The following is a 56,917-nucleotide window of genomic DNA, read 5'->3' on the forward strand; positions in this document are numbered from 1 at the left end:
CCCGGCATGCCGCTCGACAAGGTCGTCGCGGCCATCGTGCAGTTGCTCGACACGACGCTGATCCGGATCGGCAGCGCAGAATACGCGCGCGATAACCACTCGTACGGATTGACGACGCTGCGCAAGAAGCACGTGAAGATCAGGGCCGGTCAATTGCGCTTCCAGTTTCGCGGCAAGAGCGGCATCGAGCACGACGTGACAGTGGACAATCCGAACATCAAGCGCATCGTGCGGCGTTGCGCGGAGCTGCCCGGTCACGACCTGTTCCAGTATCTCGACGAAGACGGCACGCGCCACAGCGTCGGCTCGACGGATATCAACGACTACCTGCGCCGCGTAAGCGGCGCGGACTTCACCGCCAAGGACTACCGCACGTGGGCCGGCAGCGTGTACGCGCTGGCGGCATTGCGCCGCTTGATGTGCAGCAGCGCGGCCGAAGCGCGTCGTCATATCGTCGCGATCGTGAAAGAAGTGGCGACGCTGCTACGCAATACGCCCGCCGTCTGCCGGCGCTGCTATATCCACCCAGCGATCGTCAGCGCGTTCGAGGCGGGGGAGTTGCAGAGCCTCGCGCCAGGCCAATCGCGCCGCGGACTCAAGGTAGATGAAGTGGCCTTTGCGGTGCTGCTCGCGCAGGCGGAAACGCGTGCGGCGAAACTCGCGCGCGCATCCGGTGCCAAAGGACGCAAGACGCGGGAGTCGTCGGTCGACGACAGTATCAACGGTTCGTTGACGAGTCTGCTAAAAAAGTCGCGCGTGGTGCGCAAGAAAGCCACCGCCGCGAAAGACAAAAGCGCCGCGGCACATTTGCGAGCCACGCCACGCGTGCGTACGCGGCGCGCTGCGCGGGAAATGGCCTCCGAACCGAAACCGCCGGCCCAGTGACGGGCTCAGCGCCGAATCGACTCCGGCTCAAACGTCTTCCTCGAACGCCGCCATCACGAGCCAAACGTCGCGTTCGCCGTCGCGTATCTCCGCCGCCAGCGCATAGGCATCGTTTGGCGAACATACGCGCGCGCGCGTGCTATGCGCGACTTCACCGTTGTCGAACACACGCTCAGTCAACGGCCGCACTTCCTGCTTGCCTTCGAACATCGGCTGTTGCCGACGATACACGAGCGTCTCGGCCTTCCAGTTGCTGAAGCACTCGCGAACATGCGCGAAGTTCCCGCCACAGATGTTCGCCTGATAATGAATCTTCTTAGTCACGATTTTCTCCCTCGATGGGGAGCGCGATATCGCCGGCGCGTTACGATGAACGCACAGGTGCCTGGCCGCGCCCGCATCGATCCAGCGTTACTGTCCCTTCGTATCGCTGCTGGCATTGGCGCCGGGCGTGTTCGTCGTATCGGTCATCGGCTTGTTTGCCTTCGACTTCTTGTGATGATGTTTCATCGACGAAGTCGATCCCATGGTGCTGCCCGTGACATTCGACGCGGGCTCGTTGCCCGCCGTCGGCGCCGCGGTCGCCGCGCCATGCGCGTTGCCGCCGCCGGTGCCGCTATTGCCGTTACCGCCGCCCGCCTGCGCGAACGCGGCGCCCGACGCGACGGCGCCCGACGCGACCATACATGCCGCGAACAGCCATGCCTTCGGATACTTGCTCATCTGGGTTCCCCCTGAAGTAAAAGGACGGGTGCGATCCTTCGGTTCCCTGCTGCCATCACTGAGAATCGAGCAAGGCCTATGCCGCGCGATGCAGTCGTCGCATGCGCGCATCGCGCTTTGCTGATCAGCGCTGGCGTCGGCACTGACGAAATAATTGCAAACGCGCTCGCATCCTTTACGCACGCGGTGCCCTCGTCGCGCGGATGCGCCGCGCGCCACGGCGTAACGGCGCCGCATGGCTAGATGGAACGGCCGTTGCTAAATGCCTCGGTACATTCACCCCTTCAAAAAGGAGCCCATCATGGTGATGCAGACCCAGACACAAGGTGCGAACATCGTCGGTAAAGGCGCCGCGACCGCGGAAGGCCCAGGTCCGGATGTTATGGCAGCGGCTACGCTCGACGGCAACAAGGTTATCAGCAGCGATGGCGAGCACATCGGCAAGATCAAGGACATCATGCTGGACGTGCGTTCGGGCCGCGTCGCGTATGCGGTGCTGTCGAGCGGCGGTTTTCTCGGCATCGGCGACAAGCTGCTCGCGATTCCGTGGCGTGCGCTGACACTCGATACGCAGGAAAAATGCTTCGTGCTGAACATGGTGGCCGAGCGCGTGAAGAACGCACCGGGATTTGATAAGGATCACTGGCCATCGATGGCGGATCAGACGTGGGCCACCACCGTGCATCAGTACTACGGCAGCGAACCGTACTGGGGCGACGTCTATACGAGGCGCGACGACCTCGGCGTCGGTGACATTCCCGCGGGTTCGTCGGATGCGCCCGAGGCCGGGGGCGTGAAGCTCTGATCGCCAAATCGACCATTTTTGACGCGTGGCGAGTCCGACATTCCGCTTCAGGAGACAACACAATGGCGACCCGAAAGACCAGCAGCAAATCGAAACGCCCTGTGTCTCGTGGCAGGTCGGGACGGCCAGCGCGTCAGCGCCACGCGCAAGCGCACGCCGCGCATCGCGCCAAAACCGCGAAGTCGAGCGGCGCATCCGGCGCGAAGAGATGGTCGCATCACGTAATGGAAACGAGCGACGCGATGGACATCCAGAAGGATATTTTCAAAACCGGCAGCGCGGAGTCCATCGCGCAATCGTTGAAGCACTCGTCGACGGCGAGCCGTCGACGCAAGGGCACGCCGTTTCAATCGGCGATGTCGATGCTCAATTTCTACATCAATCGAGCGGGCCGAAACCTGCCGAAGGAGCGGCGCAATACGTTGCAGCGGGCCAAGCGCAAGCTGCGCGAAGCGTTCGGACGAGAGCCGCGGTGAGGTGACCGGATGACGGCGCCCTCACGCGGCACGGCGCTTCAGTCGGCTCCAGGCTGAATGCCGAAGGCACTCTGCACGGCCTCGTACCGCGAATTGACGTTCAGTTTTTCGAACACGTTCTTCATGTGCCATTTGACCGTCTCGGGTGCCAGATTCAATGATCGTCCGATTTCCTTGTTGGACAGCCCGCGAGCGACGTAGCCCAGTATTTCGAGTTCACGCGCGCTCAGTGTGCCCGGCGTTATCTTCGTGTCGGCATAGCTCGACGAAGAAGATGGCGTGTTATCCGCCTCGTCGAAAGCCGACAGCACCGTGCCGATATACGTGGCGTGCCCGGTCGCGATTTCCGATGGCGTGCGGCGAAAGCGTTCCAGTAACGCACGCATCGGCGGCCCCTCGTCCACGAAGCTATTGATCATCCCCATCGCGCCGCCGATCCGCAGCGCGTTTCCCAGCGCGGCGAACGCCTGTTCCGAGGCACCGTTCTGCTCATGCGCGAGAGAAAGCAGCAGCGAAACGACGGCCTCGGCATAGCGCCAGCCCAGTGCAACCAGATTGTCGAGTGAGCGCGAGAGAAAGCCAACGGCGTCGCCGGCGGCATTTTCAGCGAGCAGAACGCGGGCTTGCAGCACGCAGTAGCTTGCCCACGTTTCCATCGCCGAGCCCCGTCGCCCTTCGCACATCATCGGTACACTCGCGCTCAGTTCGTCGGTGACCTGTCGCGCCTCGACCACCCTACCGTCGGCAAGCAGCTGTCTGACGGTTTCCGCATCGCACGCGAGCTTCAGACGCAACCATCGACGGGTTATCGCGAGCTGTCGACCGTCCTCGAGAACGGCGAGCGCCGGCCCTTTTTTGCCATCCCGCCACAGCAGGCGCGACGCGGTAAGCATATAGCGCATCAATGCGGCGAGCGGCGAAGTCTCCAGCGCGATGGTCATGCGACCGTCGATCAACTTCCGCGCCTTGGACAGCTCGTTGCACTCGTAGTAAATCGACGCAAGGCAACCGGCTACCGCGGCCGCGCCCGCCGACCACTCTCCTAGCTTGTCTTCGGAGTACCGCATCGCGACCTCCATCACCCGCCTCGCATCGGGAAGTTCGCCGTGTATCAGCGCGGCGATGCCGTACACCGCGTCGCGCAACATATCCGCGCTGTTCGGTTTCCGGCTGAGCCCCACCTGATCGACCCGCGCTCTCCATACGCGGGAGATGTAGGCGAACTGCCCTCTATACATCAAGCCGAAAATCTCCGCGCTTTGCCCGTAATGGCGTACCCAGGGTTCCGCAGGCGCCGTCGATGCCTCAACGGCACGCCCGAGTTCCAGCGCATGTTCGCTGTCGTCGTTCACGCAAGCGATCACCGCGTGGATCGCGTTGATCTCCGCCCATGCGACCTCGTCGGCTACCGACCGATCATCACGGGCCATTCGTTCGAACTCGTCGGCAATCTCGCCGATCTCCTTCGAGGCGCGCGCGGTCTCAAGCGACATCGCGAGAGCCCAGGCTTTCGCCAGACGCAAGCGCAGTCGACCCGCGATCACGTCCGGCGGCAGTTTGCGAATCCAGCCCGGCAGCATGAACGGGTCGCCGCGTTGGAGCATCTCCATCGCACAGTTTTCGGCCCACTGCGCCGCCTGCCCGATGTCGCCCGCTGCCAGCGCATGTCGCACGGCTTCGCGCCACAGGCGAGCCCGCGCGAACCACAGGCTGGCCCGGCGATGCAGCAACGGAACCTGTCGTGGCGTCTGACGCATGAGACGGCGGCGAAGCGCATTGCTCAGCAATGCGTGATAGCGATACCAGTTCTGCGTCTCATCGAGCGGCCGGATGAACACGTTATGCCGCTCGAGCCAGCCCAGCTTTTCTCCGCTTTCGCCCTCACCGCCCATGACATCGTCGCACAGCGTCGCCGTAAGCCGCTCGAGAATCGACGTGTAAAGCAAAAACGTCAGCATGGGCGGCGGCAAATGCGCAAACACCGTATCGTTCAGGTAGCGATCGATGCCGAAGCGGGAACCGGCGAGATGACTGGCGAGCGCGGCCACGTCATCGATCCGGTTCAGTCCGAGCGAAGCCAGTTGCAAACCGGCCACCCAGCCTTCGGTCGCGCTGTTCAACAACTCGACGCTGTTGCGGTTGAGCAGCGCTTTACCGGTGTGATCGAAAAACGCCTGAGCATCGTCGAGCGAAAAGCGCAGATCGTCGACATTCACACGCGAAAGTTTGTCGGGCGAGCGCAGCCCGCTCAGCGACAGAGCCGGTTCGCCGCGCGCGCCGAGCAGCACGTGCAGGTTGTCGGGCGCGTAGCGCAGCAGGCGCGACACGATCGCGAGAACGGGTTTCGCGCTCAGACGGTCGACGTCGTCGAGCACCAGGAAAACACCGCGGCCGTATGCGGCGATGCCATTGAGCAGCACTGAAATGACCGTTCTGACCGGCGTGTGTGCATCGTTATCGAGAAGTTGCTGTGCCTGCCACGCGATCTCCTGCGACGCGCGACAAAGCGCCGCCACCAGATAGGCCCCGAGTTGCTGCGGATCGTCGTCTTCTCCATCGAGACTGAGCCACGCAACGGGACGCTTCTTTCTCGTTTGCGCTTCGCTCCACGCGGCAAGCAAGGTCGTTTTGCCGAAACCCGCGGGCGCGGTCACGAGCGTAATGTGACGCGGACGTCGTTCATCGAGTCGTCGGAGCAATCCCGGCCGTTGCACGCAACCCGCGGGAAGACGCGGCGGCATCATCTTGGTCTGGATCAGCGAGACGATCCATTCACGCTCGAAACTATCAGCGGTTGTATTCATGAGGTGTCCTCTCACCGGCTATCCGTGAGAGGCATGGAGGGTCGTTGTGAATTTGCTTTGAAGATACGCCGAACCGTATGACGACTCAATGAGTCGCCGCGCAACGAGGCGCGACCAGCGCAATCCGCTTCAGGTCGCTCATGGCCTCGTGTCGGATCGCTAGCGGAGATCGCTTTGCGCGCCCTGCTCGGACCTGTCCTTCTCCGCGACAGCGTCTTCCGGCTCGGTACTCGCCGGCGCTTGCGCTTCCGCGCTGCCGGCATCGGCCTCGTCGAGGCGGTAGCCGTGCGTATAGATGGTCGTCAATCGCACGCCGTTGTCCGGATGCAGGGCCAGCTTGCGTCGCAGCCGGTAGATATGCGTGTCGATCGTGCGCGACGTACTATCCAGCTCGCGGCCCCACGCAAGCTTCGCCAGAAGCCGCTTGGAAACGACCCGTCCGACGTTCGCGAAGAGATAGGCCGCCACGTCGAATTCCTTTTCCGTCAACAAGATCGATTCGCCGTGCAGAAAAACACTGCGCTGCGTGACGTCGAATACATACGGCCCAACCGCGATTGCACTTTCCACCTTGATGCTGCGTCGTGTGCGACGCAACAGCGCGCCTACCCGTGCCCCCAGCTCTTTGGCCCGGAACGGCTTGACGACGTAGTCATCCGCGCCGGCGTCCAGCGCCTGCACGATGTCGACTTCCAGAAGTCGGCTGGTCACGAACAGCACCGCGGGTTCGCGGCCCAGGTGACGGCGTATCCAGTACAGCACCTCGAAGCCGCTCATGCCCGGCAATTCCCAGTCGAGCACCACGAGATCGACCTCGTTGGCCTGAAGAAAACTGATTGCGTCCTTGCCCCGCTCGACCTTGTTTATTCGATGCCCGGATTGCCCGATTTCCCTTTCGACCGAATCAGCTTGCGCGGGATCGTCTTCCACCAACAGGATATTCATCTATCACCTTTTTTCTTTCGCCCTGGCGACTTGAAGACCGGCCCGCTCGACAGATGCGGCGAAAGACATTCGCATCTGGAATTCCACTCACACGAGCAAGCAGTTCAAACAGGACGAAAAAGCCAACATAAAAAAATCGCCTACGGCACCAGGTCGGCGTGAGCGGCCAGCGGCGCCGGCCCCGTATGCATTGTGAATTTCGAGAAGAAAGATAGAGCCAGTCGCCTTTCAAATCCCCCCCCTTTCGGAGGGGGGGATGGTGTTTTCGAAGGGGGGTCATATTGCACGACCGTCCCCCTTATCAGTGATTCGATCTGGCGCGCGCGAACTATTGCCCGCCGAGCATCTGAAGAGCGACCCCGCATGCATGTTCGTGTGGTTGCGCGTGCCGCCGCCGTGGCGCTCGGATGACTTCGCGGCAAACGCGCTCGCGCGCGGGGTCAACACGATGCCCGCATCCGCGTTCGCGGTCGATCGCTCGACGGTCGAGCACGGCGTGCGCATCAACCTCGCTTGCGCCGAGTCGCGCGAGCAGTTGACGCGTGGCCTGCAGATTCTCGCGCACACGCTACGCGACCGGCCGCGCGCGCTGTTCGGCACGATCTAGCTCGCGGTGGAAGCGTGAAGCGGAGCCGCTAGAATACGGGACCCCCTGTCCAGCCGAGCCGCCTTAATCCGATGACTCCGTCCGACGATTCAAGCCCTTCCTCGCGCACGCACGCCGCCGATGCGCTGTTCGCTTTCCTGAAGACGCTGCCGCTCGGCGACCGCTTGATCGAGGGCGGCTTCATGGCCGTGCAGGCCGTGGCAGGCGCGAGTCTCGCGTTCGGCATCGGTCGCGCGCTGCACACCGAGCAGGCGTTCTGGGCCGCCATCACCGCGATCGCGGTGAGCCAGCATAGTTATATCGACACCCGCAAGCTGTCGCGCGACCAGTTCATCGGTGCGATGGTCGGCGGTATTTGCGGGTTGATCGGCACGCTCGCGGGCGGCGGCCATTTTGCCGCGTACGCGGCGACCGTGGCGGTCGCGATCCTGATCTGCTGGGTCGTCAACGTCGGCAGCGCAGCGCGCCTCGGCGGCATCACCGCGACGATCATGCTGCTGGTGCCAGGCATCGGCACGGCGTGGGACAAGGCCTTTCTGCGGCTTGCCGAAGTGACGCTCGGCACGGTCTGCGCGCTCGTGGTCGCGCGACTGATGGCGTCGTTCGAAAGGCGCGTGTTCAGCAAGGGCGGACCGCCCAGATAGAATCGCCCACGCGTTGAGTCTTTAGTCACTCATCCAGAGCATCGTCCGTTGGTGTGCGGCGCCGGTAACGTCCCGGCGTCACACCGACGCTTTGCGCGAACGCCTTGCCGAACGCCGCCTCCGATTGATAGCCGACCGCCTCGCCGATGTCCGCCGCGCTGCGTTGTGTGCGCAACAGCAGATCGCTGGCGATCGCCATGCGGATCTGCGTCAGAAAATCCATCACGGTCACGCCCGCGCGCTCGTTGAAGTGGCGCGCGTAGGTCGCGCGCGACATCGCCGCGCGCTCGCCGAGTTCAGAGATCGTCCATGCGCGTTCGGGCGCGTCGAGCATGGCCTGCACCGATGCGCCGAGGCGTGCGTCCGTCAGCAACGCGAGCATCCCGGTGCCGTTCGCATTGCGCTCGCCGTGCACGCGCAGTGCCATCGCGAACAGCGCGTGGCTCAAGGCCGTCACGATCGCGAGCGCGCCAGGCTGACGCCGCTCCGCTTCGCCGCGCATCAGAGTGATCACCGCCTGCAACGCATCGAGCGTTTGCGCATCCCCGAGCGATACGTGCAGCGGATCGGGCAGCACATTGAGCAGCAACGCCGATGAACCAGGTGCATAGACGAAGCGGCCGCACAGCAGATCGACGCCGTCATGAACCGCGGTGTCGTTGGGCGCGTGCGCGGCCGTGGCAGTGGTTTCGTGGCCATCGTTGCGCCGCACCGGCAGCATGCCGTCATGCCCGAGCGTCAACGGCAGGCCACCCGCCGAGCGCTTTACGTCGCGCATGCGATGCGCGGCGCCACGCGGAAACAGCATGAAATCGCCGGCCCGCAATTCGAGCGGCTCGCCGGCGGCGGTCTCGATCACACAACTGCCGTCGAGCACCAGATGAAACGGCGCGACGCCCGCCTCCAGCGGCGCATGATCGATGTCGAATGCGCCTGATAGCAGGCAGCGAAGATCGAGACTCGCTTGAGGCCGGGCAAGGTCGATCAGGCGACTGAGCGTGTCCATGAGACGAGCGCGCTAAAAGTTGAGTCGAATGAGTATTCAGGATATCGCGGCGCGGCGCAATACTTTGTCCCACGACGCCGGCAACCGCCGGCGCGCAACGGACCAAGGAGCACTGCGATGTTGAACTGGATCGATTACCGCAAGGAACTGTTCGGCCGTATCGGCGAAATGACGAAGCTCGCGCCCGAAAGCGTGAAGGCGTATCAGGCGATGTCGAGCGCCGGTCAGAAGACCGACCTGCTCGGCGCGAAAATGCGCGAGCTGATTGCGCTCGCGGTAGCGGTCAGCCTGCGCTGTGACGGCTGTATCACGGTCCATACGGCCGAGGCGCTGAAGCACGGCGCGACCCGCGAGGAAATCGCCGAAGCGCTCGGCGTCGCGATGGCAATCAACGCGGGCGCGACGCTGGTGTACTCGGCGCGCACGCTGGACGCGGTCGCCGCGCATACGCAGGGGTAAGCGAGGTTGATGATTAGCCGCAGCGACCGCCAAGTCATCGTCCGTCCTTACGTGCCGCATCGACCGATCATGTCCGGCGATGCGGCGCGCGGCCCTTGTTGAAGCGATCGATCAAACGCGTACCGGCCCGATGACCGTTCTCAGAACTGAATCGTCGTGCGAGACTTTCAGTCTCGCGGACGTCGAGACCTGAGCGAGTGCCGAAACGAAATGGCCGCGGAGAACCTGAGAGCGGTGGATCGTCTTCACGAGTTGGCGTTTTTTCCAGTCGACCCGCCTCAGGCCCACGCGCGCGAGCATGAAACTCGCGCGGCCCATCGATGAAGATTCGGGCTTCCAGGGCGAACGCGAGTACGCCGTCGCGTTATCGCTGCACGACGTGCCGAACCTCGGCCAGTTGCTGCCGGCGTTGCTCGCCCTGCCGCTCCAGCATCCAGCCGGGGTACTCCGCCGGCAGCGCGCTGACTTCGGCCAGCTTCGCGAGCTCATCGGCGGATAGCGCGACGTTGGTCGCCGCGATGTTGTCGTCGAGCTGCTCGATTTTCTTCGCGCCGACGATCACCGTGCTGACGACACGCTGATGCAGCAGCCACGCCAGCGCGATCTGCGCGACCGAGACGTTTTTCGCTGCAGCGATTTTGCGCATCACGTCGATGCAGTCATACGCGCGCTCGCGATCGACAGGCGGAAAATCGAAGTTCGTGCGACGGCTGCCCGCCTCGGCCTGCTGCTCGCGTCCGTATTTGCCGCTCAGCAAACCGCCGGCGAGCGGACTCCACACCATCAGGCCGAGGCCTTCGCTTTGCAGCATCGGCACGAGTTCGCGTTCGAGATCGCGGCCCGCGAGGGTGTAATACGCCTGCAGCGTTTCGAAGCGCGCGGTGCCGAGCCGCTCGGCGATGCCGAGCGCCTTCGCGATCTGCCACGCGGCCCAGTTCGACACGCCGACGTAGCGCACGTGGCCGTGCTGCACGAGCGTATCGAGCGCGCGCACGGTTTCTTCGATCGGCGTGGCGGGATCGAAACCGTGGATCTGATACAGGTCGACGTGATCGAGTTGCAGACGCTTCAGGCTCGCCTTGATGCCGTCGAGGATGTGATAGCGCGACGCGCCGCGCGCGTTTGCGAACTCGCCGGTCTGGCCGAACACCTTGGTCGCGATCACGACCTTGTCGCGCGGTACTTGCAGATTCTTCAGCGCCTGGCCGGTGATCTGCTCGGACAGGCCGCCCGCGTAAACGTCGGCGGTGTCGATGAAATTGATGCCCGCGTCGAGCGCCCGGCCGACCAGCCGCTCCGCGTCGTTCTGCTGCAGATCGCCGATCTGCCGCCAGATGCCTTCGCCACCGCCGAAGGTCATCGTGCCCAAACACAACTCTGAAACAAACACACCGGTACGGCCCAACTGGTTATATCGCATGTCGACGCTCCATCGTGGGTGCAGGAAGAGTCGTCAAGCGTACTGGAATTGGCGGAGGTTGGTAGGAGTGGCACACACGCCGCAAAGACTACGAATTCCAGCAGCGGCGCGAAGCCCGATGCGCCGCGCACGAGCCGCGAAAACCTGCGAGACTGACGGCTATTGCGCCGTCAGCGTGGAATGACCCACAACCGCCAAAACGGTCGACATTGCCCGGTACCGACTGGATATCCCCCCGCGCCGCCCTCATCTGCACAAGCATGACTTCGGCAAAGACTTCCGCCGCACTCGACGCGGCGCCCCGCTCCCGCAAGACCCGCTCCACCGCGAGCGCGGCGCGCCCCGCCGCGCCAGCCTTACCGCCAGCCCAGCAGGCGCTCGACGGTTTTCACCCAGCCGTCGCCAACTGGTTCCAGCAAACCTTCGCCGCCCCGACCGACGCACAAGCCGCCGCGTGGCCGCAGATCCGCAGCGGCCGCTCGACGCTGGTCGCCGCGCCGACGGGCTCCGGCAAGACCCTGACCGCATTCCTGTCCGCGCTGAACGAGCTGGTCTCGCAAGGCCTCGCGAACGGCGGCACGCTGCCCGACGAAACGCTGGTCGTCTACGTGTCGCCGCTGAAGGCGCTTTCGAACGACATCCGCCTGAATCTGCAACTGCCGCTGCAAGGCATCGCCGCCGAACTCGACAGGCTCGGCCTGCCGCCGCTCGACATTCGCACCGCGGTGCGCACCGGTGACACCACGCAGCAGGAACGCAATGCGTTGAAAAAGCGCGCGCCGCACATTCTCGTGACGACGCCCGAGTCGCTGTACGTGCTGCTCGGCTCGGATTCTGGCCGCCGCATGCTGGCAACGGTGCGCACGGTGATCGTCGATGAGATTCATGCGCTCGCCGGCAGCAAGCGCGGCAGTCATCTCGCGCTGAGCCTCGAACGGCTCGACGCGCTCTGCGCCCGGCGCCTGCCGCGCATCGGGCTGTCGGCGACGCAAAAGCCGGTCAGCGCGGTCGCGCGGTTTCTGGTCGGCGGCGCGAGCCTCGAGAGCGACGTACCGGCCGGGTGCGCGGTGATCGACGTCGGCCACGTCCGCGCGCGCGACCTCGCGCTCGAGATCCCGCCGGTGCCGCTCGAAGCGGTGATGGCCAACGAAGTGTGGGAGCGCGTCTACGACCGGCTCGCCGAGCTGGTCGCGCAGCATCGCACGACGCTGATCTTCGTCAACACGCGCCGGATGGCCGAGCGCGCCGCGCGTCATCTGACCGAGCGGCTCGGCAAGGACGCGGTCGCTGCGCATCACGGCAGTCTCGCGAAAGAACATCGTTTCGACGCCGAACAGCGCCTGAAACGCGGCGAGCTGCGCGTGCTGATCGCGACCGCTTCGCTCGAACTCGGCATCGATATCGGCGACGTCGACCTCGTCTGCCAGATGGGTTCGCCACGCGCGATCGCGCCGTTCCTGCAACGCGTCGGCCGCTCGGGCCACCACGTGGGCGGCATGCCGAAGGGGCGGCTCTTTCCAGCCTCGCGCGACGACCTGCTCGAATGCGCGGCGCTGCTCGATTGCGTGCGGCGTGGCGAACTCGATGCGCTACGCATCCCGCGCGCGCCGCTCGACGTGCTCGCGCAACAGATCGTCGCGGAAGTGTCGAGCGCCGAGTGGAGCGAGGATGCGCTGTTCGACATGCTGCGGCGCGCAGCGCCGTACGCGGATCTGTCGCGCGAGCAATACGACGCGGTGCTGCGCATGCTCGCCGAGGGCTACACGAGCCGCCACGGTCCGCGCGCCGCGTACGTGCATCGCGATGCGGTAAGCGGCACGCTGCGCGGCCGGCGCGGCGGCAAGCTGGTCGCCGTGACGTCGGGCGGCACGATCCCCGAAAACGCCGATTACGCCGTCGTGCTCGAACCGCAGGCGATCAACATCGGCACCGTCAACGAGGACTTCGCGGTCGAAAGCCTCGCCGGCGATGTGTTCCAGCTCGGCAACGCGTCGTATCGGATTCTGCGAATCGAGAGTGGCCGGGTGCGGGTCGAGGACGCACAAGGGCAACCGCCGAACATTCCGTTCTGGCTCGGCGAGGCGCCGGGGCGCAGCGACGAGCTGTCTTTCGCGGTCGCGAGATTGCGGGAGCAGGTCGAGCGTTTGCTGACGGAGGGCGAACCGGCGTCACACGCGGTTGCGTCGGTGCCAATCGCCGCGGCGCAATTCGAAGCAGCCGCAACGCCCGCGAAATCCGCGGCAAAGAGAGGACGCAAAGCGAAAGCTGCCGTGGCGCAGAGCGCGACGCAGACCACAACGGCGTCCGCAACCGCCGCAGCCACGTTGCCCGCGAGCGAAGCCGAACCCACGACCGCGCGCCTCGACCACGCCATCGCCTGGCTCGCCGACGAGCTCGCGCTCGACGAGCCCGCCGCGCGCCAGATCGTCGAATACCTGGCGCGTGCCCGCGCCGCGCTCGGCGTACTGCCGACGCAGAGCACGCTGGTGATGGAGCGCTTCTTCGACGAATCGGGCGGCACCCAGCTCGTGATCCACTCGCCGTTCGGCAGCCGCGTGAACCGCGCGTGGGGGCTCGCGCTGCGCAAGCGCTTCTGCCGCAGCTTCAACTTCGAGTTGCAGGCCGCCGCCACCGAAGACGCGATCGTGCTGTCGCTGACCGGCAGCCACTCGTTCGTGCTCGACGAGGTCTGGCGCTATCTGCACTCGAACAGCGCCGAACGTCTGCTGATCCAGGCACTGCTCGATGCGCCGTTGTTCGGCGTGCGCTGGCGCTGGAACGCGACGACCGCGCTCTGCCTGCCGCGCTACACGGGCGGCCGCAAGACCGCGCCGCAACTGCAGCGCATGCGCAGCGAGGATCTGCTCGCGAGCGTGTTTCCCGAGCAGGCCGCGTGTCTGGAGAACGTCGTCGGCGAACGCGAGGTGCCGCGCCACCCCTTAGTCGACCAAACCATCGACGACTGTCTGCATGACGCGATGGACAGCGAACGCTGGCTCGCGCTGCTGCGCCGCATCGAGCGCGGCGAGTTGCGGCTCGTCGCGCGTGATCTGCCGGCGCCGTCACCGCTCGCCGCCGAAATCCTGACCGCGAAGCCCTACGCGTATCTCGACGACGCGCCGATCGAGGAGCGCCGCACCCAGGCGGTGCTGAACCGCCGCTGGACGGACCCTGAAAGCGCCGACGATCTTGGCGCGCTCGACGCCGCCGCGATCGACAGCGTGCGCGACGAGGCGTGGCCGCAGGCGCGCAACGCCGACGAAATGCACGAAGCGCTGACGGGCCTCGCGTGCATCACCGGGGCCGAGGCGCTCGCGCACGAGGATTGGCCGACGCTGCTTGCGGCGTTGGCGAAAGCCGGCCGGGCGACGCGCTTGCCGCTGGCCGCGCAAGCCAACGCGAGCACGGGCAACGACAACGCCAGCGACAGCGCCAGCGACAGCGGCAGCGCACTGTGGCTGCCCGCCGAACGCCTGACCTGTTTCGAAGCGCTGTACCCCGGCATCGCGCGCAATCGCTACATGCCGCCGCTGAGCGCCCCGAAGGGCTACACCGAGAACTGGAGCGCCGACGACGCGCTCGTCGACGTGTTGCGCGCGCGGCTGACCGGCTTCGGCCCGCTGACGGTCGAGGCGATCGCGCGCCCGCTCGGTTTGCCGGCCGACCGGATCGAACAGGCGCTGATCAGGCTCGAAGCCGAAGGCTATCTGTTGCGCGGCCGCTTCACGCCGCACACGAGCGACGAGGAATGGTGCGAACGACACCTGCTCGCACGCATCCACCGCTACACGGTGAGGCGGCTGCGGCGTGAGATCGAGCCGGTCGAGCGGCACGACTTCATGCGCTTCCTGTTCGAATGGCAGCATCTGACGCCGACGACTCAGCATCTGACGCCGACGACTCAGCATCTGACGCCGACGACACAGCATCTGACGCCGACGGCTCAGCATCTGACGCCGACGGCTCAGCATCTGGCGCCGACGTCGCGCGCCGAAGGCCGCGACGCGCTCGCCGCCGCGCTCGACCAGCTCGAAGGCTTCCAGGCTGCGGCCGGCGCGTGGGAGGAAGACATCCTGCCCGCGCGCGTGCGTGCCTACACCAGCAGTTCGCTCGATGAGCTATGCCGCGCCGGCAAGATCGTCTGGACCCGCCTGACCGAGCGGGCGCGCGGCGCCGCCGGTCCGGTCCGCGGCACGCCGATCGTGCTGCTGCCGCGCGTCCAGCTGCGTGCGTGGCGCGCGCTGCTCGATCCGGCGCGCCAGGTCGAGTTGTCGGCGCTCGCGCAAAGCGTGCACGACACCCTCGCGCAACACGGCGCGATGTTCTTCGACGAACTGCTCGCCGAGGTGCGCGTGCTGCGCATGGAGCTCGAAAACGCGCTCGGCGAGCTGGTCGCGGCCGGCCTCGCGAACTCCGACAGCTTCGCGGGCTTGCGCGCGTTGCTGAAGCCGGTCGCCAAGCGCAACGCATTTTCCAGCAGCCGGCGCGCGCGAGCGAGCGCGCTGATCGGCGGCATGGACGACGCGGGGCGTTGGGCGCTCGTGAGCCGTCCGCCCGCCGTTGCGCCGGAAAATCCCCCCGAACGGCGGCGCCAGTTGCCGCCCGAGGCGCTCGAACACGTCGCAATGACGTTGCTGCGCCGCTACGGTGTCGTGTTCTGGCGCGTGCTCGAACGCGAGGCCGAATGGCTTCCGCCGTGGCGCGATCTGCTGCGCGTTCTGCAGCGGCTCGAGGCGCGCGGCGTGATCCGCGGCGGGCGGTTCGTCAACGGACTCGCGGGCGAGCAGTTCGCGCTGCCCGAGGCGATTCCGCTGCTGCGCGAGGTGCGCCGGCAGCCGAACGACGGTGCACTTATTTGCGTTGCTGGGACCGATCCGCTGAATCTCGTCGGCACGCTGCTGGTCGGCGACAAGATGCCGGCCGTGACCGGAAACCGCGTGCTGTATCGCGACGGCGTGGTGGCGGCCACGCTGGTGGCCGGCAAGTTCCGGTTCGACGCGGCGCTCGACGCCAACCCGCCCGAACGCGAACGCGCCCGCGCGCTGCTGGCGCGCCGCCTCTAGCAACGTCATCGTGGCGTCGTTCTGGCGGGTAATAATCGCGCCGCGCGCGGCCGCGCCGGCCCATACTCATGCTTAGCAAAACGTTAATGATTCTTCGCTCGAATTGTCACGCTTAGATACAATGAGGCAGTTTCACTTTAGTATGAGGAAGACTGTCTGCCGCCGCCCGCCTTGCTACGGACCGCCGGCACACTCCGGGGATTTCATGAGCGACCAGCTACACGACCAGGTGCTTCACGCGCGGTTCGGCACGAGCAGCCCTTGCTGGCGCCTGGCGGCCGCCAGCGACACGCTGGAACTCGTGCCTGCGCACGGCCACGCGGCTGTCGGCGTCGCCATTTCCCTCACCTCTTCTCAAGCTTCCCAGGTCCGCGCGCTGAGCGGCGTGACCTCCCACGTCGTCGTCGACGTTCAGTTGGACGCCGCGCCGCTGCGGCTGCATCTGGTCGGCAAGAAACTCGATTGTCATGGCTGGGGCGGCACCGCGTCGGCCGATGGCGACACCGAATCCGTCGCGCGAGCGCTGCTGCACGGTCTGTCGTTCGCTGAACAGGTCGTCTCGGAGGTCAATTCGGTCGTCGTGATCGTTGACCGGAACGGCCGGATACAGCGCTTCAACCGGCTCGCCGAGGAGCTGACCGGGCTCAGCGAAGAGGACATCATCGGCCGCAGCGTCTGGACGTTGTTCATGTCGTCCGACGACGACCGGGTCTCGAACGAGGTCAGCGCGAATTTTTTCAATCGTGGCGAACCGTACGAGATCGAACGGCGCATTAAAACGGTGCACGGCGAACGGCTGTTCCTGTTTCGCAACAAATTCGTGCGCAGCGGCAGCGGCATCGAAGAGCAGTTCCTGATCTGCTCGGGTACCGACATCACCGAGCAACGGCTCGCGCAGGACCGCCTGATCGAGCAGGCCACCACCGACCCGCTCACTGGCCTCGCCAATCGCAACGCGATCCAGGAGCGCATCCAGATCGCGATCGAACTGGCGGCGCCGGGCGAAACCGTCGGCGTCCTGTTTCTCGATCTCGACAACTTCAAGAAGGTCAACGATCACTACGGCCACGTGTTCGGCGACCGCCTCATCTGCGACGTGTCGGACGCGATCCGCGACTGCCTGAATCCGGGCGACTCGCTCGCGCGTCTGGGCGGCGACGAATTCATCGTGCTCGCGGCGAAGGGCTTCGCGCATGAACTGGAAAACACCGCGCAGCGCATTCTCGATCGTATGCGCATGCCGTTCGCTGTCGGGCTCGTCGAGGTCTATACCGGCTGCTCGATCGGCATCGCGCGTTCGCCCGAGCATGGCGAAACCCTCGAATCGCTGATCCGTTCGGCCGATACGGCGATGTACGTCGCGAAGGACGAAGGCAAGCGCACGCATCGCGTGTTCTCGCCGGACATGAATCGCCGCGTCGCGGAGTTCATGTGGCTCGACACGAATCTGCGCCGCGGACTCGACGAAGGCCAGTTGGCGCTGCACTATCAGCCGAAGCTGAACCTCGCGACGGGCGCCGTGCAAGGCGCCGAAGCGCTGGTGCGCTGGAATTCGCCGGAGCGCGGCCAGATCATGCCGGCGGAATTCATCCGTTATGCCGAGGAATCCGGACTGATCGGCGTGCTCGGCCGCTGGGTGATGGAAACCGCAGCGAAACAGGCGGCCCGCTGGAAAGCGGCCGGCTATGACCTGCGCGTCGCGATCAACGTGTCGGCGCGACAGCTCACGGATACAGCCGTGGTCCGCCATTTCACCGAGGCATTGCAGCACGCGAGTCTCGATCCATGCCTCGTCGACCTCGAACTGACCGAAAGCTGCCTGATCGAAAACGAAGCGGCCGCGATCGAGCTGATCAAGCAGTTCCGCCAACTCGGCGCGCAGGTGCATCTCGACGACTTCGGCACCGGCTACTCGTCGCTGTCGCAACTCGGCCGTATTCCGCTCGACGTGATCAAGCTCGACCGCAGCTTCACGCGCTCGATCCACGCGGATATGAAGGCACAGGCGCTGGTGCGCTCGATGGTCGCCGTCGCGCAGGAGCTCGATTTCCAGGTGGTCGCCGAAGGGATCGAAACCGAGGCGGAAGAAGCCTTCATGAAGGGGCTCGGCGTCGATTACGTGCAGGGCTTCCTGTACGCGAGGCCGATGCCCGCCACTGAGTTCGAGCGCTGGCTGCTCGATAGGCGCAAGCTCAGACTGATCGCCTGAGCCCTGCCGTCGCGCGCTTCAGCCGGGGCGCGCGGACCAACCACCCACTTCGTCTTCATCCATCCCGACGGCGCGCGCCGCGCAGTGGATTTGCGTCCACGTAGCCGCGTCGATCGGAATGCCGGCGGCCTCACGCTGCGCGCGCGTCATGCGCTCGGGCTCGCCGGGTTCGTAGATGCGCTCCGCGCCCGCCGCGAGCGGCGACGCCTTCACCCACGCGAGGAACGCATCGGCTTCGGCTTGCGCATCGGGCGCGTCGAATGCGGTGGGATCGATGATCACCGATAGCATGCAGTTGATGATCGCGTGCGTGGTACCGAGCGTGTCCGCATGCGTCGTGAAGCCGCCCGACAGCGCGCCGCCGAAAATCTCGCAGATCGCCGCGAGCCCGAAACCCTTGTAGCCGCCGAACGGCGTCAGCGCGCCGAACGGCGCTTCGTGCATGACTTTCGGTTCGAGCGTGGGCATGCCTTCGTGATCGATCAGCGCGCCGGGTGGTGTGTGCTTGCCCTGGTTATAAGCGACGCGCGTCTTGCCGAACGCGATCGTGCTGGTCGCGAAGTCGAGCACCAGCGGCGGTTTGCCGGGCCGCGGATAAGCGGCGCAGAACGGATTCGTGCCGATGCGCCGGTCCGCGCCGCCGAATGGCGCGACGAGCGGATCGCCCGCCACGTTGACGAAGTGAAACGACACCAGCCCGGCGCGCGCGCACTGCTCGGCCCAATGCCCGATGCGGCCGATATGATGCGCGCCGCGCAAGCCCACCGCGCAGACGCCGAGCCGCCGCGCGCGCTCGATGCCCCGCTCCATCGCCTCGAACGCGATCACCTGACCGAAACCCTTGCCGCCTTCGACGGTCAGTACCGCGCCCGCGTCCTTCACGACGTCGGCGTGTCGATTCAGTTGCAGTTGCTGGTCGGCGAGCGATTCGACATAGCGCGGGATCATGCCGACGCCGTGTGAGTCGTGCCCGGTCAGATTCGCGGCCACCAGGTGATCGGCCACCAGCTCCGCTTCGCGCGGCGTACTGCCCGCTCGCTCCCAGATCGCTCTGACGTAGGCATGCAGTTGATCGGCCGGAATCCGGGGCGTGGTGGTTTGGGCAGTCTGGGAGTCGGTCATTCAGCGTGTCGGTGAGGTTCGAACGGAAGGAATGAAACGGCGGGAAAAACAGCTGCATCAAAGCAGCATCGATAAACAGCGGGCCCGGGTCACGCCCGAGCCCCACTCAAACGAAACCAGAACTCACGGCGCCGCGGCAATCACTTCGGCAACCGCGGCCGTCAGCTTCTTGCCGTACGGCACGTGCAGGAACTCGTTCGGCCCATGTGCGTTCGACTTCGGCCCGAGCACGCCGCACACCATGAACTGCGACTTCGGGAAGCCCGCCTTCAGCACGTTCATCAACGGGATCGTGCCGCCGAGACCCATGTAGGCCGCGTCGGCGCCGAAGTGCTGACGCGACGCATCGTTGAGTGCGGTGGCGAGCCACGGCGCGACCTCCGGTGCGTTCCAGCCGCTCGCCGCGCCCGCATCCGGCTTGAACGTGACCTTCGCGTTGTACGGCGGATCGAATTCGAGCAGCGCCTTCAGTTCGGCGACCGCCTTCTCCGCTTCGATGGTCGGCGGCAGCCGCAGCGACAGCTTGAACGCCGTGCGCGGACGCAGCACGTTGCCGGCGTCGGCGAGCGCGGGCAAGCCAGCCGCGCCCGTCACCGACAGCGACGGACGCCACGTCGAATTGAGCAGCGCCTCGCGCGGATCGGTCGTGGTGGGCAGCACCTGACGGCCGTCCTGGCCGCACGCCCACGGCATCTTCTTCCAGACCTCATCGCCGAGAATCTTTGCGGCGGCCTCCGCTTCGCGCAGACGAGCGGCCCGGCACCGTGCAGTGGAAGCCCTTCGGCAGCAGCGTGCCGTTGGCGGAGTCTTCGAGACGGTCGAACAGTTGCCGCATGATGCGGAAGCTCGACGGCACGATGCCGCCGTAGACGCCCGAGTGAATCCCTTCGTCTAGCACCTGCACTTCGAGATCGCCGCCGACGAGGCCGCGCAGCGACGTGGTCAGCCACAGCTGATCGTAATTGCCCGCGCCCGAATCGAGACACACGACCAGCCCGACGTTGCCGAGCCGCTCGCGCAGCGCGTCGACGTAGGGCAGCAGATCGTAGCTGCCCGACTCCTCGCAGGTTTCGATCAGCCCGACGCAGCGCGGACGCTCGACACCCTGTGCATCGAGCGCGGCGAGCGCCGTCAGGCTCGCATAGATCGCGTAGCCGTCGTCCGCGCCGCCGCGGCCGTAGAGCTTGCCGTCTTCGAACTTCGGCGTCCACGGACCGAGGTCGTTGCGCCAGCCATCGAACTCGGGCTGCTTGTCGAGGTGGCCATAGAGCACGACGGTTTCGTCGCTGCCCGAGCGCGTCGCGGCCGTCTCGAAGAAGATCACCGGCGTGCGGCCCGGCAGGCGGATCACCTCGAGCTTCAGGCCGCGCACCGGTTGCTGCTCGGCCCATTGTGCCGCGTCGGTGATCACGCGCTCCAGATAACCGTGTTTCGCCCAGTCGGGATCGAACGCCGGACTCTTGGCCGGCACCGCGATGTAGTCCGTCAGCGCGGGCACGATCTCGTCGTTCCACTTGCGCTCGACGAATTCTCGTAGCGTGTCCGGGTTGAGTTGAGCCTGCTGGGTCGTGTCGTCGGTGATCATGATCGGGTCCGTGAAGTACTGTTCGGTCGAAACGATCATGATAGTCCCGATGCGTGTCGGGCTGAACCCCTTGCGGTGATTGGGGTGGAGACTGGAACGCGCAGGTGCGAGGCGCGCGGCCGCCATTCGCGCGACAATCGCTACATGCATCGTGCATCAGGGAGCTTGTATGGGTGGCAACGTGGCCGTTCAGGCCATCGGCGCGGCGTTCGCGCTGGCGCTGTATTTTCTGCCGGCGATCATCGCGGACCGGCGCAAGCGCCGCGACGTGCTGACGCTCGCGCTCTTCAATGCCTGCCTGGGCTGGACCGTGCTCGGCTGGCTGCTCGCGCTGTATTGGGCGCTACAGCCGAATCCGGCGGAGAGCCTCGCGCGGGACGTCGTGGCGACACGCAAGGTGTCGACCTTGCGCGCGTTTTCGTCGGCGCTGACGCTGCGCGTGCGGCGACGCGAGGCCGCGCGCGACCGGCCCGAGCGCTGAAACGATTCGGGCGGCTCGAGCAAGACGAGCAGCAAACGAACTACAGGAAACCGATTGATTGACGTGCACGGGCGTCACTCAGGGGCGTCAGTCAGGCCGCGCGCCCGATGCGACTCCACTGTACCGAGCCCGCCGGAATGGAGCGCGGCTCCGCACGCACGGCTTGCGCGGCAAAGCTTTCGTGGCGCAGTTCGCCGTGTTCGTCGAACCACTCGCAGATCACCCAGTCGCCGGGATTCAGCGCGACCGGACCTGCGTACGTCACGGTCATGCGCGGGCCCCCTTCTTTTAACTTGACGACGTCGCCCACATTGAAGGCGGCGGCGGATGTTGTCTCGAATGCGTCAATGGTAGCGGTCAGCATATTGGGTCCCCCTATCTTGAGCGTTTATTAAGTTGAGCCCGGCTTTATCGACTCCGACCTGTTGAACGTACACTCTAAAGTTAAGACAGATTAACAATCGAATTTAAACGCGGCAAGCGCTTTTTTATTGATACCGTTTTCACTAGACCCGGAGTCCATGCTCGCTGGCTAAAGTTCTCGGCATTACCGAAAAACAATCATCGCGACACCTTGCGGCTAACCCTATGTGCGCTACCGCACAAACGCAACACTTACTGTAGGCCGTTTGCAGGCCGGTAGAAAATGCGAGGTCGATTTCGTCTGATTACAAAAAGCTGATGCGATGTCGTCGAGCCGTTAATCGGAATGAGCCAGTTTGATCTAAATCAGAATTACCTGTGAACGAGTAGATCGCCGGTAAATACGATGCAGTTGGTTATACCGCTTCGTTCAAATTGAACAATTTTTTTCAGCAAGCTAACTAATGAAAACGATTACCAGCGGATTAATTTCAAACTGCCGGGGCCACCGAGCGCCGCACGCCTTGCTGATGACGTACCAGCAGCACGCTCAGGCCGATACACACGAACATCAGCACGGCATTGATAGCGAGGCTCAGCTGGAACGCGTGCGCATAAGAGGCGGGTGCCGAACTGCCGCCGAGCGCCCCGAAGAACGCGCCGCTGATCGCCGCGGTGCCGAACGCGGAGCCGATCTGCAACGTCGACGAGACCACACCCGATGCAAGCCCGGCCTTCTCGGGCACCACCTCCTGCAGCACGATGCGCATGATCGACGGCAACAGCAGACCATGTCCGACGCCCGCGCACACTAGCCCGCAGTAGAACAGCAGATCGGGCGTCGCGGATTGGGTCGCGGACCAGCCGGTCGCCGTGAAGCCCAGCGTCATCATCGAGAAACCAAGCGTCAGCACATGGGCGCCGATGCGCTTGACCACGGCCGGCGACGTCAACGGCCCGATCACGAAGCCGAGCGCGAACGGCATGATCGCGATGCCCGACGCGAGCGGCGTCCAGTGCAGGCCGGTTTGCAGAAAGATGCCGTAGGTCAGGAAGAACGCGCTATTGCAATAGAACAGGAACGCGAGCACGAGACCGAGCGCGAACGCGCGATTGCGGAACAGTTGCAGATCGACGAGCGGATGGCCGCCAGCGCGCTCGACGCGCCGCTCGGTCGCGACGAACAGCGCGAACACCGGCACCGCGAGTGCGAACATGGCGAAGGTCCACGCGGGCCAGCCCGCTTCACGGCCATGCGTCATCGGATAGATGACGAGCAGCAACACCGCCGACAGCAGCGCGACGCCCTTCAGATCGACGCCGGTACGCGTGGCCGGCTGGTTCTCCGGCACGAACTTCCATGTGCCGATGAACGCCGCGATGCCGATCGGGATGTTGATCAGGAAGATCACGCGCCAGTCGAGCCCGAACGGGTGATACGTGATCAGCGCGCCGCCGCCGAGTTGCCCGACGATCGACGACAAGCCGAACACGAAGCCATACAGACTCATCACGCGCGTCTGCTGATGCAACGGCACGACCGCACGAATCGTCGCGAGCACTTGCGGCGCCATCACCGCGGCCGCGATGCCTTGCACGATGCGCGAGATCACGAGCATGTGGCCGCTCGTCGCGAAGCCGCACAACGCCGACGCGATCACGAAAGCCGCCATGCCCGTCATGAACATGCGACGGCGGCCGAACAGATCGCCAAGGCGGCCCCCCGTGATCAGCAGCACCGCGTAGGCGGACGCATAAGCCGACACGACGAGTTGCAGTTGCGCGTCGCTCGCGTTGAGGCCCGTGTGAATCGACGGCAGCGCCAGATTGACGATGAAGTAATCGAGCGGCGCGAGAAAGGCGCCGACGAACAGCACGGCGAGCGCGAGCGCCTGGCGCTGAAAGCCGGGCGCCGACGCTTTGGCGGCGACAGCCATGCCGGCCATCGCCGGGCCGGGACCGCTCACGGCTGCGCTCGCCGCACAACTGACGGACCCACCGAATGCCGCCGGAGCGGACTTGATTGCCTCAGGTTTCATGACCGATCGTTCAAAAATTGTTAAAAAATTTTTGCGCCACTGCTCGCGGACGAGGCGTTACACCAGCGCGCGCATCGCCACATCGACGATACCGATCAGCGCATCTTGCTGATGCGCGACCCGCCCCATGACCCGCAAGCCCTGCATCACGCATAGCAGGAAATCGCCGACGGCTTTTTCGTCGAGCGTCGAATCGAATGCGCCGCTCGCCTGACCGCGGATCACCGCCGCCGCGAGCAAAGTCGCCATGCGGCGCTGAATCGTGGCGACGCGCGCGCGCAGCACTTCGTCATCGGGCTGCATTTCGAGCGTCGTATTCGTAATGAAACAGCTGCGCCGGCCGCTCAATGCGCAGGACACCCTCGCGTAGTGGAGCAGCGCGTCGCGCAGCGCCTGCTCCGGCTCGGCCGTCGCGCTCAGTCGCTGCGCAAGCCGCGCGACCGCGCCTTCCGAGTAATGATCCAGCGCGGCGAGCATGATGCCGTGCTTGTCGCCGAATACGCCGTACAGGCTGCCGCGCAGCAGACCGGTGGCCTTGCACAGATCGTCGATCGACGTCGCGTGGTAGCCGTGATCCCAGAACACCTGGCTCGCGTTCGCCAGCACAGTGGCCGTGTCGAACTCGCGCGGACGGCCGCGCTGACACGTTTCGCCGGCTTTTTTCGCGGCTTGCTTTGAATGACTCAATTGCGATGACCTTGTTGCCTGGTTGCGTCGGTCCGTTGATATTATGACTGGATGTTCAATAAATCAAGGATGGCATTCCGTAGGCCTACTCGCGTCGGGGTCATCCGTTCATACGACAACCGGCATCAAAAAACCGGCGGCGGACATGGCCCGTCGCCGGCTTCGTTGCGCGCTCACAGTGACAGCGGGGCTCAGGTCTCGAGCTTCGCATCCATCGTAATCGTCGCATTCAGCACCTTCGACACTGGGCACCCGGCCTTCGCGTCCGCGGTGGCTTTGTCGAACGCGGCCTTGTCTCCGCCCGGAATCTTCACGGTCACGTCGAGATGCACCGCGGTGATCGCGAAGCCGCCGCCGTCCTTGTCGAGCGTGACGGTGGCCGTGGTGCCGATGCGCTCCGGCGTGATGTTGGCCTTGCCCAACTCCGCCGACAACGCCATCGAGAAACATCCCGCATGCGCAGCCGCGATCAGCTCTTCCGGATTCGTGCCGATGCCGTCCGCGAAGCGCGTCGCGAACGAGTACTGGGTGTCCTTCAGGACGCCGCTGTCGCTAGAAATCGAGCCCTTGCCGTCCTGCAGGCCGCCTTGCCAGACTGCCGATGCCTTGCGCTTCATTGCTCTCTCCTGTTTGTGCCTTGCCGCGCACGCTGCTCGACCAAAGATGATGCCCGCCGCGGCGGTCCGCCCGGATGTGTCCGCGCCTGGGCATCGGTCGCAGGTGCCGCGCGGCTTGCAGGCGCGGGCGTGGACCGGATTTCATCATAGGCGCTTCCGCGTCCCGGCGCGGAAAAGCGCCTTTTTCACTATCTCAAAACTGGCAATAATATTTCGCCAGAAAGTCGCTTTTTTACTGACCTCGTAAGAAATAGACTGCGTTCAACGGATCGGGAAAGCGGTTCACACCGATCCACCACACAATCAATTGGAGGTCGTCATGAAATCGCTTCTTTCCGCAGTCGTCGTCGCATCCGCTCTTATCGTTCCGGCACTGTCGTTCGCCCAGCAGACAAACGGTTTGGTCACGCGCGCTCAGGTGCGCGCCGAACTCGTAGCCGCGCAAAAAGCAGGCCTCCTGAACCAGAACGACGTCACCTATCCGAAGACCGTGCCCCAGGACTCGACGATCGTCACCGCTTCGGCGCAAGGTTCGCAAGACGTCGGCGGCGCGAAGGCCAGTTCGTCGGACGCGGGCGCGCCGGCGACGGTGCAGCAACGTCTCTTTTCGACGTATCGCGGTAACTGAGCGTGGTAACTGATCGTGATAACTGAGCGCGCAAGTCGTTAATGCAGCGCGCAGTAAAAAGCCCCGGTTGCGAAGTTCGGCAACCGGGGCTTTTCGTTGGCGCGCGCGGCGCTGCTGCGCAGCCGCTAGTTGGCAAAAGCGCTATTCGGGAAACGGCAGGCTTTGCTGCCCCACTGCGCGCATGTCGAACACGTTCAGCGTCATCGCGACCAGCGCGTAGTAGCCGAGCAGGCCGACCAGGTTGATCACGACCTGATGCCCGAAACGCCCGACCGCCTGCGCATACGTCGCGGCCGTCACGCGCTTCGTCTCGTACAGTTCGCTCGCGAAGTCGTAGATCAGCGCGTCGTCGGCATCGGCGAACTCGGGGCGGCGCCCCTGGCGGATCGCCTCGGCGTCCGCTTCGCCGACGCCCGCCTGCAGCGCGATCGGATAGTGGATGTACCACTCCGCCTGGGCCTGCCAGCGCGAAGCGGTCACCAGAATCGCGAGTTCCGACAGCCGCAGCGGCAGCCCGGTCTGGTAGCGGCAAAACGCGCCGAGGCGTTGCGCGTGCTGCGCGAGATCGGGGCTGTGAATCCAGCCGAGGAACGGCCCATTCAGGTTGCCGCGCGGGCCGGACAGGATTTCGTCGAGCACCGCCTTCTGTTCGGGCGTGGCAGTGGACATGTCGAAGTGAGGCAAGCGCTCGGTCATCATCGTTCTCGCAAAAGGCGGTGGGTCGAATCTCAGCGGGCGGCGAGCGACGCGCCGATCGCATCGCTGAGGCGGCTGACGATCTCGTCGATGTCGCGCTCCGTGCAGATGAACGGCGGCGCGAGCAGCACGTGGTCGCCGCTCTTGCCGTCGACGGTCCCGCCCATCGGATACACCATCAGGCCGCGCGCGAACGCTTCGCGTTTGATCGTCGCGTGCAGTTTCAGTTTGGCGTCGAACGGCTCTTTGGTAACGCGATCCTTGACGAGTTCGACGCCGACGAACAAGCCGCGCCCGCGCACGTCGCCGATATGCGCATGTTGCGCATAGTGCTCGCGCAGCCGGCCGCGCAACTGCTCGCCGCGCGCCTGCACGTTCGCCAGCAGATCGTCTTCCGCGATCACCCGCTGCACTTCGAGCGCGGCCGCGCACGCGGTCGCATGGCCGATATAGGTATGGCCATGCTGGAAGAAGCCGGAGCCGCCGACGATGGTCTGATAGATGCGGTCGCTGACCAGCGTCGCGCCGATCGCCTGATAACCCGCGCCAAGGCCCTTGGCGATGGTCAGCATATCGGGCGCCACCCCGTCTTCGTCGCAGGCGTACAGATAGCCGGTGCGGCCCATGCCCGACATGATCTCGTCGAGAATCAGCAGCACGCCGTAGCGGTCGCACACCGCGCGGATCTTGCGGAAGTATTCGCGCACCGGCGGCACTGCGCCCGCCGTGGCGCCGACCACCGTTTCCGCGACGAACGCCGCGACCGTGTCCGCGCCGAGCGCGAGAATCTTCTGCTCGAGTTCATCGGCGAGACGCTGAGCGAACGCTTCTTCGGTTTCGTCCGCGCGCTGCTCGCGATATGCGTAGCACGCGCTCACGTGATGCGCTTCGATCAGGATCGGCAGGAACGGCTCGCGGCGCCATGCATTGCCGCCGATCGCAAGTGCGCCGAGGGTGTTGCCGTGATAGCTCTGCCGACGCGCGATGAAATGGCGCCGCTGCGTCTCGCCCTTCTCGACGAAATACTGACGCGCGAGCTTGAGCGCCGCCTCGATCGCCTCCGAGCCACCCGACACGAAGTACACGTGCTCGAGTCCGGCCGGCGCGCTCGCGACGAGCCGGTCGGCCAGTTGCTCAGCCGGCTCCGTCGTGAAGAACGACGTGTGCGCGTACGGCAACCGTTGGGCTTGCCGCTTGATCGCGTCGATCACGCGCTGGTTGCTGTGACCGAGGCACGACACGGCTGCGCCGCCCGACGCGTCGATATAACGCTTGCCCGTGGAGTCGATGATTTCGATGCCGTCGCCCGCGACGGCCACCGGCAAGGATTGCTTCGGAGAGCGATGAAAAACGGTGGACATGATGTTCAGTTCCTGGTAAGGGCGGCGGGCGCTGAAACGCGGGCCGGTTCGGGCGTCGCGCACGCGACGAAAGTGTCGAACGCGCATTGCTTCTGGCGATACGCTTTCATCGACACACCAGCGTTGCCGATTTCGAACAGCGCGGTGGCGAGAGTGTTTTCGTCGTCGGGATCGTAAGGATCGTCGCGATAGATCGGCAAGCCCGCCGGCGCGCGATCGTGCAGTACGTCGAGCAGGGCCGCCGGTTGCAGCGGGCCGGCCGCGGCGAGGCGATTTCGCCAAGCCGGTAGCCGATGTCGTACGGCTCGCCGCTGACCTGAAAAAACACTGAATTCCTGCATCGACGCCACGGGTCGCACCATATTCAACAATCGGTACGTATTTATACGCCAATACAACATTTGTTGTCAAATACCTTGAACGGCATCGAATGGAGCGCGGCGTGCCTCACGCAATCGCTCAAGGCACGTACGCGCCCTTCGCATGCAACGATTGTTCGGCGAGCGCAAGCTGCTCGAGCGCATCCGCGCCTTCGAGCGCGAGCAAATGCGCGACCAGCGCTTCGGCGATCGCGGTGGCGGCCACCAGCGACGGAAAGAACGATGGGCTTTCGTGCGAGAAGATCAGTACCTTGTCGGCGTTCAACGCGATCGGCGACACGGCGCTGTCGGTGAGGGCGATCAGTTTGCTGCCTTTTTCGAGCGCGGCCTCGGCGACGCGCGCGGCTTCGACCGAATACGGCGCGAAGCTGATGACGATGGTCGCGCTGTCGCGCTCGATCGTGCGCAGTTGCATTTCGAGCGTGCCGGCCTCGCCGTTGAGCAGCGACACCGACGGACGAAACAGCCGGTAGCCATAGACGAGACCAAACGCCACCGCGTAACACGAGCGGAAGCCCGCCACGTGCACGTGCGACGCACGCCGCAACACGCGCGCGGCCTCGACGATCACGCGGCCGCTATGCGCGGCGGTCGTTTCGAGATTGTGCTGCTGCGCGACGAGAAGATCGTTCGCGAGCGCATCTTTCGATTTGACCATCGAGCGCGCCCGGCTCGTCAACGGCTCGGGCCGCGTGCGCACGCGCGCGACGAACAGATCGCGCAATTCGTTCCAGCCGGGAAACCCCAGTTGCTGCGACAGCCGCACCAGCGACGCGGGCTGCACCTGCGCGCGCTCGGCCACCTTGCGCATCGACGACACCGCGACCTCGTCGGGATGATCGAGCAGGAAGCCCGCTCCCATCTGGAACTGCGGGCTCAGTTCGGGAAAGCGCGCCCGGATCAGGGCGACGAGCTGATCGAAGCTGTCTGGCATGGGGAGGTGGTCGGCGCCGGAGTGAGAGATGACAACAAATGTTACCACCGGGCAGGCGCGTTTCAACGGCGCGAAGATGCTCAGTTCACCAGCGCTTCCCGATGCGCGTCGACGAAGTCCGCCATGCTGTCGAAGCGGAAGTCGATGTCAGGCTGCGAGCCCGGGTTCATCGTCGCGCCAAAGCCCGGCTGCGAATGACGGCGGTAAATCCAGCACGACGCCAGGCCGAACTCGTTTGCGGGCTTGTGGTCATGGAAGAGGCTTTCTGCCGTGTGAAGGATTTTTTCCTTCTTGATGCCGCGCTGATCGAGCTTCTGAAGCATGTACTCGAAGTTGCGCGGCGACGGCTTGTAGGACCCGACGTCCTCCGCTGTGATGACGGCGTCGAACTCAACCTGCAGCCTGGCGTTGCTGAAGGTGAAACTTTCGTTGTCGATGTTCGACAGGATGACCAGCTTGTAGTGCTTCTTCAGATATTGCAGCGCGAGCGCGGAATCGGCGAATGCCGGCCAGTTTCTGATCGACTGGCCGTACGCCACGCATTCTTCGTGTGTATAGGGCAGGCCCCACTCTTCAGCCATGCGCTTATATACGATGGGAAGCAGTTCCTGATAGCGCTTCGCAGGGGTAAAGTTCTGCTGCGACGACTCGTGGCGAGCGTGCGCTTCGAGAACCTCGTCACGCGTGAGCGGCGTCCTGGCTCGCTCCAGCAGAGGCCTCAGGCCTTCAAGGATGCCACTCTCCCAGTCGATCAAGGTGCCATAGCAGTCAAAAGTCAGTGTATCGAAATCGGTCAGTTTCACGACTCCTCCTGTCGGATGGCGTGCTCAAAGGTTGAACCCATGCCGAAGCGCAGCTAATCTGGTCAAACACGGGTCCAATACCTGGAGACTATATGCGCCACCCTACGGGCAGTGACGTTCAATCGAATAACCCCCAACGCACACATGAAAATCACTCGCACTATTTCGACAGTCGAGGTCCATACCGGCGGCGAAGCGTTCCGTATCGTGACGAGCGGGCTTCCTCGTCTTCCCGGTGACACCATCGTCAAGCGTCGAGCGTGGCTGAAGGAGAACGCCGACCAAATTCGTACCGCGCTGATGTTCGAACCGCGTGGTCATGCCGACATGTACGGCGGATACCTGACCGAACCCGTTAGTCCCACGGCAGACTTCGGAATCATCTTCGTCCACAACGAGGGTTATAGCGACCACTGCGGACACGGCGTTATCGCGCTGTCTACCGCGGCGGTCGAGTTGGGCTGGGTTCAGCGCCGGATTCCCGAGACGCGAATCGGCATCGACGCTCCATGTGGCTTCATCGAGGCGTTCGTGCAATGGGATGGTGAACACGCCGGCAACGTACGCTTCGTCAACGTTCCGTCGTTCATCTGGAAACGGGATGTCGCGGTCGAGACGCCGTCGTTTGGCACGGTAAAGGGTGACATCGCCTTCGGGGGTGCCTTCTACTTCTATACGGACGGAGCGCCGCACGGTCTCGCAGTCCGGGAGTCTTCTGTCGAGGAACTGATCAAGTTTGGCGCCGAGGTCAAAAAAGCTGCAAACGACGCGTACCCGGTTGAGCATCCCGATATCCCGGAAATCAACCACATCTACGGGACCATCATTGCCAGCGCACCACGGCACGAGGGCTCGACGCAAGCCAACTGTTGCGTGTTCGCCGACCGTGAAGTGGACCGTTCGCCCACCGGCTCAGGGACGGGCGGACGCGTCGCGCAACTCTATCTGCGCGGCGAACTGGCGAGCAACGAGACGCTCGTCAATGAGTCCATCATCGGCACGGTCTTCAAGGCGCGTGTACTCAGTGAGACGACCGTCGGCGACTTCAAGGCCGTCGTCCCCGAGGTCCAGGGCAACGCATACGTTTGCGGTTTCGCAACCTGGATCGTGGACGAGCGTGACCCGCTGACTTACGGTTTCCTCGTCCGATAATCGGTTCCTTGCAGTCGCTTTTAGCGCGGAACGCCGTGACAGGCATTCCGCGTTGTTTGATTGGCGAATCGAGCGGCCCGACCGGTAGGTCAAAGCGCGGCTTCGTGCGCGAGGCCAGCGCGTTGGCATCACCTCATCGCCCGTTCTTACCTTGCGTCTTCTTTGCGGTCGCTCTGCTTCGGTTCCGAAGCGCGAAGAACACACCGGCTCCGAGCGCGACGAGCAGAACCACGATCAGGCCGCCACTGATGTCGCTCATGCCGGTCATGCCACGAGATTCGCTCTGGCTGGGCGCCGCCGAGGCAGCCACGGGCGCGGAAGCCTCCGCCGCGACGGGCTGCGGAAGCGCCACACCGGCGGCACTCCCTTGACGCACCAGAGAAGCCTCCGATGTCGGCGAGGCCTGGGACACCTGAGATGCATCAGACGCGGATACGACTGGAGGCGCTTCGGGATTGGGACCGACAGGTGCCATCGCCGCTTCAGAGGCCGTCACGACAGGCGCGGCCGGCTCAGGCGCGGCCGCCTGAGGAGCGACGTCGACGGACCGGGCCATCGCCTTCCACTGCGCGAACACGCCATCCACGCAGTGCACATCGATACAGGCGTTTCGCGCCTGCCGCCACTTCGCCAGTTGCGCGGACGAGAGTTTCCCGCTGCTCAGAAGAGCCTGTTGCTGCGCGAAGATGTCGTCGTACTCGTTGTTCAGGATCGCGTGATCGCAAATGACGCGCTCAGCGGGTTGCTGCGAGGTTGCACACTGAATGTCGTTCGCCGATGCCGCGGTCGAACCCAACGCCGCCATGGATAGCAGCAATACTCCGAATCGTCGTGCCAGGTGCACCCGTCCTCCCAGAATGTGAGTGTCAAAGTCCAGGCACCACGATGAATCCGCCTGGCTCGTCACCGTATGTTTCGACTCTGCCTTCGAGCAGATAACGTGCCGCCAACGCGCATAGCGCCGCGTCGACGTCGTCGATCGAAGTCAGCGACGCTGTTGCGATACCTTCCCGTTCGAGGATTGCCCGGCGCTGCGGACCCTTTTGCTTCGCGGATGCGACGTCCGTCCCGAGGAAAGCGCACGTGATCGCGTGGGGGAATGTCTCGAAGCACACGCGGCCATTGATTTTTTCGCCGCCGCTGAAAAGCGGAAAGTGCGCGACGAATGCGTCGTAGACGCGCTCGCCGTTGAACATCCATCCGTAGAAGCCGCTTTTGCTGGCGATCGCCGTTTCGCGAGCCGGTGTCGCAAACGAAAAGATTCGCTGCCGCGCGAGCGCCTTCTCGGCTAGTCGTCCCGCGGCGCCTGTTCGCCAACGACACGGCGCATCGATGCCGACCGCCGCCACCTCGAGTGCGCGACACCGTTCGAGCATCTGTTCGGGGGTCGCGTTGCCGAGATGGCTCACGATCTCGGTGCCGCGCAGGACGACCAGATGGTTTCCCTTCCGGTCGCCGCCAACATCGATGCCCGCTACCGCGGTCGGCGTCAAAGCAGCGCCACCACCCTCACATCGCCCTGCTCCGCCGACGCCACCACCTTCTCGCCGATCCGGCGGAACGTGATCGACACCGACGCATCCCCGACCCGCAGATCGCTGACCTCGAGCCAGTCGATACCTTCGGGCAGCATCGGCTGTTCGATCAGCACTTCGCGGCGCTCGGCGTCGATCGTGATGCCCAGACACGCCTCGAGCATCATGAACGGCGAGCCCGCCGCCCATGCCTGCGGCAAACACGCGACCGGATAGGCCGTGGGCGGCTCGCCGCGGCGTCGCGGGAAGCCGCAAAACAGCTCGGGCAAGCGCATGTCGAAATTGACCGCGGCCTGGAACAGCGCCTGCAGCAGCTTCACGGCCGACGCCTTGCCGCCATAGCGTGACAGCCCGCGCGCGCACAGCGCGTTGTCGTGCGGCCAGACCGAGCCGTTGTGATACGCCATCGGATTGAAGCGCGCCTGGCTCGCGGCCAGCGTGCGCACGCCCCAGCCGGTGTGGAACAGCGTCGAGTCGAGCGCCCGCACCACCGCCTCGCCGCGCTCGCGCGTGGGCAGGCCGAACGCCAGCAGATGCCCCGCGTTCGATGCCATCACGCGACACAACTCGCCATGACCGTCGAGCGCGATGCCGTAAAAGCCGACCTCGTCCATCCAGTACTTTTCTTCGACGCAGCGGCGGATCTTCTTCGCGCGCTCCGCGTATTGCGCGGCCGCGTCGCGCAGGCCGCGCAGCTTCGCGTAGTGAGCCATCGTGTCGAACGCGGCGCTCGCATAGGCCTGCACTTCGACGAGCGCGATCGGGCCGTCAGGGAAGCGCCCGTCCGCATGGAACACCGAATCGTGACTGTCTTTCCAGCCCTGGTTCGCGAGGCCGCCATCCGATTCGCGCTGGTAATCGAGCAGCCCGTGCCGGTTTTTGTCGCACACGCCCGCGACCCACTGCGCCGCGCGTTCGAGCGCCGGCCATAGTTCGTCGATCAAGCCGACGTCGCCGGTGCGGGCCGCGTAGGCGCCGGCCAGCACGATGAACAGCGGCGTGGTGTCGACACCGCCGTAGTACAGCGCAAACGGCACTTCGCCGGCCGCGGCCATTTCGCCCTTGCGCATCTCGTGCATGATCTTGCCCGGCGCGGCGTCGCGAAACGGCGAGTTCTCGCGCGCCTGATGCTCGGCGAGAAAGCGCAGCACGCCGGCTGCGAGATGCGGTTGCAGCCACAGTGTCTGCAGCGACGTGATCACCGCGTCGCGGCCGAACGGGGTCGAAAACCATGGGATGCCCGCGTACGGGTACGGGCCGGTCGCGAGATCCGTCGTCAGCAGGCCGAGGTCGGCGAACGAGCGGTCGATCCACGCGTTGAACAGCGGATTGCTCGACCGCACGCGCGCGCTCGCGTTGCGTCGCTCGCGCATCACCAGGTGCGCATCCACCATTGCCGCGCGTACCGCCGTGCGGCCGACGCGCGGGCGCTCCGCATCGATCTGCGAGAGATGCGCTTCGCTCAACGCATGCATCGGCTGCGACACGTCGGCGCCGGGCTTGCCGGTCATCGGAACGACATGCACCGCTATCGACAGATAGATCGACACGCATGCCTGCGCGGGCAGCTTGACGGTGTAGTCGGCGCGGTCGGCGAACAGCTTGTCCGGCTGCGGCGAGAACGCGATCCGCACGTTGCGCGCCACGTCGTCGAGACCGATGTAGCCGAGCAGCACCTCCTGATTCTCGATGCGCGCGGGCTGCACGCGACCCTGTTTGTCGCGCTTCAGGCCGCGCACTTCGAACATGTCGCGGAAATCGCTGGAAAACGAAATCGACAGCGGCACGGTCGCATCGTGCGTGCCGTAGTTCGTGAGCTCGATCGCCTCGTTGAGCACGGTGCCGGACAGCACGCGCACACGCTCGACGTGGATCACGCCTTCGGGCGTGCTGTCGCCGCCGAGCGGCGGCAGCGGGCGGTTGGTCAGATGCGCGGTGAAACTGGTGTTGTCGCTGCTGACGCTGCCCGACAGCAGCGACGGCGCGCGGCCGCCGAAGGTCAGCCGCAATTGCGACATCACGCGCGTATCGTTGACGAACAGGCCATCGTCGTGGCCGGTGATATCGCCGAGCGGATCGTTGACGACGAAGGTGTCGCCCGACTTGAGCACGTGCTGCGTAACGCTCGCGACGTTAAGGTTTTCCGTCGGGATGAAAACGCCGTCCTGCTCGGGCTCGCGATGATCGACGCCGCCCGAGTGGGTCAGCCCGCCGAGGGCTTCTGGCTGCTGTATCAAGGTCGCTCCTATGGATTCGCTGCTGCGTTTGGTTGCACTTCGGGTCTCGCCTCGGATCGGCCGCCGGATTGCCCGGTTGCCCGGTTGCCCCGTCACCCGGACCCCCGGTGGGCCGGCCAACCGGTGGGCCGGCCCATCCGATTGTAGAGGCTCTTTCCGCGTGAGACGAGCTTATCGCCTCGGAGTTTCGGTTTTTTGGGCCGTTTTTTGACGGCGTTTTCGGTGGCACGGGACGTGCAGGCGGCAGGATGCGCGGAACGTAAAAAAACCCACGGCCTCGTGAGCCGTGGGTTGGCGACCATCGTTGAACGCGTTGTCGGGCGTCTATCCGGCCTGTTACCGCTTCGCGACCGGCTTCGCCTCGCGCAGCGTCTCGCCGATGAACAACTGACGCGGACGGCCAATCTTCTGCTCGGGATCGGCGATCATTTCGTTCCACTGCGCGATCCAGCCGACCGTGCGTGCCATCGCGAAGATACAGGTGAACATCGACGTCGGAATGCCCAGCGCGCGCTGCACGATGCCCGAGTAGAAGTCGACGTTCGGGTACAGCTTGCGCGACACAAAATATTCGTCTTCGAGCGCGATCTTTTCCAGCGCCATCGCGAGTTTGAACAGCGGGTCGTCGTGCAGGCCCAGCTCTTCGAGCACTTCGTGGCAGGTTTCGCGCATCAGCTTCGCGCGCGGGTCGTAGTTCTTGTACACGCGGTGGCCGAAGCCCATCAGCTTCACGCCCGAGTTCTTGTCCTTCACCTTCGCGATGAAGTCGGGAATGTTGTCGACCGAGCCGATCTCTTCCAGCATGTTCAGCGCGGCTTCGTTCGCGCCGCCGTGCGCCGGGCCCCACAGACACGCGATACCGGCCGCGATACACGCGAACGGATTCGCCCCCGACGAACCGGCGAGCCGCACGGTCGACGTCGACGCGTTCTGCTCGTGGTCAGCGTGCAGGATCAGAATGCGGTCGAGCGCGCGCACCAGCACGTCGTTGACCTCGTACTCCTCGGCCGGATTCGAGAACATCATGCGCATGAAGTTCGCGCTGTACGACAGGTCGTTCTTCGGATACACGAACGGTTGACCGACGCTGTACTTGTACGCCATCGCGACCAGCGTGGGCAGCTTCGCGATCATGCGGATCGCCGATACGTCGCGATGCTGCTGGTTCGTGATGTCGAGCGAGTCGTGATAGAACGCGGACAGCGCGCCGACCGCCGCAACCAGAATCGCCATCGGGTGCGCGTCGCGACGGAAGCCGCGGAAAAAGAAGTGCATCTGCTCGTGCACCATCGTGTGCTGCGTGACGGTGTTCTCGAACTCGGCTTTCTGCTGGGCGTTCGGCAGTTCGCCCTTCAGCAGCAGGTGGCAGGTTTCGAGGAAGTCGGCGTTCTGCGCGAGGTTGTCGATCGGGTAGCCGCGGTAGAGCAGTTCGCCCTTGTCGCCGTCGATATATGTGATCTCGGAGTTGCACGCCGCCGTCGACATGAAGCCAGGATCGTACGTGAATTTGCCGGTCTGGCCGTACAGCTTGCGGATGTCGATGACGTCGGGGCCCAACGAGCCCTGATAGATCGGCAGATCGATGGTCTGGTCGCTGTCGGAAAAGCTCAGCGTTGCGTGTGACTTCGAATTCATGTACGTCTTCCTTTTGCTTGATACCGCACTCGCGCCGGCATGCATCGCAGTCGTACGGCGAGGCGCGACATCGGCGCTCCCGAAGACGGGCATGCTCAGGCTCCGCTGCGCATTCTACGGGTCGGCGTGTCGTTGATTGCGTCGATTGATCGCAACAGTCCATCTCCTTGGGCGCAACATTCGTTGTCGGCACGCGGCGGGTGCATCGCGATGCCGTTGAAAGTTGCACGAAAGTCGGAACACCAGCCGCAACAATGTTTTGCTGCCAGCACACTGCGTCGGCGTGGATCCATCTGCGATACTCGATCCGTGCATTGATGCTTGCGGCCCGCGATTCGAAGCGGGTTTTTTTGATCACACAGAAAAGCAGGACGAATACAAATGAATGTCTCTCTCGAAACGCTGTTTCCGGATCATGTCCATACCGAAGACCACACGGTCACCGCGCTGAATCATCAGGATATCGTCGTCGCGTTGTCGGCGGCGCTGAAGACGCAGAACGTCGCAGTGCTGCACATGCTCTATCCGCGCACCGACGCGCGCACGCATCGCAGTCTCGACACGCTCGTCGACGTGCTGCATGGACACGGCCTGCATGAAGTCGCCAATCTGATCGCGCAGGAAGCGCACTATCTGTTGTTCAAGGACCCGGTAAAGGCGTGGAAGGTATTCCACGAAATCCGCAACGACTCGCTCGCGATCGGCGTGCATCTGTACTATCACGGGCTCGTCGGCGAGGCGGCCGAACGCGCGCTCGACAAGGACGCGCATCGCAAGGCCTGATGCAGTAACGGGCGATCGGCGGCGCGCGCCGGCCGATCGCCCTTGATCTTCGCTTCACTTGCTCAGCGCGCGCTCATCGCCTGAATGAAATCATCCACGTAACGATTGAACGCGGACGGATGCGCGAGGTTCATGCCATGCGACGCACCGCGTACCGTTTCGCGGCGCGCATCGGGCAACCATCCCTGCAACGGAGTGTTTGCCAGCGTCGATCGAACGGCCCATCGCAAGCGTCTTCACGTGCGTCCGCAATAGAGACCTCGGGAGACACGCCGGGCCCGCATCGCGTCGCTTGCCCGTCACAGGGCCGGTAAAGCGCAGCGTCCATTTGCAGCCCGCCTTGCCAAAGGCCGGTTACCTTGCCACCGAATGCCGGGTTTTTGCCGAGCTGTAGTGAAGCCCTTATCCACCGCTCACGCGTCCCCGGCTTCGTCCACCCACCCCGCCGCGGCCGCCGCGCCCGCGCCGCGCACCGCGCAGGTCAGCGGTTCGTCGGCGACGTGCACGTCGAGGCCGATTTCCCGGCTCAAACGCCGCCCCAGATTGCGCAGCAGCGCGCCGCCACCGGTCAGCACGATGCCCTTGTGCGCGATGTCCGTCACGAGCTCGGCGGGAGCCAATTCGAGCCCGCGCTTCACCGCGCCGATCACCTGACTCAGCGGCCCTTCGATCGCCTCCGAAATATCGCGGTTGCTCAACTGCACCGTGCGCGGTAGCCCATCGTCGACGCTGCGGCCGGTTGCGTTCATCTGCTCGAGCGGCACGTCGTGCACGGCCGAGCCGATGGCTCTCTTGACGTGCTCGGCGGTCTGCTCGCCGAGCAGCACGCCATACAGATTGCGCACGTAGCCGATGATCGCCGCGTCGAAATTGTCACCGCCGACGCGCACCGAGCCACTATACGCGGTGCCGCCCAGCGCGATCACGCCGACCTCGGTGGTGCCGCCGCCGATGTCGACCACCATCGAGCCGGTCGGGTCGCCCACCGGCAGGCCCGCGCCGAGCGCCGACGCGAGCGATTCGCCGATCAGGCTGACCTTCCACGCGCCAGCCGCCTCGGCCGCTTCGCGGATCGCGCGGCGCTCGACGTGGGTCGCGGAGGCCGGCACGCACAGCGTGAATGCCGCGCGCCGGCTGAAGAGCGAACGCGGCCGCGCCATGTCGACGAATTGCTTGATCATGTGTTCGGCGGCGGAGAAATTGGCGATGACGCCGTGGCGCATCGGCCGCACCGCTTCCAGATTGCGCGGCACGCGGCCGAGCAGCTGGCGCGCCTCGGCGCCGATCGCGGCGATCCGCTTCGACCCGCTCGCGGGCTGCGTCTCGAAGCACACGACGGACGGCTGGTTCAGCACGATGCCGCCGTCGTCGGTATAGATAAGGGTGTTGGCCGTGCCGAGATCCACCGCCACGGCGTGGCGGAACAGTCGCTCAAAGAGCGGGTAATGCGGCGTCGGTCTGGCCATATGCAGGCTCTGATGTGTCGTTATGCGCCGTCCAAGGCGGTCTGGAAATGCGCCCCCGGTACCCCGAAGCCGCGCGACACGCCCCGCTGGGCGTTGCGCTTCCCGCACGGCGGGGGTGATTTTCAAGCTATTGCCCATATGACGGCAAGCCCATCAGAATCTTTAGGGCCACTTTCTAGTGGGTTTGTGTCAATCGCGCGACAGCTCGCCCAGTGCGCGTTCCAGCGCGTCACGGCCGAGCGCGACGGCGTCGGCGGTGATCGTGTGGCCGACGCCGGGCAGCACGTAGGCGTCGACCGCATAGCCGGCGGAGTTGAAAGCGTCGGCCGCGGATTCGAGTTCGCGCACCGGGATCACCTCGTCGTTCTCGCCGTGGACGAGCGTGAGCGGCGTCGCGCGGTTCGACGACACGATCGGCGAGGCGAGCCGCCCCGAATACGCGACGACGCCGGCCGCGCCCTCAACGCTCGACGCGACGTGATGCAGCGCCATGATCGAACCTTGCGAGAAGCCGACCAGCGCAAGCCGATCGAAAGACAGCTGCCAATGCGCGAGCTCGGCGTCGAGCACGCGGCGCAGCGCCGGATAGGCGGCGGCGACGCGCGCCTCGCGGTTCGCCGCGCCGACGTCGCGCAGGCTGAACCACTGGCGGCCGCCGAAGCCGCCGTCGAACGGATCGGTGCCGTCGAGCGACACGAACGCCGTGCCGGGCAGCTCCTCGCTCCAGATGTCGGCGAGCGGCATCAGATCGCGCGCGTTGCTGCCGACGCCGTGCATCAGCACGACGAGGCTCGTCGCGGGCGTGTTTTGCGGCGCGCGCCGCCAGCCGTGTTCGAATTGTTGCCAGCTCATGGTGGGGTCCTTTTTTCCGTGGGATTGGGTGTACGTTTCGGCCTTTGCTGACGCAACCTCAGCCGCGAGCATACGCCGCGTGCCGCGTTCGCGCCGTCGGGCGCCGCATCGGCTGCTGCCGTGGCCGGCGCCGCCCGGCGATTGCGGGTATGCTTTTGCGCATCGACGGACCCGCCGCCGCGGTGCACGGTCCACGGCATCCTGCGCCGACCATGCATTGCGAATCGCGCGCCCTCGCCGTCCGTCCTCACGCCGTTCGCGCCGTCCGCCGCAAAACCTCCGGAGAACGCCTTTTGAGCCAGCCCAACGCCGCGCCTGATTCCGCGTCGCCGCCGCCTCAGCCACCCGCGCCACCGTCGCCGCCCGCGCCTCTCGAAGGCGGCCGGCTGGTTCTCGCGACGATCGCCGTCGCGCTCGCCACGTTCATGAACGTGCTCGACACGTCGATCGCGAACGTCGCGATTCCGACCATTTCCGGCAACCTCGGCGTCTCGGTCGACGAAGGCACGTGGGTGATCACCGTGTTCGCGGCCTCCAACGCCGTGGCGATTCCGCTGACCGGCTGGCTCACGCAGCGCATCGGCCAGGTGAAGCTGTTCGTCGGCGCGATCCTGTCCTTCACGCTCGCGTCATGGCTGTGCGGCATCGCGCCGACGCTGCCGATCCTGCTGCTGGCGCGGGTATTCCAGGGCGCGGTGGCCGGGCCGCTGATTCCGTTGTCGCAGGCGATCCTGCTCGGCTCGTATCCGAAGGAGAAGTCGTCGACCGCGCTCGCGCTGTGGGCGATGACCGCCACCGTCGGCCCGATCGCGGGCCCGGCGCTAGGCGGCTGGATCACCGACAGTTACAGCTGGTCGTGGATCTTCTACATCAACATCCCGGTCGGCCTGTTCGCGGCCGGCGTCACGTGGATGATCTACCGCACCCGCGAATCGCCGACGCGCAAGCCGCCGATCGACGTGGTCGGTCTCGGCCTGCTGATCACGTGGGTCGCGTCGCTGCAGATCATGCTCGACAAGGGCAAGGATCTCGACTGGTTCTCGTCGCCGGTGATCGCGATTCTCGGCCTCGTCGCGCTGATCAGCTTTGCGTTTTTCCTCGTATGGGAGCTGACCGAGGAGCACCCGATCGTCGATCTGCGGCTCTTTCAGCAGCGCAATTTTCTCGGCGGCACGATCGCGATTTCGATCGCCTACGGGGTATTTTTCGGCAATCTCGTGCTGCTGCCGCAATGGATGCAGGAGTACCTGAACTACCGTTCGATCGACGCCGGCCTCGTCACCGCACCGCTCGGCATCTTCGCGATCATTCTTGCGCCGATACTCGGCCGCGTGCTGCCGCACTCGGACGCGCGCGTGATCTCGACGGTCGCGTTCGTCGGCTTCGCGATCGTGTTCTATATGCGCTCGAAGTACGTGATCGAGATCGATACGTGGCACCTCGTGCTGCCGACGCTGCTGCAAGGCATTCCGATGGCGCTGTTCTTCGTGCCGCTAACGGCGATCATCCTGTCCGGCCAGCCGCAGAGCCGGATTCCGGCGGCGGCGGGGCTGTCGAATTTCGTGCGGGTGTTCTGCGGCGCGGTGGGCACGTCGATCGCGGGTACCGCGTGGAACAACCGCACGATACTGCATCATGTGCGGCTCACCGAGCAGGCGTCGGTCGACAACCCGCTGTTCACGCAGCAGATCGACAACACGCAGTCGGTGCTGCATCTGAATCCACAATCGGCGAATGCGCTGTTCGATTTCACCGTGAACACGCAGGCCGCGATGATGGGCCTGAACGACGTCTTCTATGTGTCGGCGATCATCTTCGTGCTGATCATTCCGCTGATCTGGATCACGCGGCCGGCCAAGGGCGGAGGTGGACCGGATGCGGCCGGCGCTCATTGAGGCAGATTCGTTTTCGCGCGACGGCGACGCTCGCGCGGTGGCCACGAAGCGGCGTCAGCGGAAATAGCGCGCCGGCGTGTCGCCGAACGCATCGCGAAACACCGCGATAAACGACGACACGTCGTTATAGCCGACTTCGAGCGCCACCTGCGTGACGCTCTCACCGGCACCCAGATGTTCGAGCGCGGCCAGCAGACGCAACTGCTGGCGCCATTGACCGAAGGTCTGCCCCGTTTCCTTCGCGAACAATCGCGCGGCCGTGCGCGCGGTCACGCCCGCAGCCGCGGCGAGTTCCTCCAGCACCAGCGATTGCGCGGGATTCGCGCTGAGCGCCTCGGCGATGCGCCGCGCGCGCGGATCGCCTGGCCAGTTCAAGCCAAGCGGCGCGGCGGGCAAGCCGGCGACGCGATCCAGCAGCACCTGCAGCAGACGGCGGGCGGGTTCATCGGGCGTGTGATCGTGCGGCAGATCGGCCGCGGCGGCGAGCAGCGCCTGCACCAGGGTGTCGGGGATCAGCGCGCCGGTCTGCGCGGGCAGCGGCGCGTCGGCGGAGTCGGCGGTGGCGTCTATTGCGGCATCGGTTGCGACGTAGAGCGAATACGACTGCACCGGCCGCGTCGCGTGCAGGCAGTGCAGCGTATTCGCGGCGATCCACAGCGCGCGGGCGGGCGGCACGACCCAACGGCCGGATGCCGTGCGCACGGTCAGCACGCCTTCGCTGACATGAATCAGACGCGCGCGCCGATACGCGCGCCACGGCTCGTCCAGCGTCGCATGGCGCTCGCCGACCACGAAGACCGCTTGCTCGATGCCGTCCGGATCGAAGGCTTCCGTCATGGTGTCTGCTCTGACGCGGGACGTCCGCGAAGGGAGCAAGATTAGCACGCGCGCGGGGCCCGGCTGCGAGGCGGGCTAACAGGGGCTCGCCACCGTGAGCGCGCAACCCGCCTAAAGCGGGCAGCTCAAAAATCTCTCGAAGGCGATGTTAACTTTCTCGGCAAGCTGTTAGCCTTGAGCACCTGAACAACGAGCCCCTTCGTCAATCGGGCCAGCCGTAGTCAGAGCCTGAACGAGGTTGACAAATGGCGCGATCCCCGGCAACGCTGCTCGCGCCGCCGGGATCGCCACGAGCCTGATCGCCGATGAGTCCTACCACCCGTACTTGAGTTCGACGCCGGCGTAGTCGGCATTGCGGCCGCCCGCCTCACGAATCGAGTTTCCCACCTGGAAGTGCACGGCTTCGACCGAACCTACCAGATTTGCCGCAATCGTCCAGTCCGCGCGCAACTGCACGTACATGCCGGTCCACCGGCTGCCCTTGCCCGCCGTGCCCGGCACTGGCTGATTCGGCTGCTGGTACACGGCGTCGCCGGTCGTCTCGCGCCACTGGAAGCCCAGCGCGCCAAGCAGCGTGAGATTGGCCGAAGGCTTGAGCGTGATGGATGGTTTGATGTGGATCAGGTTCGCGTAGCCCGTATAGCCTGCGAGCGTGAAGTAATAGCCGTTCGGAAATAGCGGATTGAAGGTCTCGAGCCGCCCATCATGCGGGTGCCGGTCGCCAGAGGCAGCGTCGATCTGCAGCGCGACGCGCGGCGTCCACGGCAGGTCGAGCTTGTAACCCGCGAGCGAGCCGACCGCCCACGCGAGAACCGTACTATTGCCGACCGTTCCCGTCTGCAGCATCGCCTCGGCATCCCAATCGACGCGGCCGCGCGTGCCGAAATAATGCAGGTCCCAGACGTCGCGGTGCTCAGAACCTTGAGCGTCGAGGTATCGCGCGTTGGTGTTGTTGTAGCGCGACCAGTAGCCGGACATATCACCCGGCCCGACGGATTGGCGCTCGAAACGCACGCCGCTGAAAGTGAGATTGCGGTTCGACACGTCGTCGAACACCGTCGCGTTACGGTACTGCACGGGCTGCGTCGCATAGGCGATAAAGCGCCACTTCTGGTATTCGTAGTCTGCCCAGATGGCATCGAACGCCTGTCGTACGTTCGGGCCATCGCGTACGGCAATGAAACGCTGCAAGTCGAATCCCATTTCCTGGCGGCCAACGCGAAACTTGAACGTACCGCCGCCGACCGCTCCGGTGTAGGCCACGAATGCCTGCTCGAGATCGAGCGGATTCTTGTCCACCGGCGTGACCACGTTCTTGCCAAACGCCCGCGCATCCACGAGTTGCGCGAAAAACTGCCAGTGCTCGGCGAGATGTGCATCGGCATGCACTTCGATGCGCTGAATCAGATAAGTATCCGACTGCGCAGAGCCGATACCGAACAGCGGGGCGTCATTGGTTTCGATACGCTCACGCAGGTTCGCGCCAAGCGACAGATATGAGGCGGGGTCGCCGCCGAGCGGAATGTACTTGAGGCTGTCGAGTGGCTTGCGCGGAACGCAGGGGTTCGCAAGCACCGACCAGTCCTCCTGCCAGCGGTTGAACATCACGGCAGGACGTTTGACGTTACACGCGTCGGTCGTTGTGGCGTCATTCACCACCGTGCCAGTGGTCGCGCCGGCCGAGTCAGCCGCGAGGCTCGCACCCGCAACCGGTTGCGCAGCCGTATCCGCGAACGCTGCATCGGCGCCCATCAGCAACAGCCCGGCGATGGCCGTCAAGCGCGCGGCCTTCTCGAATCGACGCCCGCGCGCCGTGCTCGATACCATGGATTTCTTTGCCTGTGTCCGCTTGTGTTTGTGTTTGCCCGTCCCGCTCACGCGCCGGGCCTGAGCGGGATGATTCCCTGCGCCGCCTGGATTCATGAGTGCCCCGGCACGATCGCGCGCTCATGCTCTCCCGTGGTCACCGCGAGCCCGACGAGGGCGCACGCCGGCGCAAGCAGCGCCCAGAAGCCCATGTAGACCACCCCCAGTGCCCCGGCCACCGCGCTAACCGCAAACGCGACAATGGCCGGCATCATCGAGCCGAAGCGCGAGCGCGCCGCGGCGCGCACGCTGTCGACCGTGCCCGGCGACAGCATGTCGATCACGTCCAGAACGGCTTGCGTGACGTTGCCCGTCATTACGGTATTCGGCACGCCAGGACGCTGGATCAGGCGCGGATGCGCATTCTGCACACCCATCGCGAACGCACCCACGACGCCGGCCACGATGACAGGCAAGCTGTCGGGCCGGCTGACCGGCGTCGCCCATACGCCGGCGAGGCAAAAGCCGACGATCAGCACGGCCTGCACCGCATAGAGCAGGCGTGCGCCCTGACGCGCATGCCCCTGCGAGAGCCAACGCACGAGCAGGCTGCTGAGAACGACCCCGCCGATAAACGCGGGGAACACGATCAGCTTGAGCAGAACGCCCTGCCCCGAGCCCGCGATGCCGGCGCCAATCAACACGAAGTTGCCCGTCACGTGTGCGGTGAACAGACCGAACAGTGCAACGAAGCTCAGCGTGTCGACAAAGCCGGCGATCGCGGCAAGGATCGTGTCCTCGGACTTCATTGCGCCGCGCCTGCGTGAATTTCGGCGATATAGCCGCCCGGGAACTGCACGACCGCGGCATCACGCCCGGCCGAGGTGAACGGCGGCACCAGCACATTGACGCCAGCGGCCTTCGCCTTTTGAAGCGTTTCGGCCAGATTCGATACTTCGTAGCCGGTCACTTCGCGCCCGAACGGGTAAGGCAGATGACCGTCCGTCACGAGCACGGTCATCTTGCCGAACGGCGATTCGATTCGAATGCGGCGATAGGTGTCGTCAGGTCTGCCGATCTCGACACCCGGCGCCTTCAGGTCATCGGACACCACCTTGCCGTGCGAGAATTTGACGAAATCGTGAACCAGCTTGTGCACGCTTTGCGGCGACACGTAGACCCGATTCTCGGGAATGGTCTGCAGCTTGTCGTAGTGCGGGGCCTCGGTGTGCCAGTAGAGCTGCATGTTGGTACCACCCGGCCACGTGATGATCGCATCGCGGCCGATCGGGTCGGGGAACGTATCGACGATCACATCGGCACCGAGTGCACGCGCCGACTTCACCGCCGCGTCCATGTCCGTCACGAGGTAGCCCGTGCGCTCCGCGCCGAAGGGATACGGCATGGGCGTCTTGAAGCCGAACACGGAGATCGTGCCTGCCGGGGTAAATACGAGCTGCGACATCGTCTGACTCGGTGTCGGCGTGACCTGGAACACACCCTGCTTCGACTTGCTGCCGCCGAACGTCGCCACGAAGCTGTCGGTGAAGCGGTCGAAGTCCTCTGGCGCCACGTATACGTGCGTCGTGTCGTACTGCGGACCGACTGCGACCGACGGCGCTTCGACCGGCGCTACGGGCGGCTTCGCGAAAGAAACGGGCGCGGCGACGAGACCGCCCGCGATCATCAGGGCAACTAAGGCAGTGCGAATTGGTTTCATAGCGGAATTTCCTTGATATTTCATCGTACTGATCAATCGGTCAGGCGCGGTTCTCGCCGGCCGGACGCTGCGAATCGCCAAGCAGGATCGCGAGCACGAGCCCCGCGATCAGTCCCAGATGCTCGAAAAAACTGTTGAGCGCCATGAAGCGCTCGACACCGACATGGTTCCAGAAGTCGTTGGCAACCAGCATCGCGACGACGGTCAGCATGCCGAGGCCGCCTGCGCCGATCCACGCGAAGCGGCGCAATACCACGCACAGCGAGCCGACGATCTCTACCGCCACCGCGAGCGCTGCCCAGAGGGCGGCCGGGTGCAGGCCGAAATGCGCCTGCTCCGCAATTGCGCCCTCGAAGTTCAGCGCTTTGGTGACACCGCCGATGAGGTAGGCGGACACGAGCGCAAGGCGCACGAGCGGCCCAACCCACGGCGGCGATAGCAGCGCACGAACCCATGCGGGGTTGCTGCTGCCGTTCCATATCGTCATGTCAGATCGCCCAGCAAGAGCAGCCGAATGCGCCCCAGAAGCCCTTTGCATCCGAAGTCGGCAATGCGCTGGCCCACGCGCTCGCATGCGCATGGCCGTGCACATTGCAGGCGCTCGCGCAGGCGCACATCGCCGCGGCAGCGGCGCGTCCGAGCGGCGCGCCCTCGCGCTGCGTAGCGCCCCAGCCGCCATAGCCGCCGTATTGGCGCACCGGCGACCAGTCCGGCATTGCAGGCGGGATTGGCTGATCGTGTTGCGAGAATGGGCCCGCGCCCCAGACGATCTTTCCGCCGACCACCGTGAGCAATGCGGTGGTGCCGGCAATGTCGTCCTCCGCGCACGAGAAGAAGTCGCGGTCCGGAACCATGAGGTCGGCAAGCTGCCCGGGCACCATGCGCCCTTTCTTGCCCTCTTCGTTCGAGAACCAGGTGACGTACTCCGTCCACATGCGCAGCGCGGTATCGCGATCGAGCAGGTTACGTTGCGGATACATCCGCAGACCGCCGACTGTCTTGCCGCTCACGAGCCATGCGAGCGACACCCACGGGTTGTACGACGCGACGCGCGTCGCATCGGTGCCGGCCGAGACCTTGATGCCCTTCTCGAGCATTCTCGCGACGGGCGGCGTGGCTTGTGCCGCCTGCGCGCCATAGCGCTCGACGAAATACTCGCCCTGATAGGCCATGCGATGCTGAACCGCGATGCCGCCACCCAGCGCCGCAATGCGATCCATCGATCGCTCGGAAACGGTTTCCGCGTGGTCGAAGAACCAGTTGATTCCGTCGAGCGGAATATCCTTGTTGACCTTCTCGAACACATCGAGCGCACGGCTGATGGTTTCGTCATAGGTCGCATGCAGGCGCCACGGCCAGCGGTTCTGTGCGAGTACCCGCACCACGCCTTCGAGTTCGCCCTCCATTCCGGGCGGCAGTTCGGGGCGCGCCACGCGGAAGTCCTCGAAGTCGGCCGCCGAAAACACCAGCATTTCACCCGCACCGTTGTGGCGGAAGTAGTCCGAACCATCGTGATACTTGACCGAGCCGGTCCAGTTCACGAAGTCTTCCTTTTCGGCCTTCGGCTTTTGCGTGAAGAGGTTGTACGCGATGCGCACCGTCATCTCGCCCGCATCATGGAGCTTGCGGATGACTTCGTAATCGTCCGGGTAGTTCTGCGAGCCGCCGCCGGCATCGATCGCGCCGGTCACGCCAAGGCGGTTGAGTTCGCGCATGAAATGACGCGTCGAATTGTATTGATACTCCAGCGGCAGCTTCGGGCCTTTCGCGAGTGTCGCGTAGAGGATCGACGCATTGGGGTTCGCCAGCAGCAGCCCGGTGGGGTTGCCCGCGCTGTCGCGCATGATCGTGCCGCCCGGCGGCTCCGGCGTATCCTTCGTGTAGCCCACCACGCGCAACGCGGCGGCATTGAGCAGCGCCCGGTCGTACAGATGCAGGATGAAGACCGGCGTATCCGGCGCGACGGCGTTCAACTCATCGAGCGTCGGCAGCCGCTTCTCTTCGAATTGGTGCTCGGTGAAGCCGCCGACCACGCGCACCCATTGCGGCGCGGGCGTGATCGCAACCTGCTGCTTGAGCATCTCCATGGCAACGGCGAGCGAGCGCACGCCGTCCCAGCGCAGCTCCATGTTGTAGTTCAGACCGCCGCGGATCAAATGCAGGTGATTGTCGATGAGGCCTGGCAGCACCGGCCGGCCACCGAGATCGATAACTTTGGTCGCGCGGCCCGCGAGCGGCATGACGTCGGTATCGCTGCCGACCGCGACGAAGCGGCCATCGGCAATCGCCACGGCACTGGCGATCGGGTTCGAACGATCCAGCGTGGTGAACCGTCCGTTGTGCAAAATGAGATCGGGATGGGTAGCGGTTGCGCTCATTTGCGTTTCCTCGTTTCTATCAGTTCGATTAAAAGCCCAACAATTGCCTCAGGGATGGAACGGCCTGTGCGCCGATCAACATGCCAAGCAGGCCGATGAGGGCAACGAGCGGAGGCGCGGGCGAGCGGACCTTGATCACGCTGTAGATCACGCCTATCAGCATCCCTGCACCGAGGGACACCAGATAAGATTCCATACGATCAGTCTCTCCGTGAGATTGGAATGCTGATGCGAGACCTCGCGGTTCAACCCGCGTACCTCGCGGGGAATGCACTGCAGCGCAGCGATCGGCAGACCGCGTGCGCTGCCGCCGACTTCACGCGCAGCGCATCGCCCCGCTTTCGGCGATCGCGGAGGCGATTAGCGGGCCGGTACAGCCGGCAGCACCTCGTGCGGCGTAGCCGTGCGCTGCGCTGCCTTATGGACCATCGTGTACGCGTAGTCGACGCCCATGCCGTACGCGCCCGAATGTTCCTTCGCGATCGCCATCACGGCGTCGTAGGTCGCGCGGTGAGCCCAGTCACGCTGCCATTCGAGCAATACCTGCTGCCACGTGACGGGCACGGCGCCCGCCTGGACCATGCGCTGCATCGCGAAGTCGTGCGCGTCTTTCGACGTGCCCCCTGATGCGTCGGCCACCATGTAGATCTCGTAGTCGCCTTCGAGCATGGCGCAGAGCGCGAACGTCGTGTTGCAGACCTCGGTCCACAGACCCGCCACGACCACCTTCTTGCGGCCATTCGCGGCGAGCGCGTCGCGTACCTTCTGGTCGTCCCACGAATTCATCGACGTGCGTTCGAGTACCTTGTGCTCGGGGAACACGTCGAGCAGTTCCGGATACGTGTAACCCGAGAAGCTTTGCGACTCGACCGTGGTGATCGTGGTCGGAACGTTGAACACCTTGGCCGCCTTGGCCAGACCGACGACGTTGTTCTTCAGCACCTGGCGGTCGATCGACTGAACGCCGAACGCCATTTGCGGTTGGTGATCGATGATGATCAGTTGGCTGTTCTGAGGAGCGAGAACTTCGAGCTTCGAATTGTTCATGACGGGTATGTCCTTTGAACCGGAGAGAGGAGGAAGCCGCCATGCCGGCATGACCGGCAGGCGTCCAATGTGCATTGGCGCTGGGCAATTCGACATCCAGCTCCGGTTATTTGACACGCAAGGACAGAGCAGCAACAACTAAAAAGGGATTAAATTTTATTGCCCAAAGAATTAATCTTAAAAGCTCTTAATTGGTATTTTCTTAATCCAGAGTAGCCGGTAGTCTTTCCACGAATTCGCTGGGTAGATCCTGTAACGGGACAGGTCGTCAATGAGACTCGCATTATGAAACCGTATATCCTTTCCTTGTTGGCCGGCATCCTTGCCGGGGTCGTCTACGGTGCGATCGGCGTGCAATCGCCGGCCCCGCCCACCATTGCGCTGGCGGGCCTGCTCGGCATGCTGGCCGGCGAGCAGATACTTCCCCTCGCACGCAAGGTGCTCTCCGGTTACAAGTTGGGTGCCGCATGGCGCGAGGCGAAATGCAGCCAGCACATGTTCGGCTCGCTGCCGGGCGCTCAAGGCTCCAACGCGGCCGCAAGGGACCCGCAGTCATCCTCATTCTGAGCGGCACTTCACCGAAGCCGCGGTAAATTCGAGGCGGTTGTCTTCACAGCGGTCTTGCTGCGGCGGAGCAGCTTGACCTGCGACTGCGCGATGTCACTCCATGTCTGCTCCGCTCGACGCACGGCGCAATCAAACGACTCGTCTTCCACCGTGCAGCGACCGTCTACCGTGATCAGCCACCCCTTGCGCGTACGCGTGCAACTCACGCGTCCGTCTTCCATGAGGTCGGCGTACCAGCGCCAGACACGCGCATCGTCAGCGTTCGCACGAACGGCGGCAGCGAGACGCGCGATCTCGAGGCTATGCGGGTGCGAGCCTTGCAGTTTCAAACCCATTTCATTCCCTTTTCGAAGCCACTCAAAACTGGGCACTCACGCATACCCCGTCGCACGGCGGGGTATGGTGGTCGCGATTGGCATCGAGCTTAGGCGACGCGCGCCTGAAAGTCCTTGTGACAAGCTGAAGAGTTCTGAACAGACGCGCGTTGCCTCGCAGGCGCGTCAGGCAGATCTCGTCGTAGCGCCTCAGGACTTGAGGAACGCGAGCAGGTCCGCATTGACCTGATCGACGTGCGTGCTGCACATGCCGTGCGGCGCGCCCTTGTACACCTTGAGCGTCGCGTTCTTGACGATCTTCGCCGAGAGCTTCGCCGAATCGTCGATCGGCACGATCTGGTCGTCGTCGCCGTGCAGGATCAGCGTGGGCACGCTGATCTTCTTGAGGTCGTCGGTGTAGTCGACTTCAGAGAATTGCTTGATGCACTCGTACTGGCCTTTGATCGAACCGGCCATGCCCTGGCGCCAGAAGTCCTGCACGAGGCCCTGCGAGACTTTCGCGTCGGGGCGGTTGAAGCCGTAGAACGGCGTGGCCAGATCCAGATAGAACTGCGAGCGGTTCGCCGCCACGCCGGCGCGGATGTTGTCGAACACCGACATCGGCAGACCGTTCGGATTGTTCGCAGACTTGACCATTTGCGGCGGCACTGCGCCGATCAGCACGGCCTTCGCCACGCGCTTTTCGCCATGGCGGCCGATGTAATGCGCCACCTCGCCGCCGCCCGTGAAATGGCCCACGAGCATCGCGCCCTTCACGTCGAGCGCGTCCAGCACAGCCGCGAGATCGTCGGCGTAGGTGTTCATGTCGTTGCCCTCGGACGGCTGGCCCGAACGGCCATGGCCGCGGCGGTCGTGCGCGATCACCCGGTAGCCCTGATTCACCAGGAAGAGCATCTGCGCGTCCCACGCGTCAGCCGAGAGCGGCCAGCCGTGCGAGAAGACGACCGGCATGCCCGTGCCCCAGTCCTTGAAGAAGATCTGCGTGCCGTCCTTCGCGCTCACGTAGTTGCCGCCGTGATGATGCGAGGTGCCGTGCGTATGCGCCGAACCGCCCGTCACGGACGCGGTTGCGTTCGCGGACAGGCTCGACATGGCGGCCACGGCGCCCGCCATGCCCGCACTTGCCGAAAGCAGCCTGCGGCGGGACGCCGAAGGCCTGGTCGAATCGATTTGCTGGGTGTTCATGCTAAATCTCCGTCGTTGCATCGCCGCGCGCGGGCGTGGCGACGACCTTGCGTGTTCAGATGGATAGCGATGCGGCGAGGCGCGAGAACTCGCTGAATAGCGCCACATGCAGGCAGGCACTCTAATGACGCAAGCGGCCGAAGTCCTTGGCGCAAACTGAAAAGTTCTGAAACGAAGCCGCAATGCCTTTGCGCCCAGCGAGGCGCAAAAGCTTTAGCCACGATTCGGCGCCGTCGTCGCGCTCACGCACGACCCAAAGCTCGATCGAACGGATATCTCGCATGCGCCAGAGATTAAATATTCTTAATCAGACTCTGCCTGATCCAGACGAACCTATACTTTTTCCGCGAGCCTTTCGCGTAGTTCCTGTCACGCCACGTTCACCAACCAAGACTCGCATCATGAATCCGTACATCCCTTCGCTGCTTGCCGGTACTCTCGCCGGGGTCGTCTACGGTCTGATCGACGTGCAATCCCCGGGCTTCTAGCGGATGAACAACGTCGAGTTTTTTCATTACCTCCTGCTGTTGATCTGCGGAGCGGGCGCCCTGACGTGGCTCGCGGAGCGCATCGCGATCCCGCCCGCCGTCGTTCTGCTGCTCGGCGGCTGTGTGATCGCAGTCGCCGGCAGGCGCGTACCCGACGTGGACCCGAACCTGCTGCTCGCGGCCGTGCTGCCGCCGCTGCTGATGTCGAGTTCGTTCTATACGGCGTGGAAGGAATTCCAACGCGGCATCGGCACGATCGTTTCGCTCGTGCTCGGGGCCGTGACATTCACCACCGTCGCCGTGGCTGTCGCCGTGCATGCCTTCAACCCGAACCTGCCATGGGCGGCGTGCTTCACGCTCGGTGCGATCGTCTCGCCGCCCGACGCGGTCGCCGCCAAAGCGATCCTTCAGCGCCACCCGCTACCCGCCAGGCTCGTGGCCGTGCTGGAAGGCGAAAGCCTCGTGAACGACGCGTCGGGCCTGCTGCTCTATCAGATGGCGGTCTCGGCAGCGCTAGCCGCGACGATCACGGTCACGAGCGGATCGGTGCTGTTCTTTACGCTTACCCTGATCGGCATCGCGGTCGGCATCGTGTGCGGCCAGGCCATGTGTTGGGTGCTGCCGCGTCTGGGCGATCCGATGCTCGGCATCGTCGTGACCTTCGTTATGGCGTGGGCCAGCTACGGTATCGCGGAGGCCGTCGGCGGATCGGGTGTGCTGTCCGTCGTGACCTGCGGTCTCGTGCTCGGCATCCGCCAGCATCGGGTATTCGACGCCGATATGCGCATAAAAGCCAAGGCGACCTGGGAAGCGGTCGTGTTCGTGCTCGAGGCGCTGGTCTTCATCCTGATCGGCCTCACACTGCATGCACTCCTCTCACGGGTGAATCACGAATCGGCCGTGTTGACGGCCGGGCTGCGTGTCGCGTTGCCGGCAACTGCGGCAGCCATCGTTGCGCGCCTCGCATGGGTGTTCGCTGCGATCTGGCTGCCCGACCAGATACGCGCGAAACGCTCGGGCCGCGAGCCGTGGAGCTTCAAGGAAGCGGTTGTGCTCGGCTGGGCGGGTATGCGCGGCGTCGTCAGTCTGGCGGCCGCAATCGCGCTGCCAGACAATTTCCCCGGCCGCGACCTGATCGTCTTCAGCACATTTCTGCTGATCATCGCGACGCTTGTCGTGCAGGGCGGCAGCCTCGCGCCGCTCATCCGGCTGCTGAAACTGCGCCCGACAGCCCGTCACTCCATGTCCGAGCATGAGGCGCGCGCCCATGCGTTCGGCGCCTCTCTCGCTGCGCTCGAGGAAATCGACGAGCGCTCGTCCGGCATCGAACGCGCGACGTTCGAGCGGCTGCTAGCCGAATACCGGATTCGCGTCACCGCGAACGAAAGCGCATGCCAGTTGGGTGCGGACCGAATCGAACACCGTGCGCACTTCCTGCGTGTCGAACTCGAACTCGTTGGCGTGTCGCGCGAGGCATTGCTCGGCCTGCATCGCGACGGCAAGGTGGACGACGCGGTCCTGCATCGCATCGAATCCGAACTTGATTTCGAGGAGCTGCGGCTGTTGCGGCTGCTCGAACCATGACGGTTTGCCTCCACGTCGGCCCTTAACGAAAGGTCTTCATCATGCCCACTACGATCAAGGCTCTGCTCACGCCACGCGAAAGCGACATCGGCAACCTGATCGTGCGGCGCGTGCTTCCCGCCCGTGCCGCGCGCCTCATCGGACCATTCATTTTCTTCGACCATATGGGGCCAGCCGTGCTGCCCGCTGGCAGCGGCGTGGATGTGCTGCCGCATCCGCATATCGGCCTCGCGACCGTCACGTACCAGTTCGAAGGCTCGTTCATGCATCACGACAGCCTCGGCTACCGGCAGAAAATCGTACCCGGCGACGTGAACTGGATGACGGCCGGTCGCGGCATCGTCCATTCAGAACGCACGCTGCTGGAGGATCGGCCAGTTGAACAGGCGATCCACGGCATTCAGACCTGGGTCGCGCTGCCTGTCGAACACGAAGACGCCGCGCCCGCGTTCATTCATCATCCGGCCGATACGCTGCCGACATTCACGCGCGACGGGACAACCGTACATGTGATCGCAGGCACGGCTTTCGGGAAGACTTCGCCGGTCGAAGTCTTTTCACCGACGCTCTACGTCTATGCCGAGTTCGCGGCTCCCGGTCGCCTTGCATTCGATGCAGAGCACGAGGAGCGCGGCGTCTATCTCGTCGGCGGAGATCTGACCATCGACGGGACGCCGTTGTCTCCGACAACGATGGCCGTGCTGGAGCCGCGTGCAACGGTCGAACTCGCCAGCGCGCATGGCGCGCGCATGATGCTCCTCGGCGGCGCGCACCTGCCGGGCGAACGCTTCATCGAGTGGAATTTCGTGTCTGGTTCGCGCGAGAAAATTGTGGCTGCGCGGCAAGCCCGGGCTGCGCAGACCTTCGGCAAAGTGCCTGGCGAAGAGCATGAGTGGACGCCTCAACCCGAGCGTGGCGCACATTGAGCATTGACTTGGGGAGCGATTGCGTTTGGCGCGTCATGCCGCTCATTGCGCGCCTCAAGAAGCCTTGACGCGCGCTTCGTCTCGACCGAGCCACGCATGAATCTGGCTGACTACCGCTGCGCCGTCTCCTACCGCTGCGGCCACCCGCTTCGGCGCCCCTGATCGGACGTCGCCGATCGCGAAAAGCCCCGGCACGTTCGTCTCGAGTGGGAAGCGCTCAGTGCCTGCGTTCGCATCGGGCGGCCCCGTTTCGACAAAGCCGCGCTCATCCAGTTGAACGCCCATCGATGTCAACCAGTCTGTTTTTGGATCGGCGCCGATGAACAGGAAAAGATGCTGTATCTCAATGAGCTCACTGCCCTGTTCGTGATGAAAGACGCGAATTCGCTCAAGACCACCGTCGCTCGCTTCCAGTGATTCAAGCGTGCATCGTGCGCAGATCGACACGTTTGGCAGAGCGCTGAGCCGGTCTATCAGGTAACGGGACATGGTGGCTTCGAGACTATGGCCACGTATCAAAACGCGTATGCTTTTCGCGAAGTTGGCGAGAAAGACGACAGCCTGCCCAGCCGAGTTACCGCCACCGATCAGCACAACGTCTTTCCCGCTGACGAGACGCGCCTCGATGGGCGACGCCCAATAGTAGATCCCTCTGCCCTCGAAGCGCTCAAGGCCCGTCACGGAAGGCTTTCGATACACCGCTCCGCTCGCGACCACGACTGTCCGCGCACGCACGCGCTGTCGATCGGAAAGCGCGAGCACGAAGTTGCCCGCCGCGCCCTCGACCCGATCGACCGCAGTGGGAATGGCCACGTGAGCACCAAATTTCAATGCCTGCTGAAACGCGCGTGCTGCAAGAGCTTGCCCCGATATGCCCGTCGGAAAGCCAAGATAGTTCTCGATACGTGCGCTCGCACCGGCCTGACCACCTGGCGCGCGCCGATCGAAAACCACGACCGAAAGCCCCTCCGACGCCGCGTACACGGCCGCCGCGAGGCCCGCTGGACCCGCGCCGATGATAGCGATGTCGTAGCACTGCGACGCACAGAACGTCGGCACCAAGCCGAGCCGGGTGGCGAGCTCCACTTCGTCGGGCGCCCTCAGGACCGACCCGTCCGGGCAAAAAACAAGCGGGAAATCGTCGGCCTTCGAAGTGAGGCCGGCGAGCAGCTGCACGGCGTCCGAATCCTTGTGTGCATCGATCACCGCAGCCGGATAGGCATTGCGCCGCAAAAAGCCTTGCAGGCGGACCACCCTCGCGTCGTCGCCCTTGCCGACGATAATGGGACCGAGCCCCTGCTCGATGAGCCCGAGACGCCTCAGGATCAACGCGCGCGTGATGTGCTCGCCCAACTGGGCGTCCGCGATGATCAGCGCCCGCAACTGCTCTGAGTTCAGGACGAGCGTATCGCAGTCAGTCATGGCAATCGCGTCCACCAGCGACGGCTTGCCGGTGAGTTGCGCCATTTCGGCCATGAAATGGCCGTCATGATGGTCTGTCACGACCGTGGTACGCCCTTGCGGGTCGCACGAATAGATCCGCACACTCCCGCGCAGCAAGATGAATAGCCCTTCTGCAATGCGCCCCGTCCTGAAGATCGAATCGCCGGCCTTGAACGACTTCGGGCGGCCATAACGGCTCGCACTGCGTATCTCCGCATTGGAAAGGCGCGGAAACATTTGATGCTGCCGATATTCAAGGGACGAAAACGGAAGTTCAGAGTCGAGTGAGCTTGCGTTCGTGTTACCTGCGTCGATCATATTCGCCTCGCCTGACGGCCGCGTTGAGTTCGAGTCCGGATGTTAGCGACATCAAGCCCAAAAGTTCTTGTTGCGAAGCTGAATAGTTCTGAAGAGACCAGCAACCCTATGGGAAGCGCTTTCCCGTCGAATGGGCCATTGCGCCACGCGCAACACGAGCTCGCGCGCTGAGTATATTCAGCTGGGAGCTCGTGTTGTTTTGCTTGGTGAGCATCGCACGCGCCTACCGAAGGCTCGAGTTCGGTAGCTGGACTCGCTCGGAAATGCTGGGCGGACGTGACGTGACGCGCCGCTATTTGAACTTGACGAGATCCTTGAAGATCAGTTGAGCCCAGGTATTCCCCCTGGCCTGGACGAGCGAACCGCCATCCTTGAGCGGTCCTAGCGCAATCGGCGCGAAACCGAGTTGTTCAGCCAGAGCCGCGACCGGTGCCACCGCACTTTCGTCATCGCTCGACAGAAACACGACGCGGCTGCCGCCATTCACACTCGGATCAGCGGCCAGAACGGCGGCGGGCAGATGGTTAAAACCCTTGACGAACCTGGACCCGGTAAACGCCTTAGCGACAACTGCGGAGGACGGCAGCCCTTGTAGCTCTTCGACGGGAACGCCGTAAGCATTTGTCGCGTCGATGACCGTCTTGCCCTTCCAACTCTTGATCTGCTTCGCGACCTCGCGGTGCTCCCAGAAAGGAACCGCCAGGAAGATCGTGTCGGACGCGATTGCATCCTGCAGCGTCCTGGGGACGACGGTAGGGCCGATCGCTCGTGCCTGCTGCATCAACGTCTCGGGAGGGCGCCGGCTGGCGACCGTTACGTCGATGTTCTTTCTTGCAAACGCTCGAGCGAGTGCCTGGCCTACCGCGCCAAAACCAATAATCGAATAGCTCATGCGAACTCTCCATTCAGGTGACGTTTTGATCAACCACGGATCCATGGTGATTATTGGCAACCGGGCGCGCGGGAGCGTTGCCCGCGTTAGGCGG

General features: G+C 64.4%; 49 protein-coding genes and 3 pseudogenes (2 of these 52 cut by a window edge). 16 read left to right on the plus strand and 36 right to left on the minus strand.

Translation table 11 applies throughout. From position 1 onward, the window contains the following. On the plus strand, window positions 1-885 hold the 3' portion of the coding sequence (locus OKW39_RS30290; protein WP_429564340.1) for a DNA topoisomerase IB. Its footprint begins 423 nt before the window's first position; 885 of the gene's 1,308 nt are visible here — the last part of the coding sequence; its start codon lies off the left edge, out of view; it ends in the stop codon at window positions 883-885. Between the two features lie 27 nt (window positions 886-912). Here the strand turns inward: OKW39_RS30290 and OKW39_RS30295 are convergent, their stop codons facing one another. Continuing rightward, on the minus strand, window positions 913-1,209 hold the full coding sequence (locus OKW39_RS30295; protein WP_429365535.1) for a hypothetical protein: 297 nt from the start codon (window positions 1,207-1,209) through the stop codon (window positions 913-915). A gap of 87 nt (window positions 1,210-1,296) precedes the next feature. After that, complete coding sequence (locus OKW39_RS30300; RefSeq protein WP_090809736.1) at window positions 1,297-1,608, minus strand: hypothetical protein; 312 nt, start codon at window positions 1,606-1,608, stop codon at window positions 1,297-1,299. Window positions 1,609-1,909: 301 nt separating this feature from the next. Here OKW39_RS30300 and OKW39_RS30305 point away from each other — a divergent pair, with 301 nt between their 5' ends. Both OKW39_RS30305 and OKW39_RS30310 read left to right on the plus strand, forming a co-directional pair. After that, on the plus strand, window positions 1,910-2,413 hold the full coding sequence (locus tag OKW39_RS30305; protein WP_090809734.1) for a PRC-barrel domain-containing protein: 504 nt from the start codon (window positions 1,910-1,912) through the stop codon (window positions 2,411-2,413). A 62-nt stretch (window positions 2,414-2,475) separates the two neighbouring features. Next, entirely contained in the window at window positions 2,476-2,889 is a 414-nt protein-coding gene (locus OKW39_RS30310; protein ID WP_429564341.1) for a DUF3175 domain-containing protein, read from the plus strand. Between the two features lie 38 nt (window positions 2,890-2,927). On the opposite strand, the gene OKW39_RS30315 is transcribed toward OKW39_RS30310, so the two are convergent. Both OKW39_RS30315 and OKW39_RS30320 read right to left on the minus strand, forming a co-directional pair. Further along, window positions 2,928-5,693: a LuxR C-terminal-related transcriptional regulator gene (locus OKW39_RS30315; RefSeq protein ID WP_429564342.1), complete on the minus strand. Its 2,766-nt coding sequence runs from the start codon at window positions 5,691-5,693 to the stop codon at window positions 2,928-2,930. A gap of 159 nt (window positions 5,694-5,852) precedes the next feature. Further along, entirely contained in the window at window positions 5,853-6,638 is a 786-nt protein-coding gene (locus OKW39_RS30320; RefSeq protein ID WP_429564343.1) for a response regulator transcription factor, read from the minus strand. Window positions 6,639-6,957: 319 nt separating this feature from the next. Between OKW39_RS30320 and OKW39_RS30325 the strand changes: the two are divergent. Both OKW39_RS30325 and OKW39_RS30330 read left to right on the plus strand, forming a co-directional pair. Beyond that, a pseudogene (locus tag OKW39_RS30325) lies at window positions 6,958-7,245 on the plus strand (PLP-dependent aminotransferase family protein); the annotation flags it as partial. Between the two features lie 71 nt (window positions 7,246-7,316). Continuing rightward, the gene (locus OKW39_RS30330; protein WP_184047257.1) at window positions 7,317-7,889 is read left to right on the plus strand and encodes an FUSC family protein; all 573 of its coding nucleotides are present in this window, start codon (window positions 7,317-7,319) and stop codon (window positions 7,887-7,889) included. A 25-nt stretch (window positions 7,890-7,914) separates the two neighbouring features. On the opposite strand, the gene OKW39_RS30335 is transcribed toward OKW39_RS30330, so the two are convergent. After that, a complete protein-coding gene (locus OKW39_RS30335) occupies window positions 7,915-8,895 on the minus strand; it encodes a cupin domain-containing protein (protein ID WP_429333792.1) in 981 nt (326 codons plus the stop codon). 117 nt (window positions 8,896-9,012) lie between these two features. Between OKW39_RS30335 and OKW39_RS30340 the strand changes: the two genes are divergently transcribed. After that, window positions 9,013-9,354, plus strand: a complete 342-nt coding sequence (locus OKW39_RS30340) for a carboxymuconolactone decarboxylase family protein (RefSeq protein WP_429363851.1) — start codon at window positions 9,013-9,015, stop codon at window positions 9,352-9,354. 364 nt (window positions 9,355-9,718) lie between these two features. On the opposite strand, the gene OKW39_RS30345 is transcribed toward OKW39_RS30340, so the two are convergent. Continuing rightward, window positions 9,719-10,774 (minus strand): aldo/keto reductase, encoded by a 1,056-nt coding sequence (locus OKW39_RS30345; protein ID WP_090809718.1) that lies wholly within the window; start codon window positions 10,772-10,774, stop codon window positions 9,719-9,721. Between the two features lie 260 nt (window positions 10,775-11,034). Here OKW39_RS30345 and OKW39_RS30350 point away from each other — a divergent pair, with 260 nt between their 5' ends. Together OKW39_RS30350 and pdeR are read left to right on the plus strand one after the other, a co-directional pair. Then, window positions 11,035-15,837 (plus strand): DEAD/DEAH box helicase, encoded by a 4,803-nt coding sequence (locus OKW39_RS30350; protein ID WP_429363853.1) that lies wholly within the window; start codon window positions 11,035-11,037, stop codon window positions 15,835-15,837. A 205-nt stretch (window positions 15,838-16,042) separates the two neighbouring features. Beyond that, complete coding sequence (gene pdeR / locus OKW39_RS30355; protein WP_429333788.1) at window positions 16,043-18,046, plus strand: cyclic di-GMP phosphodiesterase; 2,004 nt, start codon at window positions 16,043-16,045, stop codon at window positions 18,044-18,046. A gap of 18 nt (window positions 18,047-18,064) precedes the next feature. Here the strand turns inward: pdeR and OKW39_RS30360 are convergent, their stop codons facing one another. After that, window positions 18,065-19,168: a malate/lactate/ureidoglycolate dehydrogenase gene (locus tag OKW39_RS30360; RefSeq protein WP_429564344.1), complete on the minus strand. Its 1,104-nt coding sequence runs from the start codon at window positions 19,166-19,168 to the stop codon at window positions 18,065-18,067. A 123-nt stretch (window positions 19,169-19,291) separates the two neighbouring features. Then, window positions 19,292-20,753, minus strand: a pseudogene (locus tag OKW39_RS30365) (M20 family metallopeptidase). A gap of 169 nt (window positions 20,754-20,922) precedes the next feature. On the opposite strand from OKW39_RS30365, the gene OKW39_RS30370 reads away from it, so the two are divergent. Then, the gene (locus OKW39_RS30370; RefSeq protein WP_429363857.1) at window positions 20,923-21,234 is read left to right on the plus strand and encodes a superinfection immunity protein; all 312 of its coding nucleotides are present in this window, start codon (window positions 20,923-20,925) and stop codon (window positions 21,232-21,234) included. Between the two features lie 91 nt (window positions 21,235-21,325). Here OKW39_RS30370 and OKW39_RS30375 read toward each other — a convergent pair whose 3' ends face one another. From OKW39_RS30375 to OKW39_RS30390, 4 genes are all read right to left on the minus strand, one after another. Further along, window positions 21,326-21,598 (minus strand): YodC family protein, encoded by a 273-nt coding sequence (locus OKW39_RS30375; protein ID WP_429564345.1) that lies wholly within the window; start codon window positions 21,596-21,598, stop codon window positions 21,326-21,328. A 490-nt stretch (window positions 21,599-22,088) separates the two neighbouring features. Continuing rightward, window positions 22,089-23,636 (minus strand): MFS transporter, encoded by a 1,548-nt coding sequence (locus OKW39_RS30380; RefSeq protein ID WP_429564346.1) that lies wholly within the window; start codon window positions 23,634-23,636, stop codon window positions 22,089-22,091. Between the two features lie 57 nt (window positions 23,637-23,693). After that, window positions 23,694-24,323 carry a TetR/AcrR family transcriptional regulator gene (locus tag OKW39_RS30385; RefSeq protein ID WP_187610801.1) on the minus strand — a complete coding sequence of 210 codons (630 nt, stop codon included), beginning with the start codon at window positions 24,321-24,323 and terminating at the stop codon, window positions 23,694-23,696. Between the two features lie 191 nt (window positions 24,324-24,514). Then, window positions 24,515-24,940: an OsmC family protein gene (locus OKW39_RS30390; protein ID WP_429333785.1), complete on the minus strand. Its 426-nt coding sequence runs from the start codon at window positions 24,938-24,940 to the stop codon at window positions 24,515-24,517. 319 nt (window positions 24,941-25,259) lie between these two features. Between OKW39_RS30390 and OKW39_RS30395 the strand changes: the two genes are divergently transcribed. Beyond that, window positions 25,260-25,568, plus strand: coding sequence for a DUF4148 domain-containing protein (locus OKW39_RS30395; RefSeq protein WP_429564347.1), 309 nt, complete (start codon window positions 25,260-25,262; stop codon window positions 25,566-25,568). Window positions 25,569-25,709: 141 nt separating this feature from the next. Here OKW39_RS30395 and OKW39_RS30400 read toward each other — a convergent pair whose 3' ends face one another. From OKW39_RS30400 to OKW39_RS30420, 5 genes are all read right to left on the minus strand, one after another. Beyond that, window positions 25,710-26,264 carry a carboxymuconolactone decarboxylase family protein gene (locus tag OKW39_RS30400; RefSeq protein ID WP_184059908.1) on the minus strand — a complete coding sequence of 185 codons (555 nt, stop codon included), beginning with the start codon at window positions 26,262-26,264 and terminating at the stop codon, window positions 25,710-25,712. 32 nt (window positions 26,265-26,296) lie between these two features. After that, window positions 26,297-27,625 (minus strand): aspartate aminotransferase family protein, encoded by a 1,329-nt coding sequence (locus OKW39_RS30405; protein ID WP_429564348.1) that lies wholly within the window; start codon window positions 27,623-27,625, stop codon window positions 26,297-26,299. Between the two features lie 5 nt (window positions 27,626-27,630). Continuing rightward, on the minus strand, window positions 27,631-27,987 hold the full coding sequence (locus OKW39_RS30410; protein ID WP_425199378.1) for a hypothetical protein: 357 nt from the start codon (window positions 27,985-27,987) through the stop codon (window positions 27,631-27,633). A gap of 97 nt (window positions 27,988-28,084) precedes the next feature. Next, window positions 28,085-28,939, minus strand: coding sequence for a MurR/RpiR family transcriptional regulator (locus OKW39_RS30415; RefSeq protein WP_090809694.1), 855 nt, complete (start codon window positions 28,937-28,939; stop codon window positions 28,085-28,087). A gap of 80 nt (window positions 28,940-29,019) precedes the next feature. Continuing rightward, entirely contained in the window at window positions 29,020-29,742 is a 723-nt protein-coding gene (locus OKW39_RS30420) for a haloacid dehalogenase type II (RefSeq protein WP_090809692.1), read from the minus strand. Between the two features lie 144 nt (window positions 29,743-29,886). Between OKW39_RS30420 and lhpH the strand changes: the two genes are divergently transcribed. Further along, window positions 29,887-30,894 (plus strand): trans-3-hydroxy-L-proline dehydratase, encoded by a 1,008-nt coding sequence (lhpH, locus tag OKW39_RS30425; protein ID WP_429564349.1) that lies wholly within the window; start codon window positions 29,887-29,889, stop codon window positions 30,892-30,894. A gap of 133 nt (window positions 30,895-31,027) precedes the next feature. On the opposite strand, the gene OKW39_RS30430 is transcribed toward lhpH, so the two are convergent. The 4 genes from OKW39_RS30430 to gltA form a co-directional block, all read right to left on the minus strand. Then, window positions 31,028-31,699 carry a hypothetical protein gene (locus OKW39_RS30430; protein WP_429565462.1) on the minus strand — a complete coding sequence of 224 codons (672 nt, stop codon included), beginning with the start codon at window positions 31,697-31,699 and terminating at the stop codon, window positions 31,028-31,030. A gap of 61 nt (window positions 31,700-31,760) precedes the next feature. Beyond that, window positions 31,761-32,387, minus strand: a complete 627-nt coding sequence (locus OKW39_RS30435; RefSeq protein WP_429564350.1) for a DUF429 domain-containing protein — start codon at window positions 32,385-32,387, stop codon at window positions 31,761-31,763. After that, complete coding sequence (locus tag OKW39_RS30440; RefSeq protein ID WP_090810509.1) at window positions 32,384-34,663, minus strand: amylo-alpha-1,6-glucosidase; 2,280 nt, start codon at window positions 34,661-34,663, stop codon at window positions 32,384-32,386. The genes OKW39_RS30435 and OKW39_RS30440 overlap by 4 nt, the downstream gene beginning before the upstream one ends. A gap of 339 nt (window positions 34,664-35,002) precedes the next feature. Then, window positions 35,003-36,301 carry a citrate synthase gene (gltA, locus tag OKW39_RS30445; RefSeq protein ID WP_090809684.1) on the minus strand — a complete coding sequence of 433 codons (1,299 nt, stop codon included), beginning with the start codon at window positions 36,299-36,301 and terminating at the stop codon, window positions 35,003-35,005. 381 nt (window positions 36,302-36,682) lie between these two features. Here gltA and OKW39_RS30450 point away from each other — a divergent pair, with 381 nt between their 5' ends. After that, window positions 36,683-37,084, plus strand: a complete 402-nt coding sequence (locus tag OKW39_RS30450; protein ID WP_429564351.1) for a hypothetical protein — start codon at window positions 36,683-36,685, stop codon at window positions 37,082-37,084. 62 nt (window positions 37,085-37,146) lie between these two features. Here the strand turns inward: OKW39_RS30450 and OKW39_RS30455 are convergent. The 3 genes and pseudogenes from OKW39_RS30455 to OKW39_RS30465 form a co-directional block, all read right to left on the minus strand. Then, window positions 37,147-37,275, minus strand: a pseudogene (locus OKW39_RS30455) (alpha/beta fold hydrolase); the annotation flags it as partial. A 222-nt stretch (window positions 37,276-37,497) separates the two neighbouring features. After that, the gene (locus OKW39_RS30460) at window positions 37,498-38,550 is read right to left on the minus strand and encodes a rod shape-determining protein (protein ID WP_184031269.1); all 1,053 of its coding nucleotides are present in this window, start codon (window positions 38,548-38,550) and stop codon (window positions 37,498-37,500) included. 189 nt (window positions 38,551-38,739) lie between these two features. Next, a complete protein-coding gene (locus OKW39_RS30465; RefSeq protein WP_429564352.1) occupies window positions 38,740-39,402 on the minus strand; it encodes an alpha/beta hydrolase in 663 nt (220 codons plus the stop codon). A 293-nt stretch (window positions 39,403-39,695) separates the two neighbouring features. On the opposite strand from OKW39_RS30465, the gene OKW39_RS30470 reads away from it, so the two are divergent. Then, on the plus strand, window positions 39,696-41,297 hold the full coding sequence (locus tag OKW39_RS30470; protein WP_429333776.1) for a DHA2 family efflux MFS transporter permease subunit: 1,602 nt from the start codon (window positions 39,696-39,698) through the stop codon (window positions 41,295-41,297). Between the two features lie 54 nt (window positions 41,298-41,351). Here the strand turns inward: OKW39_RS30470 and OKW39_RS30475 are convergent, their stop codons facing one another. The 8 genes from OKW39_RS30475 to OKW39_RS30510 all read right to left on the minus strand — a co-directional run bounded on the left by OKW39_RS30475 (window position 41,352) and on the right by OKW39_RS30510 (window position 49,085). Then, window positions 41,352-42,134, minus strand: coding sequence for an AraC family transcriptional regulator (locus tag OKW39_RS30475; protein ID WP_429564353.1), 783 nt, complete (start codon window positions 42,132-42,134; stop codon window positions 41,352-41,354). A gap of 312 nt (window positions 42,135-42,446) precedes the next feature. Next, on the minus strand, window positions 42,447-43,961 hold the full coding sequence (locus OKW39_RS30480; protein WP_429564354.1) for an alginate export family protein: 1,515 nt from the start codon (window positions 43,959-43,961) through the stop codon (window positions 42,447-42,449). A 92-nt stretch (window positions 43,962-44,053) separates the two neighbouring features. Beyond that, window positions 44,054-44,749, minus strand: coding sequence for a YoaK family protein (locus OKW39_RS30485; RefSeq protein WP_429564355.1), 696 nt, complete (start codon window positions 44,747-44,749; stop codon window positions 44,054-44,056). Next, entirely contained in the window at window positions 44,746-45,660 is a 915-nt protein-coding gene (locus OKW39_RS30490) for a glyoxalase (RefSeq protein WP_429564356.1), read from the minus strand. The genes OKW39_RS30485 and OKW39_RS30490 overlap by 4 nt, the downstream gene beginning before the upstream one ends. Before the next feature lie 40 nt (window positions 45,661-45,700). After that, window positions 45,701-46,147, minus strand: a complete 447-nt coding sequence (locus OKW39_RS30495) for a DoxX family protein (RefSeq protein WP_429564357.1) — start codon at window positions 46,145-46,147, stop codon at window positions 45,701-45,703. A gap of 1 nt (window position 46,148) precedes the next feature. Further along, window positions 46,149-48,038, minus strand: coding sequence for an amidohydrolase (locus OKW39_RS30500; RefSeq protein WP_429564358.1), 1,890 nt, complete (start codon window positions 48,036-48,038; stop codon window positions 46,149-46,151). A gap of 28 nt (window positions 48,039-48,066) precedes the next feature. After that, window positions 48,067-48,234, minus strand: a complete 168-nt coding sequence (locus OKW39_RS30505) for a DUF1427 family protein (protein WP_184062561.1) — start codon at window positions 48,232-48,234, stop codon at window positions 48,067-48,069. Between the two features lie 164 nt (window positions 48,235-48,398). Beyond that, window positions 48,399-49,085, minus strand: a complete 687-nt coding sequence (locus tag OKW39_RS30510) for a hydrolase (protein ID WP_429564359.1) — start codon at window positions 49,083-49,085, stop codon at window positions 48,399-48,401. A gap of 285 nt (window positions 49,086-49,370) precedes the next feature. On the opposite strand from OKW39_RS30510, the gene OKW39_RS30515 reads away from it, so the two are divergent. Continuing rightward, window positions 49,371-49,652 (plus strand): XapX domain-containing protein, encoded by a 282-nt coding sequence (locus OKW39_RS30515; RefSeq protein WP_429564360.1) that lies wholly within the window; start codon window positions 49,371-49,373, stop codon window positions 49,650-49,652. A gap of 524 nt (window positions 49,653-50,176) precedes the next feature. Here OKW39_RS30515 and OKW39_RS30520 read toward each other — a convergent pair. Next, a complete protein-coding gene (locus OKW39_RS30520) occupies window positions 50,177-50,938 on the minus strand; it encodes an alpha/beta fold hydrolase (protein ID WP_429565463.1) in 762 nt (253 codons plus the stop codon). Between the two features lie 725 nt (window positions 50,939-51,663). Between OKW39_RS30520 and OKW39_RS30525 the strand changes: the two genes are divergently transcribed. Both OKW39_RS30525 and OKW39_RS30530 read left to right on the plus strand, forming a co-directional pair. Continuing rightward, the gene (locus tag OKW39_RS30525) at window positions 51,664-53,244 is read left to right on the plus strand and encodes a cation:proton antiporter (RefSeq protein ID WP_429363884.1); all 1,581 of its coding nucleotides are present in this window, start codon (window positions 51,664-51,666) and stop codon (window positions 53,242-53,244) included. A gap of 41 nt (window positions 53,245-53,285) precedes the next feature. Beyond that, window positions 53,286-54,170, plus strand: coding sequence for a pirin family protein (locus OKW39_RS30530; RefSeq protein WP_429564361.1), 885 nt, complete (start codon window positions 53,286-53,288; stop codon window positions 54,168-54,170). A 54-nt stretch (window positions 54,171-54,224) separates the two neighbouring features. Here the strand turns inward: OKW39_RS30530 and OKW39_RS30535 are convergent, their stop codons facing one another. The 3 genes from OKW39_RS30535 to OKW39_RS30545 all read right to left on the minus strand — a co-directional run. Further along, window positions 54,225-55,931: an FAD-dependent oxidoreductase gene (locus OKW39_RS30535; RefSeq protein WP_429564362.1), complete on the minus strand. Its 1,707-nt coding sequence runs from the start codon at window positions 55,929-55,931 to the stop codon at window positions 54,225-54,227. Between the two features lie 292 nt (window positions 55,932-56,223). Then, a complete protein-coding gene (locus OKW39_RS30540; protein ID WP_429290569.1) occupies window positions 56,224-56,823 on the minus strand; it encodes an NADPH-dependent F420 reductase in 600 nt (199 codons plus the stop codon). Window positions 56,824-56,836: 13 nt separating this feature from the next. Beyond that, window positions 56,837-56,917 carry the end of a hypothetical protein gene (locus OKW39_RS30545; protein WP_429564363.1) on the minus strand. It continues 126 nt past the right edge of the window, so only the last 81 of its 207 coding nucleotides appear in the window; its start codon lies beyond the right edge, outside the window — the gene reads right to left on this strand; it ends in the stop codon at window positions 56,837-56,839.

The organism is Paraburkholderia sp. MM6662-R1, assembly GCF_050436245.1.
GTDB lineage: Bacteria > Pseudomonadota > Gammaproteobacteria > Burkholderiales > Burkholderiaceae > Paraburkholderia > Paraburkholderia tuberum.

What these genes read in the sequence shown, in the direction of transcription:
- OKW39_RS30390 (WP_429333785.1), bottom strand. Translation starts at nt 24,940, where the DNA reads ATGAAGCGCAAGGCATCGGCAGTCTGGCAAGGCGGCCTGCAGGACGGC.
- OKW39_RS30500 (WP_429564358.1), bottom strand. Translation starts at nt 48,038, where the DNA reads ATGAGCGCAACCGCTACCCATCCCGATCTCATTTTGCACAACGGACGG.
- OKW39_RS30520 (WP_429565463.1), bottom strand. Translation starts at nt 50,938, where the DNA reads ATGCCGGTCGTCTTCTCGCACGGCTGGCCGCTCTCGGCTGACGCGTGG.
- OKW39_RS30480 (WP_429564354.1), bottom strand. Translation starts at nt 43,961, where the DNA reads ATGGTATCGAGCACGGCGCGCGGGCGTCGATTCGAGAAGGCCGCGCGC.
- OKW39_RS30380 (WP_429564346.1), bottom strand. Translation starts at nt 23,636, where the DNA reads ATGAAACCTGAGGCAATCAAGTCCGCTCCGGCGGCATTCGGTGGGTCC.
- OKW39_RS30465 (WP_429564352.1), bottom strand. Translation starts at nt 39,402, where the DNA reads ATGAGCTGGCAACAATTCGAACACGGCTGGCGGCGCGCGCCGCAAAAC.
- OKW39_RS30340 (WP_429363851.1), top strand. Translation starts at nt 9,013, where the DNA reads ATGTTGAACTGGATCGATTACCGCAAGGAACTGTTCGGCCGTATCGGC.
- OKW39_RS30525 (WP_429363884.1), top strand. Translation starts at nt 51,664, where the DNA reads ATGAACAACGTCGAGTTTTTTCATTACCTCCTGCTGTTGATCTGCGGA.
- OKW39_RS30300 (WP_090809736.1), bottom strand. Translation starts at nt 1,608, where the DNA reads ATGAGCAAGTATCCGAAGGCATGGCTGTTCGCGGCATGTATGGTCGCG.
- OKW39_RS30475 (WP_429564353.1), bottom strand. Translation starts at nt 42,134, where the DNA reads ATGACGGAAGCCTTCGATCCGGACGGCATCGAGCAAGCGGTCTTCGTG.
- lhpH (WP_429564349.1), top strand. Translation starts at nt 29,887, where the DNA reads ATGAAAATCACTCGCACTATTTCGACAGTCGAGGTCCATACCGGCGGC.
- OKW39_RS30505 (WP_184062561.1), bottom strand. Translation starts at nt 48,234, where the DNA reads ATGGAATCTTATCTGGTGTCCCTCGGTGCAGGGATGCTGATAGGCGTG.
- OKW39_RS30430 (WP_429565462.1), bottom strand. Translation starts at nt 31,699, where the DNA reads ATGGCGGCGTTGGGTTCGACCGCGGCATCGGCGAACGACATTCAGTGT.
- OKW39_RS30345 (WP_090809718.1), bottom strand. Translation starts at nt 10,774, where the DNA reads ATGCGATATAACCAGTTGGGCCGTACCGGTGTGTTTGTTTCAGAGTTG.
- OKW39_RS30375 (WP_429564345.1), bottom strand. Translation starts at nt 21,598, where the DNA reads ATGCTGACCGCTACCATTGACGCATTCGAGACAACATCCGCCGCCGCC.
- OKW39_RS30515 (WP_429564360.1), top strand. Translation starts at nt 49,371, where the DNA reads ATGAAACCGTATATCCTTTCCTTGTTGGCCGGCATCCTTGCCGGGGTC.
- OKW39_RS30320 (WP_429564343.1), bottom strand. Translation starts at nt 6,638, where the DNA reads ATGAATATCCTGTTGGTGGAAGACGATCCCGCGCAAGCTGATTCGGTC.
- OKW39_RS30530 (WP_429564361.1), top strand. Translation starts at nt 53,286, where the DNA reads ATGCCCACTACGATCAAGGCTCTGCTCACGCCACGCGAAAGCGACATC.
- OKW39_RS30490 (WP_429564356.1), bottom strand. Translation starts at nt 45,660, where the DNA reads ATGAAACCAATTCGCACTGCCTTAGTTGCCCTGATGATCGCGGGCGGT.
- OKW39_RS30495 (WP_429564357.1), bottom strand. Translation starts at nt 46,147, where the DNA reads ATGACGATATGGAACGGCAGCAGCAACCCCGCATGGGTTCGTGCGCTG.
- OKW39_RS30460 (WP_184031269.1), bottom strand. Translation starts at nt 38,550, where the DNA reads ATGGCCAGACCGACGCCGCATTACCCGCTCTTTGAGCGACTGTTCCGC.
- pdeR (WP_429333788.1), top strand. Translation starts at nt 16,043, where the DNA reads ATGAGCGACCAGCTACACGACCAGGTGCTTCACGCGCGGTTCGGCACG.
- OKW39_RS30335 (WP_429333792.1), bottom strand. Translation starts at nt 8,895, where the DNA reads ATGGACACGCTCAGTCGCCTGATCGACCTTGCCCGGCCTCAAGCGAGT.
- OKW39_RS30400 (WP_184059908.1), bottom strand. Translation starts at nt 26,264, where the DNA reads ATGACCGAGCGCTTGCCTCACTTCGACATGTCCACTGCCACGCCCGAA.
- OKW39_RS30535 (WP_429564362.1), bottom strand. Translation starts at nt 55,931, where the DNA reads ATGATCGACGCAGGTAACACGAACGCAAGCTCACTCGACTCTGAACTT.
- OKW39_RS30405 (WP_429564348.1), bottom strand. Translation starts at nt 27,625, where the DNA reads ATGTCCACCGTTTTTCATCGCTCTCCGAAGCAATCCTTGCCGGTGGCC.
- OKW39_RS30310 (WP_429564341.1), top strand. Translation starts at nt 2,476, where the DNA reads ATGGCGACCCGAAAGACCAGCAGCAAATCGAAACGCCCTGTGTCTCGT.
- OKW39_RS30350 (WP_429363853.1), top strand. Translation starts at nt 11,035, where the DNA reads ATGACTTCGGCAAAGACTTCCGCCGCACTCGACGCGGCGCCCCGCTCC.
- OKW39_RS30330 (WP_184047257.1), top strand. Translation starts at nt 7,317, where the DNA reads ATGACTCCGTCCGACGATTCAAGCCCTTCCTCGCGCACGCACGCCGCC.
- OKW39_RS30485 (WP_429564355.1), bottom strand. Translation starts at nt 44,749, where the DNA reads ATGAAGTCCGAGGACACGATCCTTGCCGCGATCGCCGGCTTTGTCGAC.
- OKW39_RS30450 (WP_429564351.1), top strand. Translation starts at nt 36,683, where the DNA reads ATGAATGTCTCTCTCGAAACGCTGTTTCCGGATCATGTCCATACCGAA.
- OKW39_RS30360 (WP_429564344.1), bottom strand. Translation starts at nt 19,168, where the DNA reads ATGACCGACTCCCAGACTGCCCAAACCACCACGCCCCGGATTCCGGCC.
- gltA (WP_090809684.1), bottom strand. Translation starts at nt 36,301, where the DNA reads ATGAATTCGAAGTCACACGCAACGCTGAGCTTTTCCGACAGCGACCAG.
- OKW39_RS30510 (WP_429564359.1), bottom strand. Translation starts at nt 49,085, where the DNA reads ATGAACAATTCGAAGCTCGAAGTTCTCGCTCCTCAGAACAGCCAACTG.
- OKW39_RS30540 (WP_429290569.1), bottom strand. Translation starts at nt 56,823, where the DNA reads ATGAGCTATTCGATTATTGGTTTTGGCGCGGTAGGCCAGGCACTCGCT.
- OKW39_RS30395 (WP_429564347.1), top strand. Translation starts at nt 25,260, where the DNA reads ATGAAATCGCTTCTTTCCGCAGTCGTCGTCGCATCCGCTCTTATCGTT.
- OKW39_RS30415 (WP_090809694.1), bottom strand. Translation starts at nt 28,939, where the DNA reads ATGCCAGACAGCTTCGATCAGCTCGTCGCCCTGATCCGGGCGCGCTTT.
- OKW39_RS30305 (WP_090809734.1), top strand. Translation starts at nt 1,910, where the DNA reads ATGGTGATGCAGACCCAGACACAAGGTGCGAACATCGTCGGTAAAGGC.
- OKW39_RS30315 (WP_429564342.1), bottom strand. Translation starts at nt 5,693, where the DNA reads ATGAATACAACCGCTGATAGTTTCGAGCGTGAATGGATCGTCTCGCTG.
- OKW39_RS30410 (WP_425199378.1), bottom strand. Translation starts at nt 27,987, where the DNA reads ATGGTGCGACCCGTGGCGTCGATGCAGGAATTCAGTGTTTTTTCAGGT.
- OKW39_RS30370 (WP_429363857.1), top strand. Translation starts at nt 20,923, where the DNA reads ATGGGTGGCAACGTGGCCGTTCAGGCCATCGGCGCGGCGTTCGCGCTG.